At 74.0% G+C, this 57671-nt stretch carries 44 protein-coding genes and 3 pseudogenes (2 of these 47 cut by a window edge); 16 read left to right on the top strand and 31 right to left on the bottom strand.

The annotated features are described in order from the left end of the window. The 3 genes in view from IPL61_19175 to IPL61_19165 are tightly spaced (at most 20 nt apart) and all read left to right on the top strand, a layout consistent with a single transcriptional unit that may run on beyond the window. A protein-coding gene (locus IPL61_19175) for a 4Fe-4S dicluster domain-containing protein (GenBank protein ID MBK9033363.1) crosses the window boundary here: on the top strand, positions 1-918 show its final stretch. It extends 1257 nt beyond the left edge of the window; only the last 918 of its 2175 coding nucleotides appear in the window; its start codon lies off the left edge, out of view; its stop codon occupies positions 916-918. Positions 919-938: 20 nt separating this feature from the next. Then, a complete protein-coding gene (locus tag IPL61_19170) occupies positions 939-3290 on the top strand; it encodes a hypothetical protein (protein MBK9033362.1) in 2352 nt (783 codons plus the stop codon). Continuing rightward, positions 3287-4921, top strand: coding sequence for a hypothetical protein (locus tag IPL61_19165; protein ID MBK9033361.1), 1635 nt, complete (start codon positions 3287-3289; stop codon positions 4919-4921). The genes IPL61_19170 and IPL61_19165 overlap by 4 nt, the downstream gene beginning before the upstream one ends. A gap of 6 nt (positions 4922-4927) precedes the next feature. Here the strand turns inward: IPL61_19165 and IPL61_19160 are convergent, their stop codons facing one another. Next, positions 4928-5245, bottom strand: coding sequence for a hypothetical protein (locus tag IPL61_19160; protein ID MBK9033360.1), 318 nt, complete (start codon positions 5243-5245; stop codon positions 4928-4930). A 444-nt stretch (positions 5246-5689) separates the two neighbouring features. On the opposite strand from IPL61_19160, the gene IPL61_19155 reads away from it, so the two are divergent. Beyond that, positions 5690-7141, top strand: coding sequence for a wax ester/triacylglycerol synthase family O-acyltransferase (locus IPL61_19155; GenBank protein ID MBK9033359.1), 1452 nt, complete (start codon positions 5690-5692; stop codon positions 7139-7141). Positions 7142-7380: 239 nt separating this feature from the next. Here the strand turns inward: IPL61_19155 and IPL61_19150 are convergent, their stop codons facing one another. From IPL61_19150 to IPL61_19135, 4 genes are all read right to left on the bottom strand, one after another. After that, positions 7381-8580: an AAA family ATPase gene (locus IPL61_19150; protein MBK9033358.1), complete on the bottom strand. Its 1200-nt coding sequence runs from the start codon at positions 8578-8580 to the stop codon at positions 7381-7383. Then, on the bottom strand, positions 8577-9368 hold the full coding sequence (locus IPL61_19145) for an RNA ligase family protein (protein ID MBK9033357.1): 792 nt from the start codon (positions 9366-9368) through the stop codon (positions 8577-8579). Before IPL61_19145 ends, IPL61_19150 begins: the two co-directional genes overlap by 4 nt. An 85-nt stretch (positions 9369-9453) precedes the next feature. Beyond that, positions 9454-10092 (bottom strand): class I SAM-dependent methyltransferase, encoded by a 639-nt coding sequence (locus IPL61_19140; protein ID MBK9033356.1) that lies wholly within the window; start codon positions 10090-10092, stop codon positions 9454-9456. Between the two features lie 4 nt (positions 10093-10096). After that, a complete protein-coding gene (locus IPL61_19135; protein ID MBK9033355.1) occupies positions 10097-11641 on the bottom strand; it encodes a VWA domain-containing protein in 1545 nt (514 codons plus the stop codon). A 208-nt stretch (positions 11642-11849) separates the two neighbouring features. On the opposite strand from IPL61_19135, the gene IPL61_19130 reads away from it, so the two are divergent. Further along, positions 11850-12425, top strand: coding sequence for a hypothetical protein (locus IPL61_19130; GenBank protein ID MBK9033354.1), 576 nt, complete (start codon positions 11850-11852; stop codon positions 12423-12425). Here the strand turns inward: IPL61_19130 and IPL61_19125 are convergent. From IPL61_19125 to IPL61_19100, 6 genes and pseudogenes are all read right to left on the bottom strand, one after another. Continuing rightward, the gene (locus IPL61_19125; GenBank protein ID MBK9033353.1) at positions 12323-12841 is read right to left on the bottom strand and encodes a hypothetical protein; all 519 of its coding nucleotides are present in this window, start codon (positions 12839-12841) and stop codon (positions 12323-12325) included. The two genes, IPL61_19130 and IPL61_19125, sit on opposite strands and share 103 nt — an antisense overlap. 967 nt (positions 12842-13808) lie before the next feature. Next, entirely contained in the window at positions 13809-14951 is a 1143-nt protein-coding gene (locus IPL61_19120) for a VWA domain-containing protein (GenBank protein ID MBK9033352.1), read from the bottom strand. Beyond that, positions 14948-15775, bottom strand: coding sequence for a DUF58 domain-containing protein (locus IPL61_19115; GenBank protein MBK9033351.1), 828 nt, complete (start codon positions 15773-15775; stop codon positions 14948-14950). Before IPL61_19115 ends, IPL61_19120 begins: the two co-directional genes overlap by 4 nt. A 116-nt stretch (positions 15776-15891) precedes the next feature. Continuing rightward, positions 15892-16901: pseudogene (locus tag IPL61_19110) on the bottom strand (MoxR family ATPase). A gap of 194 nt (positions 16902-17095) precedes the next feature. Beyond that, entirely contained in the window at positions 17096-19408 is a 2313-nt protein-coding gene (locus tag IPL61_19105) for a hypothetical protein (GenBank protein MBK9033350.1), read from the bottom strand. Positions 19409-19695: 287 nt separating this feature from the next. After that, positions 19696-22314, bottom strand: coding sequence for a glycosyltransferase family 39 protein (locus tag IPL61_19100; protein ID MBK9033349.1), 2619 nt, complete (start codon positions 22312-22314; stop codon positions 19696-19698). Positions 22315-22386: 72 nt separating this feature from the next. Here IPL61_19100 and IPL61_19095 point away from each other — a divergent pair, with 72 nt between their 5' ends. Together IPL61_19095 and prmC are read left to right on the top strand one after the other, a co-directional pair. Beyond that, on the top strand, positions 22387-23535 hold the full coding sequence (locus IPL61_19095; GenBank protein MBK9033348.1) for a DUF4147 domain-containing protein: 1149 nt from the start codon (positions 22387-22389) through the stop codon (positions 23533-23535). Beyond that, positions 23532-24401 (top strand): peptide chain release factor N(5)-glutamine methyltransferase, encoded by an 870-nt coding sequence (gene prmC, locus IPL61_19090; GenBank protein ID MBK9033347.1) that lies wholly within the window; start codon positions 23532-23534, stop codon positions 24399-24401. The genes IPL61_19095 and prmC overlap by 4 nt, the downstream gene beginning before the upstream one ends. Here prmC and IPL61_19085 read toward each other — a convergent pair. Further along, positions 24370-27129, bottom strand: a complete 2760-nt coding sequence (locus IPL61_19085) for a sel1 repeat family protein (protein ID MBK9033346.1) — start codon at positions 27127-27129, stop codon at positions 24370-24372. The genes prmC and IPL61_19085 overlap by 32 nt on opposite strands. Beyond that, positions 27126-28979, bottom strand: coding sequence for a protein kinase (locus IPL61_19080; GenBank protein ID MBK9033345.1), 1854 nt, complete (start codon positions 28977-28979; stop codon positions 27126-27128). The genes IPL61_19085 and IPL61_19080 overlap by 4 nt, the downstream gene beginning before the upstream one ends. 117 nt (positions 28980-29096) lie before the next feature. Between IPL61_19080 and IPL61_19075 the strand changes: the two genes are divergently transcribed. After that, on the top strand, positions 29097-31148 hold the full coding sequence (locus tag IPL61_19075; GenBank protein ID MBK9033344.1) for a hypothetical protein: 2052 nt from the start codon (positions 29097-29099) through the stop codon (positions 31146-31148). 200 nt (positions 31149-31348) lie between these two features. On the opposite strand, the pseudogene IPL61_19070 reads toward IPL61_19075, so the two are convergent. From IPL61_19070 to IPL61_19030, 9 genes and pseudogenes are all read right to left on the bottom strand, one after another. Beyond that, positions 31349-31860, bottom strand: a pseudogene (locus tag IPL61_19070) (GNAT family N-acetyltransferase). Further along, the gene (locus tag IPL61_19065; protein ID MBK9033343.1) at positions 31857-33473 is read right to left on the bottom strand and encodes a Ppx/GppA family phosphatase; all 1617 of its coding nucleotides are present in this window, start codon (positions 33471-33473) and stop codon (positions 31857-31859) included. The pseudogene IPL61_19070 and the gene IPL61_19065 overlap by 4 nt, the downstream one beginning before the upstream one ends. Before the next feature lie 263 nt (positions 33474-33736). Then, positions 33737-35359: an ABC-F family ATP-binding cassette domain-containing protein gene (locus IPL61_19060; GenBank protein ID MBK9033342.1), complete on the bottom strand. Its 1623-nt coding sequence runs from the start codon at positions 35357-35359 to the stop codon at positions 33737-33739. 173 nt (positions 35360-35532) lie between these two features. Continuing rightward, the gene (locus tag IPL61_19055; protein MBK9033341.1) at positions 35533-36093 is read right to left on the bottom strand and encodes a hypothetical protein; all 561 of its coding nucleotides are present in this window, start codon (positions 36091-36093) and stop codon (positions 35533-35535) included. A gap of 136 nt (positions 36094-36229) precedes the next feature. Continuing rightward, a complete protein-coding gene (locus IPL61_19050) occupies positions 36230-37366 on the bottom strand; it encodes an efflux RND transporter periplasmic adaptor subunit (protein MBK9033340.1) in 1137 nt (378 codons plus the stop codon). Between the two features lie 15 nt (positions 37367-37381). Next, positions 37382-38638, bottom strand: coding sequence for an ABC transporter permease (locus IPL61_19045; protein MBK9033339.1), 1257 nt, complete (start codon positions 38636-38638; stop codon positions 37382-37384). Then, positions 38638-39888 (bottom strand): ABC transporter permease, encoded by a 1251-nt coding sequence (locus IPL61_19040; GenBank protein ID MBK9033338.1) that lies wholly within the window; start codon positions 39886-39888, stop codon positions 38638-38640. Before IPL61_19040 ends, IPL61_19045 begins: the two co-directional genes overlap by 1 nt. A gap of 4 nt (positions 39889-39892) precedes the next feature. Further along, positions 39893-40576 carry an ABC transporter ATP-binding protein gene (locus IPL61_19035; GenBank protein MBK9033337.1) on the bottom strand — a complete coding sequence of 228 codons (684 nt, stop codon included), beginning with the start codon at positions 40574-40576 and terminating at the stop codon, positions 39893-39895. A 65-nt stretch (positions 40577-40641) separates the two neighbouring features. Continuing rightward, on the bottom strand, positions 40642-41082 hold the full coding sequence (locus IPL61_19030) for a hypothetical protein (GenBank protein MBK9033336.1): 441 nt from the start codon (positions 41080-41082) through the stop codon (positions 40642-40644). A 79-nt stretch (positions 41083-41161) separates the two neighbouring features. Here IPL61_19030 and IPL61_19025 point away from each other — a divergent pair. From IPL61_19025 to IPL61_19015, 3 genes and pseudogenes are all read left to right on the top strand, one after another. Beyond that, positions 41162-42216 (top strand): annotated as a pseudogene (locus IPL61_19025) (NAD(P)-dependent alcohol dehydrogenase). Between the two features lie 38 nt (positions 42217-42254). Further along, the gene (locus IPL61_19020) at positions 42255-43379 is read left to right on the top strand and encodes a hypothetical protein (GenBank protein MBK9033335.1); all 1125 of its coding nucleotides are present in this window, start codon (positions 42255-42257) and stop codon (positions 43377-43379) included. Next, complete coding sequence (locus IPL61_19015) at positions 43376-44809, top strand: M48 family metallopeptidase (GenBank protein MBK9033334.1); 1434 nt, start codon at positions 43376-43378, stop codon at positions 44807-44809. The genes IPL61_19020 and IPL61_19015 overlap by 4 nt, the downstream gene beginning before the upstream one ends. A gap of 3 nt (positions 44810-44812) precedes the next feature. Here IPL61_19015 and IPL61_19010 read toward each other — a convergent pair whose 3' ends face one another. The 4 genes from IPL61_19010 to IPL61_18995 form a co-directional block, all read right to left on the bottom strand. Beyond that, positions 44813-45613, bottom strand: coding sequence for a DUF4239 domain-containing protein (locus IPL61_19010; GenBank protein ID MBK9033333.1), 801 nt, complete (start codon positions 45611-45613; stop codon positions 44813-44815). Positions 45614-45664: 51 nt separating this feature from the next. After that, positions 45665-46273: a sigma-70 family RNA polymerase sigma factor gene (locus IPL61_19005; protein ID MBK9033332.1), complete on the bottom strand. Its 609-nt coding sequence runs from the start codon at positions 46271-46273 to the stop codon at positions 45665-45667. A gap of 208 nt (positions 46274-46481) precedes the next feature. Next, positions 46482-46844, bottom strand: a complete 363-nt coding sequence (locus tag IPL61_19000) for a cupin domain-containing protein (protein MBK9033331.1) — start codon at positions 46842-46844, stop codon at positions 46482-46484. Continuing rightward, positions 46841-47572 (bottom strand): hypothetical protein, encoded by a 732-nt coding sequence (locus tag IPL61_18995; protein ID MBK9033330.1) that lies wholly within the window; start codon positions 47570-47572, stop codon positions 46841-46843. The genes IPL61_19000 and IPL61_18995 overlap by 4 nt, the downstream gene beginning before the upstream one ends. Positions 47573-47669: 97 nt before the next feature. On the opposite strand from IPL61_18995, the gene IPL61_18990 reads away from it, so the two are divergent. The 3 genes from IPL61_18990 to lepB are packed head-to-tail and all read left to right on the top strand — an operon-like array spanning position 47670 to position 50943. Beyond that, the gene (locus IPL61_18990) at positions 47670-47867 is read left to right on the top strand and encodes a transcriptional regulator (GenBank protein ID MBK9033329.1); all 198 of its coding nucleotides are present in this window, start codon (positions 47670-47672) and stop codon (positions 47865-47867) included. A 5-nt stretch (positions 47868-47872) separates the two neighbouring features. Further along, complete coding sequence (gene lepA, locus IPL61_18985) at positions 47873-49681, top strand: elongation factor 4 (GenBank protein MBK9033328.1); 1809 nt, start codon at positions 47873-47875, stop codon at positions 49679-49681. Continuing rightward, positions 49681-50943, top strand: a complete 1263-nt coding sequence (lepB, locus tag IPL61_18980) for a signal peptidase I (GenBank protein ID MBK9033327.1) — start codon at positions 49681-49683, stop codon at positions 50941-50943. The genes lepA and lepB overlap by 1 nt, the downstream gene beginning before the upstream one ends. Positions 50944-51085: 142 nt before the next feature. On the opposite strand, the gene IPL61_18975 is transcribed toward lepB, so the two are convergent. The 3 genes from IPL61_18975 to IPL61_18965 form a co-directional block, all read right to left on the bottom strand. After that, positions 51086-51334, bottom strand: coding sequence for a hypothetical protein (locus IPL61_18975; protein MBK9033326.1), 249 nt, complete (start codon positions 51332-51334; stop codon positions 51086-51088). A 213-nt stretch (positions 51335-51547) separates the two neighbouring features. After that, positions 51548-52705 carry an RtcB family protein gene (locus tag IPL61_18970; GenBank protein ID MBK9033325.1) on the bottom strand — a complete coding sequence of 386 codons (1158 nt, stop codon included), beginning with the start codon at positions 52703-52705 and terminating at the stop codon, positions 51548-51550. Beyond that, positions 52702-53064 carry a ribosome-binding factor A gene (locus IPL61_18965; protein MBK9033324.1) on the bottom strand — a complete coding sequence of 121 codons (363 nt, stop codon included), beginning with the start codon at positions 53062-53064 and terminating at the stop codon, positions 52702-52704. Before IPL61_18965 ends, IPL61_18970 begins: the two co-directional genes overlap by 4 nt. Positions 53065-53314: 250 nt before the next feature. Here IPL61_18965 and IPL61_18960 point away from each other — a divergent pair, with 250 nt between their 5' ends. Beyond that, positions 53315-53593, top strand: coding sequence for a hypothetical protein (locus IPL61_18960; GenBank protein ID MBK9033323.1), 279 nt, complete (start codon positions 53315-53317; stop codon positions 53591-53593). 360 nt (positions 53594-53953) lie between these two features. Continuing rightward, a complete protein-coding gene (locus IPL61_18955; GenBank protein ID MBK9033322.1) occupies positions 53954-54349 on the top strand; it encodes a hypothetical protein in 396 nt (131 codons plus the stop codon). A 235-nt stretch (positions 54350-54584) separates the two neighbouring features. Here IPL61_18955 and IPL61_18950 read toward each other — a convergent pair whose 3' ends face one another. Continuing rightward, entirely contained in the window at positions 54585-55316 is a 732-nt protein-coding gene (locus IPL61_18950; GenBank protein MBK9033321.1) for a transposase, read from the bottom strand. Positions 55317-55925: 609 nt separating this feature from the next. Next, positions 55926-57671 carry the 3' portion of a HEAT repeat domain-containing protein gene (locus IPL61_18945; protein MBK9033320.1) on the bottom strand. 813 nt of this gene lie beyond the right edge of the window, so the window shows 1746 of its 2559 coding nt (coding positions 814-2559); its start codon lies beyond the right edge, outside the window; the stop codon is at positions 55926-55928.

The raw sequence follows: 57671 nt of genomic DNA, 5'->3' as shown, positions 1-57671 counted from the left end.
TCGGGCGGCAGCGCCAAGGTCCGGCGCGGCCGCTGGGGGCCGCTGCTCCTGTGGGTCGTCGGGATCGTCGTGTGGCTGATCGCGCTGGCCGAGGTGCTGCTGCGCCTGTACGCGCCGACGATGTCGTACCAGTACAGCCAGCTCCGGGCGACGCCCGAGCTGGCCAACCTGCCGGCCGAGCTGATCGTGCAGAAGGTCGGGTTCCGGTCGGGCAACGAGCTGGCGATCCAGTGCGGCCTGGTCGGCACCGGCCTCATGATCATCGCCGCGATCTACCCGATGTTCCGCCGGCTGCGGGCGTTCCGGTGGCTGGCGTCGAACACGATGTGGTTCGACTTCCACATGATGGCCGGCACGGTCGGCCCGATGTTCATCGCGCTGCACTCGGCGCTCCGGCTGTCGAGCTGGGTGTCGCTGGCGTTCTGGAGCATGGTCATCGTGACCGTGTCCGGGATCATCGGGCGCTACCTCTACACCCAGGTGCCCGAGCTCTCGAGCGGGCGCGAGCTCGAGCAGCTCGATCACGCGCGGGCGTTCGCGCACCACCGCGGCAAGCACCCGGTCGCCGCCAGCGAGATCGATCGCGAGCTGTGGGAGCACGGCCAGCGCGCGGCCCGCGTCGCCGAGCGCTACGGCCTGCTGCTCAGCCTCGGCTGGCTCCTGGTCGAGGACCTGCGGCGCCCGGGCCGGTGGCTGGCGCGGCGGTCGCGGCTGGGCCGGGTCGGCGTCACCGGCAAGGCCCGGCGCGATCTGGTCCGTCGGGCCGGGCGGATGCTGCTGATCCAGCGCGGCGCGGTGATCGCGCCCAAGGCCAACCTGCTGCTCAACTCGTGGAAGAAGGTCCACGTGCCGTTCACCGTGCTGCTGACGATCTTCTCGGCGGCGCACATCTACATTTCGTGGGATCGCGCCTGGTAGTACCATCGATGCGCTCGCTCATGCCTCGCCGTCCGCCCGTCCTCGCGATCGCGCTCGTGATCGCCGGCGTCCTCGTGCTGGCGCCCCGCGGGGCCCGCGCCCAGGGCGACTTCTTCAGCTCGTCGCCAGGCGCGCTGGCCGAGAGCCACGCGTCGATCGACGGCCCCGACCACTGCAACGACTGCCACGACAACGGCCGCGAGGCGATCAACAGCAAGTGCCTGGGCTGCCACGATCACAACGATCTGCGCACCCGCATCAACGCCGGCAAGGGCTTCCACGCGTCGAGCCAGGTCAGCGGCAAGAAGTGCTCGTCGTGCCACAACGAGCACAAGGGCCGCGGCTTCGATCTGATGGGCTGGGCCGCGATCCCCGGCGGCACCAAGGGCTTCGATCACGACGTCACCGGCTGGAAGCTCGAGGGCAAGCACGCCGCGGTCGACTGCGCCGACTGCCACAAGACCCGCAACCGGCAGGGCCTGCGCACGTACCTGAACCAGGACCGGCTGTGCGGCACCTGCCACAAGAAGGATCAGCCGCACGGGTTCGAGCGGCGCGAGATGCTCGCGTGCGAGCGCTGCCACGCCCAGAGCGTCTGGAACCCGCCCAAGAGCGACCAGGACTTCGACCACGACAGCAAGGCCGACGCGTCGATGCCGCTGCTGGGCTCGCACGCCGACGTGTCGTGCGAGAAGTGCCACCCCAAGGCGCTGTTCAACCTCAAGGGCGGCAACCCCGACTTCTGCGGCAACTGCCACGACAGCCCGCACGACGGCATGCTGTTCGGCAAGCGCGAGTGCGAGTGGTGCCACTCGCCCAAGTTCGGCGCGCTCGACAAGTTCAAGTTCGATCACGACAAGAAGACGACGTTCGCGCTCGGGCGGGCCCACGCCAAGATGAAGTGCGAGGACTGCCACACCACCCGGCTGGGCGAGCGCAAGCCCGACAAGACCTGCGAGGCCGGCGGCTGCCACCAGGACGACAACAAGCACGGCGCCCGCTTCAGCGCGTTCGGCGGTGATCCCCCGGCGTGCGCGACCTGCCACCTGTCGTCGACGTCGTGGGGCGCGGGCGCCACCAACTTCAACCACGACAAGCGGACCAAGTTCAAGCTGACCGGCCGCCACGATCAGGTGTCGTGCCGGTCGTGCCACCGCGGGCGGAGCCCCGCCGACTTCGAGCAGTTCGATCCGCGCACGGTCGGCTGCCGCGGCTGCCACCAGCACAAGAACGTGCACCCGAAGGAGAAGTACACCGACTCGCAGTGCCTGGGCTGCCACCAGGGCGCCGGCAACGTCAACCTCAAGCCCGGCACCGTCGACACCTTCCACGGGCCGAAGTCGGCGTTCCCGCTGGTCAAGGGCCACAAGCCGGTCAAGTGCGTGCAGTGCCACCCCAAGGACTCGTTCAAGGACACGCCGTCCGAGTGCGGCGTGCGCTGCCACGAGGACAGCCTGCACAAGGGCTCGCTCGGCGACGAGTGCTCGCGCTGTCACCTGCCGGGCGTCTGGGACGCGGTCCGGTTCGATCACGCCGACGACACCAAGTGGCCGCTCGAGGGCCTGCACGCCAAGATCGCCGACTGCAGCGACTGCCACCCGACCCGCGCGTACACCGGCACGCCCAAGACCTGCTCGGCCGAGGGCTGCCACGCCAAGGACGACGTCCACAAGGGCCGGCTCGGCCAGGGCTGCGAGCGCTGCCACAAGGTCACCGGCGACAACGTCTTCAACCACAACTCGATGTCGAGCTTCGCGCTGACCGGCCAGCACCTGACCGTGCGCTGCTCCGAGTGCCACACGTCGCAGACGTTCAAGCCGCGCCCGCAGAACTGCTTCGGCTGTCACCCCGAGCCCGGCGTCCACAAGGGCCAGTACGGCACCGCCTGCGAGGCGTGCCACTCGACCCAGGACTGGACCGACATCAAGCCGCTCCACGACGTCGGCGGGTTCGCGCTGGTGGGCTCGCACGACAACCTCGCGTGCGCGCGCTGCCACAAGGACAGCCGGCCGATGGCCGGGACCGGCAACCTGTGCATCAACTGCCACCGCCAGGACGACATCCACCAGAACTCGCTGACGCCGCGCTGCGGCGAGTGCCACACCCAGTTCACGTTCGCGCCGGCCCGGTTCGATCACACCACCGTCGGCTGCAACCTGACCGGCCTGCACCGCACGCTCGCGTGCGCCGACTGCCACCGGGCCGGCAACTACGGCGCGCAGAGCGCCGAGTGCGTCGCCTGTCACCTCGACGACGCGGCCCGATCGCCGCACGAGCTGCGCTCGATTTGCACCGGCGGCGGCTGCCACTCGCCGACCCGCGACTGGTCCCCCACCGCGACCAACTACGGGCGGGAGTCGATCTGCCGATGAGGGCGCTGGCGCTGACCGCCGCCGTCGTGGCCGCGCTCGCGGCCACCGCCGGGCGTGCCCGGGCCCAGGCCGAGGAGGCCGATCGCTTCTACGTCGACAAGGCCGACGAGGATCGCGAGCGGACGCTGTGGCAGGGCAGCCTGACGTCGTCGTCGTTCTACTACGCCGAGGACGGCACTGACGGCTCGCCGTACGTGGCCGGGGGCGAGCCGCCGCAGAACGGCAGCCCGTTCGCGCGGATGTGGACCGAGCTGCGGGCCCAGGTCGACGGTCGGCACCTCAAGGGCGGCCGCTGGGACCTGCGGCTCGACACCCGCCTGCGGTACGTGCCCGATCCGATCAACAGCGGCCGGCCCACCAGCGATCCGACCCGGATCCAGTCGGGCCTGCTGGGTGAGCACGAGTACGAGCTGCGCGAGCTGTACCTGGTGCGGGGCGGCCGCCGCACCGATCTGTTCGTCGGGCGGCAGATCATCGCCGACCTGGGCGCGATCAAGATCGATGGCCTCCGGATCGACTACGCCAAGAACCGGCGCTGGACCTACCTCGGGTTCGCCGGCCTGTACCCGGCCCGCGGCTCGCGGTCGATCGACAGCGACTACCGGCCCGGCATCGACAAGGCCAACCAGCCGACCGGGCGGGTGCTGCCGGTCGCCGGCGGGTTCGGCGGCGCGTACCGGACCCAGAACTCCTACGGCGCGCTCGGCGCGGTGGCGATCGTGCCGACCAGCCGCGACGGCGGGCTCGGCGGCAACGGCACGTTCGAGCGGCCGCGCCTGTACCTCACCGCCAACGGCTACTGGCGGCGCTCGGCGCGGCTCGACGTCTGGCACTACGTGATCCTCGATCTCTACGGCTCGGCCGGCACCACGCCGACCAACGCGTCGGCCGGCCTGCAGTACAAGCCGTCGGCCCGGCTGCGCTTCCAGCTCTGGGCCAACCACCTCAACACCGAGGCGCTGAACGTGCAGGTGCGCGATCAGCTCGAGAACGAGGCGCTCCTCGACGGCGTCGTCGTCAACAACATCAAGGTCCAGCGCATCGGCACCACCGCGGCGCGGGCGTCGGTGTCGGCGCTCCTCGGCAAGGGCCGCCGGTTCGAGCTGACCGCGGCGCTGCAGGGTCGGCGGCGGCCCGAGGTGATCCTCGAGGCCGGCGCGGTCGATCAGGTGCTGCCGTCGGCGCGCTCGCTCGACCTGCACGTGCAGGCCGTCGACCGGCAGTTCTACGGGGGCGTGCGGCTCGAGGGCTCGTTCATCCGCACGATCGGCGTCGGCGACGCCAGCTACGCGCGCTCGACCGCGCAGATCGTCCGGCTCGGCGGCGCGCGCGAGCTCAAGGACGGCAAGGCCCAGCTGTCGGGCGACCTGTCGTGGATCACGACCGCCGACGACAACGCCACGATGGTGTGCCTGCCCACCAACCTGACGAGCTGCTACGGCGCGGCCAACACGACCGCGCTGCAGGCCAACGCGGTCGGCTACTACCGCTGGAAGACCGACTGGTTCGTGACCGGGACCCTCGGCGCTGGCACCCAGAAGATGATCGTCACGGGGATGGGCGGCGCCGGCGTCGGGCAGTCGACCACGCTGATCGGCCAGGCGTACCTGCGCGTCGGCTATCGGTTCTGATCGCGGTCAGTGCACGATCGGCCCGTCGCCGTCGCCGGGCTCGCCGTCGACGACCTCGTCGTCACAGCAGCCGTTGCGATCGCAGCCGGGCTGTGGGAACTCGCAGCAACCGGCGGGGTGGGGCTCGACGTCGTCGTGGGGCCCGCACGCGACGTGCGGGGTCGGCAGCGCGGGATCGAGCGGCTGGTAGCTGCCCGGATCGATCGTGCAGGCGAGGCCGGTGATCGCGTCGACGTGGGCGCCGGTCGACGGCGGGCCGGCGCACCCGAGGGTGGCGACGGCGATGAGCAGGCTGGAGCGCAACGCAGCGACGATGGTTCGCATGATCGATCCTTGGCGGCGGACCGACGGTGGATGAGCAACCGCGATGCCACGCCACGCGCGCGTGATCCTGGCGCGGTGCGGTCCGCGCGGTGGGGCCGAGACCGCACCACCGGGACGTGTCGGTTGCAGCGAACGATCGTGCGCGCGCGGCATGGCGCGGACGGGACCTGCCGCCCTCAAACGCAGGTCGCGCCGCCCGGGGGGGACGCCGTCGCACATCGGCGCGGCCGATCGCGTCGGCGGATCGAGCCGGCACGGCTGGCTGTCCACGACGGGGTGGGCGAGCTGGCCGAAATCGTGCATGGCCGTCATCGCGAGCTCCCTGACGAGAGGCCGACGCCAGCACGCGAGCAGTTCGTGCGCGTCGGGCGCGGGGCCGCGCATCGTCTGCGCGCGCGGCGGGAGATCCGTGCGGCCGGCGTCGGCATCGCGCATGCAACCTCGATGACCATGGGGCACTTCGAGCGGATGACCGCGGGTGACGCCACGTTCCTCGCGGTCGAGACCCCGCGCGCGCACATGCACGTCGGCGCGGTGGCGATCTTCGATGGCGCGCCGCTGACCGAGCCCGACGGCCGGCTGCAGTTCGAGCGCGTGCGCGATCACCTGCTCGGCGCGCTGGCGGCGTTCCCGCGCTACCGCCAGCGCGTGGTCGCGACGCCGCTGCTCGGCCAGCCGGTCTGGGTCGACGACGACCACTTCGACGTGGCCTACCACCTGCGCCACACCCGCCTGCCGCTGCCGGGCGACGAGCGCCAGCTCAAGCGCCTGGCCGGGCGCATCTTATCGCAGCGGCTCGATCGCGCGCACCCGCTGTGGGAGCTGTGGCTGGTCGAGGGCCTCGACGATGGCCGGATCGCGATCATCGCCAAGGTCCACCACTGCCTGCTCGACGGCGTCGCCGGGGTCAGCCTCCTGACCGCGCTCCTGCGCGGCACCCCCGACGCCACCGTGGCGCCGCCGACCGGCTGGGCGCCGCCGCGGCCCGGGCCCGCCGGTCCGGCGCTGGTGCGGGCCGAGCTGGCGCACCGGCTCGCCGCGCTCGGGCGTGGCGCGCGGGCGCTGGTCACGACCCGCGATCGCGCGACCTGGGATCGCACGCGCGCCGCGGCGCTGGGCGCCGCGGGCCTCTTGCGCCACGGCCTGGTGCCGGCGTCGCCGACGCCGTTGAACGCGCGCCACATCGGCCCGCACCGTCGGTTCGACGTCGCCACGCTCGACCTCGGCCGGATCAAGGCGGTCAAGGACGTGCTCGGCGGCACGGTCAACGACGTCGTGCTCGCGGTCGTCACCGGCGCGCTCGCCCGGACGCTGCGGCGCCACGGCGTCGCGCCGGCGGACGTCCCCGACTTCCGCGCGCTGGTGCCGGTCAACATCCGGCCCGACGACGCCCGCGGCGCGCTCGGCAACCACGTCGCGATGCTGCTGGCGTCGCTGCCGATCGACGGCGCCGACCCGGCCGCGCGCTACCAGCGGGTGCGCGAGACCACCCGGGAGCTCAAGCACCACGCGGGGCACACCGACGGCGCCGCGCTGATCACCCGCCTCGCCGACGCGACCGTCACCGGCCTGGCCGGCGCGGTGTTCAACACCGCCATCCGTCTGCGCGCCTTCAACACGGTCGTGACCAACGTGCCGGGGCCGCCGTTCCCGCTGTGGCTGCTGGGCGCGCGGATGCAGGCGATCTATCCGCTGGTGCCGCTGTTCGAGACCCAGGGCCTGGGCGTGGCGCTGCTCAGCTACGCCGGGCGGATGTTCGTCGGCCTCAACGCCGACTGGCACGGCCTCGACGACCTCCACGACCTCGCGCTCGATCTCGAGGCCGAGCTCGACCTGCTGCTCGAGCTGGCGGCGTCGCGCCGCCTGGCGCCGCCGGCCGAGGTCGCCCGGGCGTGATCTGGCGCAGCTCGGCGGTGGCCCGTGGCGTGTCGGCCGAGGTCGCCCGGGCGTGCGCCGCCTCAGCGCGGCGTCGCGACGCCTGGCGCCGCCGGCCGAGGTCGCCCGGGCGTGCGCGGCCTCAGCGCGGCGTCGCGACGCCTGGCGCCGCCGGCCGAGGTCGCCCGGGCGTGCGCCGCCTCAGCGCGGCGTCGCGACGCGTGGCGCCGCCGGCCGAGGTCGCCCGGGCGTGCGCCGGCTCAGCCCGTCGGCGGCCAGATCAAGCCAGCGGTCGCGCCGGTCGCGCCGTCGACGCGGTAGCTGACCCGGTGGGCCTCGTCGAGGGTCGGCACGGTCCAGCGCTCGACCATGCGCGCGATCGCGCGGGCCGGGACCTGGGCCGCGGCCGGGCGGGCGCGGTTGCGGCGCTGCTGCTCGGCCGGGTCGACCTCGCAGTAGACCAGGTGCGTGCGGAAGCGGTAGTCGCGGCACAGCCCCAGCAGCGCCGCCCGGAGCGTCCGCGACAGGTTGGTGGCGTTCCACGCGAACGCCCGGCCCGCGCGCAGGTGTTCGCGGGCGCGGTCCCGGGCCAGGGCGATGACCGCGCCCTGGCCGTCGGCGGGATCGACGTCGAGCTCGTCGCGCAGGTCGTCGAGCGACACCTGCGGCAGCTCGGGCCGGGTCGCCAGGTAGCTCGACTTGCCGGCCGCGGGCAGGCCGCACACGATCACCGCCTCGGCGACGGTGTCGTCGAACGCCGGCACCTCGCGGCTGCGGGTGCCCGAGGTGTCGGCCAGGTAGATCAGCCGGCTGTGGGCGTCGGCGAAGATCGCGGGCCGGGTCAGCACGCCCAGCTCATCGCACCAGGTCCGCCACAGGGCGCACTGATCGAGGATCCGGCGCTGATCGTCGGGCGCGGCGCAGCGCCGGCCGGCGGCGTCGGCGGTCGCGACCACGGTCAGCCAGTCGTGGCGCAGCGCCAGGCTCAGGCGCACCGCCAGCGCGGTGGCGTCGGCGCGGTCGACGCCGAAGAACGGCACCTGGTGCCAGCGGACCAGCGCGCACACGTGCTCGCGCCAGGTCCACGGCCAGCCGGCCCGCCACAGCGCGGCCCGCACGTCGGCCTCGCCGCGGGCGCTGTGCCCGCGCGAGCTGATGCGCCCGTCGGGCTCGTGGCGCGTGGTCGTGGCCTTGCCGACGTCATGGAACAGCACCGCCGCGTAGGTGATGGCGCGGCCCGCGGCGTCGAGCGCGGCCCAGGCCGGATCGGCGACGAGCGCGGCGACCGCCATGCGCGTGTGCAGCCAGACGTCGCCCTCGGCGTGGAAGCCGGGATCCTGCGACGTCGCGGTCAGGGCCGCGGCGTCGGCCACGACCGCCAGCGCGTCGGCGAGCGCGGCGTCGGACGGCGGTGTCCCGGGGGCCGGCGCCGCCAGCGGCACGATCCGCGGCGCGGTCACGGCGCCTCGAACAGATCGACGCCGTCGGCCAGGCCGTTGGGTACGATCGGCCGCGCCAGCCAGTGGCTGCCGGAGTCGACGACGCTGGTCAGGAAGCTGGCCCGCACCCACTTGTAGCGGGCGACGACCACGCCGTCGTCCTCGACCTTCAGGTACAGGCCCTCGGCGGCGTCGTCGGGATCGGTCTCGCGCGCGGCGGTCTCGGGCGCGACCGCGGCGGCGGCGGCGGCGGCCGCGAGCGCGTCGCGCCAGCGCGGCGACTTGTACACCGACGGCGCCACCAGCCCCGGCAGCCGGCGCGGGTCGTCGAGCCGGCCCTGCCACAGGACCGGGACGCTGCGCACGATCGCGGCGGCGCCGCACGCGGCCAGGTGCGCGGCCCGGCGCGCCGTCGACCAGAACGCGCCGGCGCGATCGCGCAGATCGAACTCGAGGAAGTAGTGGGGCAGGCGGTCGTAGAAGACCGTGTGCTTGGCGTAGAGCCACTCGCCGTAGAGCGTGGCGCCGTCGGCGCAGACCCGGGCCAGGGCGTCGGCGTGGGCCGCGGCCCAGCGCTTGAACAGATCGAAGTGACGCTCGCGCGGGCCGCCGGTCAGGACGTGGCCGCGGCTCTGCAACCGCGGGCGGCCGCGGGCATCGAGCGCGATCCCGGCGTTGGCGCCGTCGAGCTTCTCCTCGACGACGACGTAGGCGCCGCGCAGGTCCGCGAGCGGCACCTGGTCCAGATCGTGGTCGCCCGGCTGCAGGCGCGAGCCCGCGAGGTGCGGCGTGCGCGGGTACTTGTGCATGGCCGGCCGGGCAGCGTACCGCGCTTGCGCGTCGGCGACGTCGCGGTCGCGCGCCTGGCGACCTGGCGACCGGCCCGCCGGCGCTTCACCGGTGCGCGACCGCGACCAGGTGGCCGCGGACGCCGTCGACGACGACCCGGCGGGCGCCGGCGTCGGTCAGGAGCGCGGTCAGGCTGGCGCGGTCGTAGAGCCGCACGTGCTCGGGGTTGTCGTCCGGCACCGACGGCACGGTCACGACCACCGCCCGCGTCGCGACCCGCAGCGCCTCCCGCGCGGCCGCGGCCGGATCCGGCAGGTGCTCCAGCACCTCGAGCAGGGTCACGACCTCGGCGGCGCCGGTGGCCAGGCCCAGGCGCGCGACGTCGCCGCGCACCGCGCGCAGGCGCGCGACCCCGCCGCGCGCGACCGCGGCCAGGTCGGCGACCCGGTGCGGCAGCACGTCGACCGCGATCACCGTCAGCGCCGGCAGCTCGTCGAGCAGCGGCCACACGAACGCGCCGCGGCCGCTGCCGAGATCGACCAGCGCGGTCGCGCCGAGCCCGCGCAGCACGCCCAGCACCGCCCGGACCCGGGGCAGCCCGGCGGTGCGCTTGAACCGGTGCAGGCGCAGGTCGGTCCCGGCCGCGGCCGCCAGCGCGGCGGCGTCGTCGAGGTCGAGCCGGTCGAGCGCGCCGCGCGCGTAGCACGCGGCCAGCCACCGGTAGTGGGAGGCGTCGTCGACCACGCGCCTACTCGAACTTGATCGTCCGGTAGCCGAACAGCCGGACCCGGCGCGCGTACAGGTCGAGCACGATCAGCGCGATCATGCCGAGCAGCACCCACGGCCACAGATCCTCGGTGTACGCGATCGACTCGTCGCCCGGGGTCCAGGCGTCCTTGGGCGCGAGCTGATCGCTGCCGCCGGTGACGATCGCCGCCTGCTTGAGCGCGGTCGCGTCGGGCGTGGTCTTCAGGTACTCGAGCGGGTAGGGCAGCGCGACCGAGCCCAGGCTCTCGGCCACGATCTTGCCGTCGCGGGCGTGGACGGCCTTGAGCAGGAAGCTGCCGTAGCGCTCGATCGGGAAGTCGGCGACGTAGCGCCCGGCCGCGGTCTGGGCCATCGGCACGGTCTGCTTGATCGCGTTGGTGGCCGGGTCGATCACCTGCAGCACGGTGTCGAGCGCGTTGACGAACTGATCGCCCGAGTCGATCGCGTCGACGACCACCTTGGCGCGGCCGTCGTCGATCGTCGCGAACAGGTCGTAGCTGTCGTAGACCTTGCGGCGCATGGTCGTGCGCACCAGCTGGGCCCAGAACTTCGGGTAGCCGCCCCAGGCGATCCAGTCGCTGCTCCAGCGGTTCTTGACGTCGGAGGTCCACGCCACCGAGGTGCCGGCGCCGTGGCGCCAGCGGGCCAGGATCGGCTCGCCCAGGTCCGAGACCAGGATGACCTCGGCGGTGGGCTTGGGCTTGGTCGTGACGTAGCCGTGCAGCGGCGGCGCCGCCTCGATCGCCACGCCCTCGATGGCCTCGACCCGCTTGGCCACGCGCACCTTGATCGCGTCCTCGACCAGCTGCGACTTCTGGGCCTCGGTGGTCTCCTTCATGAAGATCCGCGGCAGCGCGCCGATGTCGTCGGTCATGTACAGGCGGCCGTCGCCGTTGTCGGCGATCATCGACAGGAGGTTGCGATCGGCGCCGGACACGCCGACCGCGGACACGGTGATCCGGGCCGAGCGCATGTCCTGGACCAGCTCGACGATGCCGTCGTAGGGCGCCTCGCCGTCGGACAAGAGGATGACGTGCTTGACCTTGGCGTTGACGCCCTCGAGGACCTCGAACGCCTCCTTGAGGCCGGGGTAGATGTTGGTGCCGCCGCCCGACTGCAGGCGCGAGATGTCGGCCGAGATGCGCATCTTGTTGGCGGCCCGCTGCGGCCGGACGAACAGCTGGGCCTCGCTGTCGAACGCGACGACCGCGAGGATGTCGTTGGGCGACAGCGCCTCGGCCGTGGCCCGGGCCGACTCCTTGGCCGCCTCGATCTTGGCGCCCTGCATCGACCCCGAGCGATCGAGCACGACGCACACGGCGATGTCGGGCTGCTCGCGGGTCTTCTCGGAGTCGAAGCGCACCGGCATGATCTGCTCGATCTTGGTGGCCTGGTAGCCGCCCGAGCCGAACGAGTCCTCGCCGCCGGCCATGATCAGGCCGCCGCCGAGGCTGGCCACGTACTGGTCGAGCGCCGACATCTGGCCGGCGCCGACGAAGTGGGCCGGCACGTCCGAGACCAGCACGAGGTCGTACTTCTCGAGCTCCTTGGCGGTCGCGGGCAGGCCGCGCGGGCCGCGGACCTCGACGTCGATGTTCTCGTGCTGGAGCGCGCGCTGCAGGTAGCCGGCCGCTGCCGGGCTCGCGCAGCACGCCGCCCTCGACGTAGAGCACGCTGGGCCGGCCCTTGACCGGCGCGGTCATGACCGCCTCGTTGTTGGCCTTCTCGGTGTCGTGCGCGTACTTGGTCAGGCGCAGCCGGTAGGTCGTGGCGCCGGCGCGCTTGGCCTCGCTCTTCCACGGGATCCGGTTGACGCCCTCGACCAGCTCGACCTGCTTGCTCGGCTCGAGCGCGTTGGGGAACTCGTCCTGGCGCAGGTTCATCGTCACGGTCTCGGCGTGGGTCGACCACACCTCGGCCATGATCTCGAACGGCTGCCCGACCTTGATCTCGTCGGGCAGGTGCAGGCCGACCACGCGGATCTCCTGCACCTGGTCCTCGGCGAACGTCCGCCACGACAGCCGCACGCCCATCTCCTTGGCGCGGTAGGCCTCGCTGACGACGTCGCCGCGGGTCTGGTTGCCGTCGGTGACGACGACCATGCGCGGCAGGTGGCCGGGCGGGTACAGGCCGTAGCCGAGCTGGATCGCCGCCTGGACGTCGGTGCCGGCGCCGCCCTTGGCCGGCCCGCTGCGGTGGCGGCCGATCACGACGTGGCCGCCGTCGCGCTCGCGACCATCGGCTTCTCGGCGAACGTGATCACCTTGATCCAGCCCCGGCCCTTGGCGGCCTCGAGATCGTCGACGTAGCTGCGGGCCGCGGCCAGCTGGGCGTCGGACACCGACTCCGACACGTCGACCAGGACGACCGTCGCGACCTTGGCGTCGCGGGTGACCCAGGTCGGGCGGGCCAGGGCGATCGCGGCCACGGCGATGATCGCGGTGCGCAGCGTGGCCTGGACCACCTGCTGCGTGAACGACAGGTCGGTCAGCGACCAGCGGCGCACCAGGTAGAAGAACGGCGCGATCGCCACCAGCAGCAGCCAGCGCGGATCGAGCAGCTCGACCGGCCGCGGCGTCAGGCCGGTGACCTTGAGGATCGAGCGGCCGTCGAGCCAGCGCTCGACGCCGAGGTAGATCGCGGCCGCGGCCGCCAGCGCCACGGCGATCGAGATCAGCGAGCCGCGATCGAGGCGCCGGCGCAGGCGTGACGTCAGGCCGGGCATCAGACGGTGATCCTTCGGTGGTAGGTGATCCACTCGAGGCACAGGAGCGCCACGACCAGGAGCACCAGGTACAGCCACAGGTCGCGCCGGGCGCTGACCGCGAACGTCGGCGGCGCCGCGAGGGTCCGGCCGGCCAGGGTCAGGTCCGCGGCCGGCGTGATCTGGGACTCGACGGTCGACGACAGGTTGGTCGCGACCTCGAGGCTGGCCAGCGGCGTCGGCGGCGGCGCGTCGGCCGCGGCGCCGGGCGCGCTGGGCGGGTAGGCCAGGATCTGGTGGACGCCGATGTGGTGGGCCACCAGCGTGACCGCGCCGTCGACGACCGGGGCCTGGCCGCGGCGGCCGGTCGGATCGATCACGGTGACCTCGCGCAGGCCGACCAGGCCGTCGAGCGGGATCCGCAGCCGGGTGCCGGTGGCGTAGGTCGTGACCAGGTCGGCGTCGTCGCCGGCGAACCAGTCGAGGCTGTTGACCAGGAGCAGCGGGAACGCGACCCGCAACATCAGGTCGGTGCCGGCCAGCGACCAGCCGAAGCCGATGAACTTGCGGCCGCCGTCGCGGCGGGCCACGGCCACGGCGTCGCGCACCGACGTCGCCAGCGCGACCTCGCCCTTGGCCCGATCGATCGCGAAGACGTTGGCGGCGTCGAAGTTGACGTCGGACATCGTCACCCAGCGCATGACCGGGTGGTCCTCGGCGGTCTGGGTGATGCGCGGCCGCGGCAGCACGCTGCGGATCGCGAACGGGCTCGCGGCGCCGTCGGGGTGGAACCACATGACGTTGATCGGCGCCGGCGGGATCACGGCCGGGGTGTGATCGTCGAAGACGACCACGTCGTAGGGCTTGCCGGTGCCGGCGTTGCGCACGGTCGCGGCCGGCGCGGCGTCGTACTCGGCCGGCGTGGCCTTGTAGACCTCGATGTTGTCGTAGACCAGCATCGCGCCTTCGAGGTACAGGTTGTCGTTGGTCACGAGCAGCACGTGCTGCTTCTTGCGCGCGGGCAGGAGCGCCCAGGCCTCGTCGTCGAGCGCGAACGGGTCGCTGCCGCCGGGCCCGTCGACCGGGCGCAGCGACGCGCGCAGCTGGCTCTCGCCGCCGGGCAGCTGCCGGTAGATCTCGCGCTTGCGCTCGCCCGGGGCCAGCTCGAGCGCCTTGACCTCGATCGCGGTGTCGCCGTTGTAGAGCGCGAGCTGGCGGCGGGCCGGCTCGGCGCCGAAGTTCTGGACCTCGATGAAGACCTCGTAGCTGGCCTTGTTGGCGATGTAGCGCCGCACGTTGAACGCGACGATGCCGACGTTCTCGGCCCGGGAGCCGACGCCGAGGTAGCGCACGTCGATGCCGGCGAGGTCGACCGCGGCCAGCTGGGTCTGGGCGAACGACCGGGCCCGGGCGGTGGCGGCGGGGTCGCGGTGGCGGCGGGCGCCTGGCGGCGGGCGGCGCCGGCGGGGTCGGCCTCGGCCGCGTCCCAGGTGACCTGGTCGCGCTCGAGCTCGGAGTACGCGCCGTCGGACACGATCACGATCATCGGGTTGGGGCGCCCGCGCAGGGCGTCGGCGGCGGCCGACAGCGCCCGCGGCAGATCGGCGCCGGTGTCCGACGGGCGGACCTCGTCGATGACCTTGCGCAAGAGCGGCTTGTCGCTGGCGAACCGCGACAGCGGCGTGGCCTGGGCGTCGACCCGCATGATCATGGCCTGGTCGCCGCCGCCCATCGTGTCGATCAGCGCGGCCGCCCGCTCCTGGGCCCGCTCGAACCGGGTCAGCTTGGGCCGAGCGGGATCGCCGTCGGTGGCGCGCATCGACGCCGAGGTGTCGAGCAGGATGACGACGTTGCGGGCCCGGCGATCGGTGACGCCCAGGGTCGGCGCCTGGATCGCGACGACGACGAGCCCGACGATCGCCAGCAAGAGCAGCAGCGACAGCAGCCGCCGCAGCTGTCGCCACAGCGAGTTGGCGTCGCGCTGCTCGAGCACGCGCTTCCACAGGCTCGAGAACGGCACCTCGAACCGGCGCCGACGCATCTTGAGCAGGTACGCGATCACCACCAGCGCGGCGGCGACCAGCGCGACCATCCCGACGGTGCGCGCGGCCAGCGGGGTCAGCCAGGTCACCGGAGGAAGCCTCCCGACCGGAAGATGCGCAAGACCAGCTCGTCGAACGGGATGCCGGTGTGGGTGCGGAAGAACGGCACCGCGCGCCCGGTGCAGAAGTCCTCGAGCTCCTTGCAGTACTTCTCGTGCTCGCGGGTGTAGGCCTCGAGCAGGGCCTTGGACACCGTGACCTCGCGCAGCTCGCCGGTCTCGCAGTCGACCAGCGCCAGATCGCCGTGCAGGTTGGGCGCGGCCTCGCGCTGATCGTAGACCTGCAGCACGAACGGCTCGAACTTGTTGTAGCGCAGCGTGTTGATGCCCTCCTCGAACCCGCGCGGGTCATAGAAGTCGCTGATCAACACCGCCAGGCCGCGGCGCTTGTGCTGGCTGACGAACAGCTTCATGGCCTCGGCCACGTCGGTCGTGCCGCCGATCTCGACGGTGCGCAGGAAGTCGAACACCCGGAAGATGCGGTTCTTGCCGCGCGTGGCCGGCAGCCGGCCCAGCACCTTGGACGCGAACGGCACGATCGCGACCCGGTCGAGGTTGGCCAGGCCGACGTAGCTGAGCGCGGCCCCGACCTTCATCGCGTAGTGCATCTTGGGCGGCGTGCCGATCGCCATCGAGTCCGAGCAGTCGATGAGGATGTAGATGTGGAGGTCCTCCTCCTCCTCGAACAGCCGCAAGAGCAGGCGATCGAGCCGGCCGTACAGGTTCCAGTCGATGTAGCGGAAGTCGTCGCCGCGGGCGTAGGTGCGGTGGTCGGCGAACTCGATGCCCGAGCCGACCTTGCGGGTGCGGCGCTCGGCGCGGATGTTCCCGGCGAAGACCTTGCGCGAGACCATGTGCAGGTGCTCGAGCGTGCGCAGGAACCGCTCGTCGAACAGGGCCGACCGGTCGGCGGCCCGGGCGGCGCCGGAGGTGGCCGCGACCGCCTGCTTCTTGGCCAGCAGCGCCACGGTCAGGCGGTCTCGCGGGTCGACGCCAGGATCTCGGCGATGATGGCGTCGGGCGGATGCCCTCGGCCTCGCCCTCGAAGTTGAGGATCAGGCGGTGGCGCAGCGCCGGCGCGGCGACGTGGCGGATGTCGTCGATGGCCACCGCGTAGCGGCCCTCGAGCAGCGCCCGGATCTTCGACGCCAGGATGATCGCCTGGAGCCCGCGCGGCGAGGCGCCGTAGCGCAGGTACTTCTTGCTCTGGGCCGTGGCTTCCTTGGTCTCGGGGTGCGTCGCCTGGAGCACGCGCACCGCGTAGTCCTGGATCGCGCGGGCCAGCGGCACCTTGCGGACCAGCTCGCGCAGCTCGATCACGCGGCTCTTCTCGATCACGGCCTGGGGCTCGGGCACGTGGTCGGCGGTGGTGCGATCGAGGATCGTGTGCAGCGACGCGTGGTCGGGGAAGTCGACGACCAGCTTGAAGAAGAACCGATCGAGCTGGGCCTCGGGCAGCGGGTAGGTGCCCTCCATCTCGAGCGGGTTCTGGGTGGCGAGCACGAAGAACGGCTTCTCGAGCTTGTGGGTGGTCTTGGCGACCGTCACCGAGCCCTCGCTCATCGCCTCGAGCAGCGCCGACTGGGTCTTGGGGGTGGCGCGGTTGATCTCGTCGGCCAGGACGATGTTGGCGAAGATCGGGCCGCGCTGGAACTCGAAGCGCTTGCCGCCCTGGCCGTCCTCGACGATGACGTTGGTGCCGACGATGTCGGCCGGCATCAGGTCGGGCGTGAACTGGATGCGCGAGAAGCTGGCGTGGATGGTCTCGGCCATCGTCCGGACCAGCAGGGTCTTGCCGAGGCCGGGCACGCCCTCGAGCAGCGCGTGGCCGCCGCCGAGCATGCACGTCAGGACGCCCTCGACGATCTTGTCCTGGCCGACGATCATCTTGCCGATCTCGTCGCGCACGCGCTTGAGGTCGGCCATGAAGGCGGCGACGCTGGCTTCGACGTCACGGGGGGCGGCGGCAGGCTGGGTCATCGTGGCTCTCGGTTTGGAGGGCAGGTGGGTCGGGCTCGGGGAACGAGCGACCGGACGGCGGGAGGCGGGATCGGGCGGAGCAGGTCGGAGTCGGAGTCGGGAGTGGAGCGGAGCGGGCAGTCGGAGCGGACGATCGCGGTCAGCGGGTCGGCGCCGGGGCCGGCGCCTCGGTCGCCGCATGCGGCCGCGTCGCGTCAGTTCATGCTGTGCGGCTTGATCTTCGTGAAGTACTTCTTCACGTAGTACTTGTAGCTGGCCGGGACCTTCTCGGACCGCATCACGTCCTCGACGACCTTCTTGTAGTCGGCGTAGACCTGGCGGTAGGCGGTCGAGGCGTAGCCCTTCTGCGCCGCCGAGAGGATGGTCTCGCGCCGCGACGGCCCCTTGCGGCCCTGGGCGCCGGAGACGCTCTCGTCGGTGGTGTTGCCGGACGTGCCGGTGGCGTCGCCGACCAGGTTGTCGTCGTGGCCGTCGCCATAGGTGTTGGACGGCCCATCAGGCGGTTGGTTGCCCTGGCCGCCGTTCTGGCCCTGGCCCTGGCCCTGGCCCTGGCCCTGGCCCTGGCCCTGGCCCTGGCCCTGGCCCTGGCCCTGGCCCTGGCCCGGCTTCCAGGCGCCCTTCTGGCCCTGGCCGCCGCCGGCGCGGCGCGCGAAGTCCTGGTTCTTGCCCTGGTTGTTCTTGCCGAACGGGCTGCCGCCGCCCTGCTTGCCGCGCTGCTTGGCGCGGCGCATGGCCTCGCGCAGGTCGTCCATCTGCGACGCGACCTTCTTCTGGGCCGCCTGCTTGCGCTGATCCTGATCGACCTTGCCGGTCTCGTTGGCGACGTCCTTGAGGCTGCGGGACGCCTGCTTCTGGTTGTCCTTGTTCTGCTGCTGCTGGTCCTGGTCGGGCTGCTTGGGATCGTCCTTCTTCTGGAGATCCTTGGCGGCCTTGTCCATGTCCTTGTGCAGCCGCTTGAGGGCCTCGCGCTGGGCCGACTGCTCCTGGTCGGCCTGGTCCTCCTTCTTCTGCAGCTGCTTGAGCTCGTCCTTCTTCTTCTCGAGCCGACGCTCGGCCTCGGCCTTGTCCTCGGGGGTCTTGGCCTGATCGCGCTGCTTCTCGAGCTTGCGCATCTGGTCCTCGACCTTCTTCTGCTCGGCGGCGGCCTGCTCCTGGTCCTTCTGCTGTTGCTGCGCCTGCTTCTGCTCGTACTGCTCGGCGGCCTTCTCGAGGGTCTTGGCCAGCTGCTCGGACTGCTGCTGCGACAGCTCGCCCTGGTCGAGCTTGTCGGCGAGCTTCTCGAGCTCGGCCTTGGCCTTGTCGAGCTCGCCCTTCTTGAGCGCGTCGCCCAGCTCCTTGGTGAGCTCGTTCTTGGCCAGCTCGTCGCCGGTCTCGGCCAGGTGCTTGCTGATCTGCTCGGGGTTCTTCTCGGCGTGCTGCTCGAGCTCGGCCTGGGCGTCTTGCATGGCCTGGAGCAGCTGCTCCTTGGTCAGCTCACCGCGATCGGCCTGGTCGAGCAGCTGCTCGATCTTGGCGGCGTAGTCGTCGAGCGCCTTGACGTCGTCCTTCTTGGCCGTGGCCCGCAGGTCCGCGACCAGGTCGCGCATGTAGGCCTCGTCGTCGGGATCCATCGCGACGGTGTTGTCCTTGAAGTTCCGGGGGTCGTCGTCGGCGATGACCTCGAAGTCGACCGCGCCGATCCGCTTGCCGCGGGCCCACACGACCAGCTCGGTCGGGCCGAGCTTGGCGCCGGTGGGCACGGTGATCGTGACCGCGCCGCCGGTCCAGGTGACGATCGGCGCGGCCACGGCCTCGCCGTCGTCGCCGACGTAGACCAGCGCCTGGGGCGGCGTGCAGGCGACGGCGCGATCCGCCCGGGGGCCGCACAGCCGCTCGCCCTTGATCTCGACGGTGGCGCCGCGCCGGCCGGCCTCGGGCAGGGCGACCACGACCTGCGGATCCCGGGGCGGCATCTTGACGCCGAGGCTCGCGGCGATGGCCGCGACCACGACGAACGCCGCCGCCATCGGGAGATCGTGCGGGCGTCGCATCGGCGTCGCGGCCTTGACGTTGGCGCGCGGTGCGACCGTGGCGGCGTCGCGCATGGCCGCGTGCATCAGCGCCAGGGTCTCGGCGTCCGCGTCGGCGCTGCCGGCCGGGCTGGCCAGGGTCCGCTCGAACGCGACCGCGGTCGACAGGCGATCGGCCAGGCCCGAGGCCCGATCGATCTGGCGGGCGACCTGCTCGTCGTCGAGCCGGCCCAGCGCGCCGAGCACCGCGCCGACGCCGATGACGCCCGCCGACGCCACCAGCAGGCCGATGCCCGTCGCCGGCGCGACGTGCTCGGTGCGGACCAGGAACACCGCGGTGAGCGCGCTGGCCGAGGCCAGGATCGAGCTGGTCACGGCGCCCTCGAGCGCGCCCTGGACCCGCAGCCGGGACCGGGCCGCGCTGACCAGACCTCGGACCACGCCGAGGTCGACGCGGGCGGGGGCGAGGTGCTCGGACGGGGGCATCGCGTCGGCCATGGATTACGGCTCCTGGACTGGTGGCGAGTGGCCGAGGATCGACCGTTCAGACCGCGCCGGCATTCCGCGAGACTCTGTCACCGTCAACGCGGAGCATAGCACCTTCATTTCGACGCACCGGCCGCGCCTGGGGTCTACGGGGACGGACGCCACGGAGGTAGGACACCGCGTCCGCCTCGAGGTTTCGACGCGATGCGACCTCGAGATGCCGACCTGGCCTGGACGAGACCTCGGACAGCCGAGCACCCCTGCACCTGCCTGGGCCTGGCGACCGGCCCTCTGGAATTTCAGAGCTGGAACACGGCCAGCGAGAACTTGTTGCTGGTCGTGTCGATGACCTGCACGGTGTCCCGGGCGGTCTGAGTGGGCAGCACCGACTTGAGCGCGCCGGGGCGGCCGGCCTCGGTGACGATGTAGTACGTGCGGCCCTCGGGCGCGATCGCCCGATCGTTGAGGTAGCGCAGGAACGCGACGTTGTCGGTCTCCTTGAGCGCGGTCTTCATCTCCGGGATCGGTCCCCAGATCTCGTCGCCGCTCCAGAAGTTCTCGCCGCGCCAGTAGAGCTGCCAGGCGATCAGCCGGTCGGCGTCGACCAGCCGGTACGCGCACGCGACCCGCCCTGGCCGCGGCCGCGGCGCGCACGCCACCCGCCGCTCCTTGCGGTGGCGGTTGACCGCGGCTGCGATCGGCGCGAGCTCGCCGGGGCCGAGGTCGATCTGGAACGTGTGCGGGCCGACCGCGCGGCCCACGCCCCGCAGGGTGAAGGCGGCGTCGCCGGCGCTGGCCGGCGTGGTGCCCTGGACCTCGATCTGGATCGTCATGGGCTGACCGTCGAGGAAGTTGTCGGGGATGACCGAGTCGAACCGCCAGCTGGGCCGGCCGCGATCGACCACCGGCGCCCAGTCGTCGGCGAACTGCCGCGGGTTGGCGTAGACCAGCTGCTGCCCGTAGATGTGGCGCTCGCGGTAGTAGGTCGCGACCGCGTCGCGCATGCCCCAGTGCTGGCCGGCGATCGGCATGTAGACGTGCATGCCCCACAGCGCGGTGCCGAGCGCGGTCGCGCCGATCGCGGCGACCGCGGTCCGGCGCAGGCCCGTGCCGAGCAGCAGCACCGACGCCGCGCCGGCCAGGCCGATCACCAGGAACGCGTCCGAGGTGTCGATGCCGTACGGCGGGTTGCTCGGCCACGGGCGGTCGTAGCGGTAGATGAACATCTCGATCCACTGCTTCTCCTCGTGCATCATGTCGCGCGCGAGCAGCAGCACCACCGCGGCGCCGAACGCGCCGATCACCCAGCTCGGCCGGATCCGCCTGGCGAGCACGTCGTCGAGCCACAGCGCCACCAGGATCGCCATCGCCGGGACCGCGGGGAAGATGTAGTGGTGGAACTTGGTCTGCGACAGCGAGAACAGCGCGGTCGCGGTGATCGCCCAGGTGGCGATCATGAAGCGCACGCGGCCGGCCCGCTGGGTGATCGCCGGCACGAACGCGGCGCCGGCCAGCGCCATCGGCACCAGCGCCGCCCAGACCATCATGCCGTAGCCGACCTGGCCGATGCAGTAGTCGAAGGTGCCGCGCTCGCCGTGGACGCCCGCGGCGGCCCGGTTGAGGTTGTGGGTGAAGATCCACTCGCTGATGAACTGCGGTCCGTCGCGGAACCACATCGCGACGTGCCACGGCAGCACGATGATCAGCAGCAGCGCGACGCCGCGCTTGATCTCGAACCGGCCGTCGAACAACCGGGCCCACCGGTTCTGGAAGATCACGAACGTCGCGCAGCACACCCCGGCGATGCCGAGCCCGGGGATGCCCTTGCCCAGCACGCTGATGGCGATGAACGCCCAGAAGAAGATGAGGTAGATCTGGCCGTCGCGGCGCAGCGGCTCGACGTCGGCGAACCGCCGGGCCCGCTGGAGCGCGAGCGGCCAGCCGCCGGGCTCGCCGGCGATGCCCTGGACCGCGAGGATCAGGCCGCCGAGCGGGTAGGCCAGGAACCCGGGCTCGCCGAGGCGCTTGGCCTCGGCCCACGCGCCGCGCCGCCCCCTGATCAACAGCACCAGCCAGATGCCGAACGCGCGCAGGTAGGCGTAGGCCCGCGGCGCGAACACGTAGATCGCGCCGAGCACCATCGGCACCGCCAGCACGAACCCGGGCTGGCGCAGCGGCGGCGCGCGGAAGCCGTTCGAGGTGAAGCGCGCGATCTGGAAGTACCAGAAGTAGTAGGCGGCCTGGATCAGGATGAAGCCGCCGATCAGGACGAACGCGACCCAGCGCGCGTCCCAGGTGAGCGCGCGGGTCGGGCCCAGCCGGAACAGCTTGCCGAACGGCCGCAGCGGCGCGTCGCCGTCCTCGCTCGCCAAGAGGAACATCGACAGCGCGCCGAGCAAGAGCCCGACCAGGGTCATGTCGGTGATGCCCTGCCGCGCGATCAGGAAGAAGAACGGACACGTCCCGATCGTCAGCAGCGCCAGCCACGCGGCGCGGCGGTTGACCAGGCGCGCCAGCATGAACCATGTGAGCGTCAGGCCCATGACGGCCAGCAAGACGAACGGCAGGCGGATCGCCAGCAGGATCATCGGCGACTCGGTCATCTCGCCCGAGTAGCCGCCGTGCGCGGTGTGGCCGAGCGCGCGCATCGACGTGGCCATCAGCCAGAACGTCAGCACCGGCTTGGAGCGGAAGCCCTCGTTCTGCCAGTCGGTGTGGACCCAGTCGTGGTCGGCGAGCATCCGCCGGGAGACCTCGCCGTAGTGGGTCTCCCACGGATCGACCAGGCTGTAGCGCCACACGCCGGGCAAGAGCAGCGCGGTGGCGACCAGCACCACCAGCGCCAGCTCGAGGCCCATCGGCAGGCGGCGAGCGCGCACCGGGGGCAGGGTCTCGGGCGAGGCGAGGGTCGCGTCCATGCGGGCCGGACCTTATCATCGGTCGCGGCCGCGGTCGGCGCGCGCGGGAGTGATCGACGCTACGATCCGGCGATGGCGCTGTCCGCGGAGCTGGCCCGGGTGTTCGCGACCGCGGTGCGCGCGTGCGATCCCGCGGCCGCGGTCGCGGCGGCGCTGGCGGGGCGCGTGTTGCCCGGGCCGGTGACGGTCGTGGCGATCGGCAAGGCGGCGGTGCCGATGGCGCGCGGCGCGGTCGCGGCCCTGGGCCCGGTCGTCGTCGGTGGGCTGGTGGTGCACCCCGACGGCGTCGACGGTGACGCGGGGCTCGCGGGGCTCGACGTGCGCGCGGCGGCGCACCCGGTGCCCGACGCCCGCAGCGAGGCCGCGGGCCGGGCGGCGCTGGCGCAGGCCGCCGCGGTGCCGCGCGACGGCACGCTGCTGGCGCTGATCTCGGGTGGGGCCTCGGCGCTCGCGGCGGTCCCGGCCGATGGGCTCACCCTGGCGGCCAAGGCGGCGGCGATCACCGCGCTGGCCCGGACCGGGGCGCCGATCGCCGCGCTCAACGCCGCCCGGTCGGCGCGATCGGCGATCAAGGGCGGGCGGCTGGCGGCGGCGTGCCCGGGCCGGGTGCTGACGCTGGTGGCCAGCGACGTGCCCGGCGACGACGTCGCGATCGTCGGCTCGGGTCCGACGGTGCCGCCCCGGCTGGGCGACGAGGTGGTGGTGGTGGCCGGCCTGGGCGCGCTGCGGGCGGCGGCGGCGGGCGCGGCGGCCGCCGCCGGGGCGACGGTGGTCCTCGCGCCCGACGATCTGATCGGCGACGTCGGCGCGCTCGACGCGCGCCTCGCGGCGATCGCCGCCGGGCTGGCGCCCGGGACCTGGTGGATCGGCGGCGGCGAGTGGACCGTGACGCTCGGGCCGGCGCCGGGGCAGGGCGGCCGGGCCAGCGCGCTGGCGCTGGCGTGCGCGCGCTGGCTGGCCGGGACCGATCGGGTGGTGCTGGTGGGCGCGTCCGACGGCGTCGACGGCACCGGCCCGGCGGCGGGCGCGATCGTCGACGGCGCGACCGCGGCGCGGCTGCGCGCGCACGGCGTCGACCCGGCGCAGGCGCTGGCGTCCGCGGACAGCGGCCGGGCGCTGGCGGCGATCGGCGCCGGGCTGGTGACCGGCCCGACCGGCGTCAATCACGCCGACCTGGTGATGATCGCGCGCCCGGCGGCTGTGGTACCAGGAGGGGCTTGACGACCTGGACCACCGCCGCCGTCCTCGACTGGACGACGAAGCGCTTCACCGACGCGCACATCGTCGGCGCGCGCCTGGAGGCCCAGGTGCTGCTGGCGCACGCGCTCAAGTGCACGCGCATGCAGCTGTACACCGGCTTCGATCGGCCGCTGGCCGAGGACGAGCTGGCGGCGGCGCGGGCGCTGATCAAGCGGCGCCTGGCCGGGGTGCCGCTGGCGTACCTCGTCGGCGAGCAGGAGTTCTGGTCGCTGACCTTCGCGGTGTCGGCCGACGTGCTGATCCCGCGGGCCGACACCGAGACGGTGGTGCAGCTGGTGCTCGACAAGGTCGGCGCCGATCGCGCGCGCCCGCGCCGCGGCCTCGACCTGTGCACCGGCTCCGGCGTGCTGGCCATCACCCTGGCGCGCGAGCTGCCCGGGCTGACGATCGTGGCGACCGACGTGTCCGCGGCGGCGCTGGCGATCGCCGGGGCCAACGCCGCGCGCAACAGCGTCGCCGAGCGCGTCGACGCGCGGGCGGGCGATCTGTGGGCGCCCGTGGCCGGCGAGGTGTTCGATCTGATCGTCTCGAACCCGCCGTACATCCGCACCGGCGAGCTGGCCGGGCTCGATCGCGAGGTCCAGCAGGAGCCGCGGCTGGCCCTCGACGGCGGCGCCGACGGGCTGGCGTTCTACCGGCGGCTCGCGGCCGGGCTGGCGGCGCACCTGGCGCCGGGCGGGCTGATCGCGGTCGAGCACGGCCACGACCAGGGGCCCGACGTCGCGGCGCTGCTCGACGCCAGCGGCGTCACGGGGCCGGCGACCACCGTGCTCGATCTGGCGAAGCAGCCGCGGGTCACCTGGGCCGAGCGCGCCGCCGGCGCATGAGCGCCAGCGCGACCAGGGCCAGCGTGGCCGCGCCGCGCGGATCGCCGCCGGTGGCGCACGCGCAGCCGCGGCCGCTGAGCGGCAGCCGCCGGCGGACCGTCGCGGCCAGCCCGCACGCGCGCTCGACCCCGGCCGCGCACGCGCGATCGTAGGCGGCGACGGCCTGATCGCCGCGGCCGTGGCCGACGTGGGCGTCGCCGGCGGCGAGGCAGCCGTCGGGATCACGGCCATCGCACGCGCGCTCGTACCAGCGCTCGGCCTCGACGCGATCGCGGGCGGTGCCGACGCCCTGGGCGTGGAAGCGGCCGAGCAGCAGCGCGGCGTAGGGGTTGTCGTCGGCCTGGGCCAGCGCGAGATCGTAGGCGCGCTGGGCCAGGCGCGCGCGCGTGGGCGCGTCGCCGTCGCTGGTGCGCGCGGCGCCGGCGCACGCGGCGGGATCGCCGTCGTCGCAGCCGCGCAGGTACAGCGCCCGGGCCGCGGCCACGTCGTGATCGTCGCGCTCGATCGCCGCGGCGAGGCGCCCGCAGCCAGGGCTGACGTCGTCGCCGCAGCTGGCCTGGTAGCGCGCGCGCGCCGCCGCCGGATCGGGCGGCGAGCCCACGCCCAGCTCGATCAGCTCGCCGAGGTTGGCGCAGCCCCAGGGATCGCCGAGGTCGCAGCCGCGCTGGTACAGCGCGCGGGCCCGGCCCGGATCCCACGGGGCGCCGCGGGCGGCGTAGTGCGCGAACGCGAGGCTGGTGCACGCCGCGGCCAGGCCGTCGGTGCATGCGCGCTCGAACAGCCGCGCCGCGTCCGCCGGATGGTCGTCGTCGACGAGGAGGCCGCCCAGCCGGAAGCAGGCGGTCGGGACGTCGGCGTCGCACAGCTCGGCGTAGAGCGCGCGGGCGGCGCGCTCGTCGGCGACGACGCCGAGGCCCGAGGCGAGATCGTCGGCCGCGAACAGGCACGCGCTGCGGGCGCCGCGTCGGCACGCGTCCATCGCGCGCGCGTGGGCGCGGCTCGGCTGCGCGGTGACCAGGAACCCGCCGAAGCCGTACAGGGTCGCGAGCGTCGTGCACGCCGCGTCGACCGGCGGGTCCGCGGTGCAGCCGGCGTCGACGTCGTCCATCGCGGCCCGGCGCAGGGCCGGGTCGGCGTCGGCCGCGCGCGCGCGCGCGTCGAGGCCGTCGCAGCTGGGGACGTCGCCGAGGCGACAGGCCCGGGCCGCGGCGCGGACGCCGACGGCGTGATCGTCGGACAGCTCGGCCCAGGCCGCGCACGCCGCGCCGTCGGGCGTGGTCGCGCCGCACCCGTGCTGGTAGGCGGCGAGGGCGCCGGCCGGATCGGCCGGGAGGTCGTCGCCATCGCGGAGCGCGTCGCCCCAGACCGTGCAGGTCTCGCCGCGGCCGAGCGCGCAGCCGGCCTCGAGCAGCGCCGCGGCCCGGGGCCGATCGGCGGCGCCGCCGACGCCATCGAGGCGGGCCTCGGCCGCGTCCTCGCACGCGGCCGCGCTGCGCCGCACGCAGCCGACCTCGAGCAGCGCCAGCGCCCGGGCCGCATCGGCCGGCACCAGCTCGCCGTCGCGCAGCGCCACCGCCGCCTGGAAGCAGTCGTGGCCCGAGCCGGTCTCGCACGCGCGCACCCAGATCCGCACCGCCAGCGCCCCGTCGGCGGCGGTGCCGGTGCCGTGGGCGATCCGGGCCGCCGCGGCCGAGCACGCGGTGGCGTTGCCGGCCTGGCACGCGGTGACGTAGGCGGCGGTCGCGCGCGCCTCGTCGCGCACGCCGCCCTTGCCGGTGGCGTACAGGAACGCCGACAGATCGCAGGCCGACGTGGCCAGCTCGCACGCGCGGTCGGCGAGGCCGGCCAGGCGCGTGGGCTCGGCGTCGGGCTGCTCGGCGAGGATCTCGCCGGCGGCGTGGCAGCCGTCGGCGTTGTCGTAGCGCTGGCAGCTGCGATCGAAGTAGTCGAGGGCGCGCCCCCGGGCGCCGGCGCCGAGCGCGCCGTCGCGGTAGAGCCGCCCGAGCGCGTAGCACGACGCGCCGCTGCCGCCCTCGCAGCCGCCGGCGAACCAGCGCGCCGCCGCGGTCAGGTCGCTGCTGACGCCGTTGCCGTCGCGGTAGGCCGCGCCCAGGTAGTAGCACGACGGTCCGGAACCCGGACACTCGCGCCCGAGGCGCTCGAGCGCGCGCGCGTACAGGGCCGCGGCCCGGGCGTCGTCCTGCGGCACGCCGAGGGCGGCGCCGTACTTGTCCGCCAGCACGTAGCAGCCCTTGCCGCTGCCCAGGTCGCACGCGCGGGTCAGCGGCGCGATCGCCTTGGCCGGCTCGGGCTCGCCGAGCAGGCCCGCCGCCCACACGCTGGCCGAGGCCAGGCAGCCGTCGGCGTCGCCGAGCTCGCACGCCCGGGCGTAGCGCTCGACCGCGGCCGCGGGATCGCGGCGGCCGGCGCGGCCGTGCTCGAGCACGAACCCGAGCAGCGTGCACGACGGCGCGTGGCGCGCGCCGCAGGTGGCGGTCAGCGTGGTCACGGCGCGGGCGGCCTCGACGGTCGAGCCCCGATCGAGCTGGGCGCTGGCCTCGTAGTAGCGGGCCGACGCGCTCGCCCGCGGCGTCGCCTGGCGCGCGACGCACGCGCCCAGGTTCGGGCTCCAGGCCTGGCCGGCCGGGCAGTCGCGCTCGATCGCGCCGGCGGCGCCGGGCCAGGCCAGCGCGACCGCGAGGATCGCCCAGGTCAGCGCGCGGATCACCGCGGGCTCCGCGGGGTGTCGGCGGCGCAGCGCAGGCCGACCTCGGGGTCGACCCGGGCCGGCGGGACCGCGGCGCGCGCCGCGATGGTCGCGTACCAGGGGTCGCGGGTCGACACGCCGAACGACGCGCCGCGGGCGATCCGCGCCGCCGGCGTGCCGTCGCTGGTCCACTCCATCACGTTGCCGAGCAGATCGCACACGCCGTCGGTGGTGCAGTCGCCGGGGTGGCTGCCCACCGCGGCCGGGCCGTCGACGCCGGGGCGGCGCAGCACCGCGTCGTCGGCGGTGAGCGGGCTGCGGCGGGCGGCGAACTCCCACTCGGCCTCGGTCGGGAGCCGCTTGCCCAGGGCCGCGCACGCGCGGCTCGCGTCGGCCCAGGTCACCGCGCGCGCGGGGTAGTCGGGCACGTCGCGCTCGCTGGGCGCGCGCCCGAGCGCGCTGGCCAGCTCGATCGCGGTCATCTCGTGGCGATCGATCAGGAACCCGGCGACCTCCGTGGTCTGGGCCGCCAGCGCCGACGGGTACAGCTTCACCAGGTCGGGCGGCGACCCCATCGTGAAGCTGCCGCCGGGCAACGCGACCATGCCCAGGGGCGGGCCGGCGTCGACCACCGGCGCCGGGGCCGCGTCGATCGCCACGGCGGCGTCGATCACCGGCGGCGGCGTCGGGTGGCCGCCGCCGCGGCGGGCCAGGACCACGACCGACACCAGCGCGGCGGCGATGCCGCCCGCGGCCAGGAGCAGGCCGCGCCGGGGCGGCGTGCGCGTCGACGGCTGCTCGACCGCGCCGCGATCCTGCGACGGCGCGGCCGCGCGCTCGCGCCCGCGCTCGGGCCCGGGCGTCCCGGCGGCGGTGGCCGCGGCGGTCGGCGCCGACGCTAGATCGTCGCCGCCGCGATCGCCGGCGAACCGCGGCACCGGGCCGGACCGGACCTCGCTCGGGAAGGTCGCGAACGCGGCGGCCCAGGCCTCGCGCATGGCGTCGGCGTCGGCGAAGCGGTCGGCGGCGGCGTCGGCCAGGGCCCGATCGCTGAGCTGGTAGACCGCCTCGGGCAGCCCGGCGCGGACGCTGCGCAGCGGCGCCAGATCGCGCGACAGCACCTTCGACAGGAGCTCGGTCATCGAGTCGGCGGCGAACGGCGCCACCCCGGCGAGCATCTCGTAGAGGATCACGCCGACGGCGTAGATGTCGGTCCACGGCCCGATCTCGCCGCGGTTGCCGGCGATCTGCTCGGGCGCCATGTACGCCGGCGTGCCCATCAGCGCGCCCGACTGGGTCAGCGCGGTCGCGGCGGTGGTGCGGGCGACGCCGAAGTCGAGCAGCTTCGCGACCTCGCCGTCGTCGGTGCGGGCCAGGAACACGTTCTCGGGCTTGAGGTCGCGGTGGACGATGCCGGCCCGGTGGGCGGCGCCGAGGCCGCGCAGCACGCCGTCGAGCGCCAGGTCGACCCGGGGCAGCGGCATCGCGTCGGGCGGGCGCGCGATCTCCTTGCGCAGCGTGTGGCCCTCGAGCAGCTCCATCACCAGGTAGAGCGTGCCGTCGACGTCGTTGCCGAAATCGTAGATCGACACGACGTGGCGCGTGCGCAGCGCCGCGACCGCCGCGGCCTCGCGCTGGAACCGCGCGCGCGCGTGCTCGAGGTCGGCGCTGCCGCCGTGCAGGAGCTTGACCGCGACCGTCGACCGCGTGTCGGGGTTCTCGGCCCGGTAGACCGCGCCCATCCCGCCCTGGCCGATCACGCGATCGATCTTGTACTTGCCGATCGTCGACCCGCGCAGCAGCTGGGCCTCGTCGGTCGGGCACCGCTTCCACCCCTCGGGGTACTCGGATCGACAGGCCGGGCAGTACACGTGGCACGAGTGTACTTCTCCTGTCGCGCGCGCGGGGCGCCGGCCCGGCCGAACCGACGACAGGACCCGTGCCGCGACGGTTCTCATCGCGATCGCGGGCAGGTACCATCGGCGCAGGTGAAGTCGCTCGGCGCCGCGCGCTGGTTCTCGTGGATCGCGGCGCTGGCGCTGGCGACCAGCCCGGCGTCCGCCGATGAGCCGCCCGCGCCCGGGCCCGGGCCCGCGCCCGCGCCGGTGGTCGCGCCCGCGCCCGTGATCGCGCCCGTGGTCGTGCCCGCGCCCGTGGTCGTGCCCGCGCCGGTGGTCGCGCCCGCGCCGGTGGTCGCGCCCGCGCCCGTGGTCGTGCCCGCGCCGGTCGTCGGTCCGCCGGTGGTCGTGGCCGCGCCGGTCGCCTCGCCGCCGCCCGCGCTCGACGACGATCCGCTCGCGGGCCACCCGCCGGTCACCGGCGCCGCCCGGGTCGCGATGCGCGCGGCGTGCGCCGAGCGGGCCCCGACCTGCGATCCGGTGGCGCTGCTCGGCGCCCTCGAGCGCGGGGCGCTGCGGCGGGCGCTGCGCGAGCGCGGCCTCGTCCTCGACCCGGCGCCCGACGGCAAGCGCATCGCCCGCATCGTGGTCGTGACCCAGCCGGTGTTCGGCGACGAGGTCCGCTTCCTGCGCTGGGCCAACGCCCTGCACATCCGGTCCCGGCCCGACGTCATCACCCGCGAGCTGGTGGTGGGGCCCGGTGACCGCTGGAACGCCGATGACATCGACGAGTCGATCCGGCACCTGCGCGATCCGCTCAACACCTCGATCGCGGTGATCGCGCCGGTGCGGCCGGCCAGCGGCGCCGCCGACGAGGTCGAGCTCCTGGTCGTGACCCGGGACGTCTGGAGCCTGCGCACCAACTACAACGGCGAGCTCCAGGACGGCACGTTCACGTTCCTCACGATCTCGCTGTCGGAGAACAACTTCCTGGGGCGCCACAAGCTGGCGGCGCTGGCGTTCCGCATGGACCAGGCGACGTTCTCGCTGGGGCCGCTGTTCGTCGACAAGAACGCGTTCGGGCGTCACCTCGACGTGCGCTTCGCCGGCGGCCCGCTGTGGAACCGCGCGTCGCGCACGATCGAGGGCAGCGAGAGCACGCTGTCGGTGAGCCGGCCGCTGTGGTCGCTCGCGACCCGGTGGGGCGTCTACGGCGAGTGGAGCCACCGCAACGCGATCGAGCGACGCTTCCTGGGCACGGCGCTGCGCACCTACGACGCGCCATCGACGCCGGGGGTCGAGGCGCTGCCGTGGGCGTACCGCAACCGCCAGTGGTCGGTCGGCGCGTCGGCGATCCGGTCGCACGGGACCCGGATCAAGCACCGGTGGAAGCTCGGCTACGAGCTGGCGAGCCAGCGCCCGACGGTGCTGCCCGACTTCGCCGGCGACGCCGCCGCCCAGGCCGACTTCGAGGCCGACGTGCTGCCGCGATCCGAGCGCTCGGGCCGGCTCTACGCCGGCTACGAGCTGTTCACGCCGACCTACCGCGACTACCGCGACGTCGACTCGTTCGACCTGGCCGAGAGCGTGCGCCTGGGCCCGCGCGCCCAGCTGATCCTCGGGGTCGCGACGCCGTGGCTGGGCTCGGATCGCACGTTCGGCACGCTCGCGTTCGAGGAGAGCATGACCGTGGCGCTCGGCGACGACGGCCTGGTCACGACCGCCGGCGGCGTCGGGGTCCGCCTCGAGGACGGCCGCGTGATCGATCGCAGCTTCGTGCAGTCGCTGCGCCTGGTGACGCCCAAGGTCGGCGTCGTCCGGCTGGTGTCCGAGGCCAAGGCCACGGGGTTCTTCCGCGAGGAGGCCAACCGGCGGGTGTTCATCGGCGGCGACACCGGCCTGCGCGGCTTCCCGGTCGGCGCGTTCGCCGGCCAGCGCGCGCTCCTGTGGCAGAGCGAGCTGCGCACCACCTCGCAGCGGATCGCGTTCGGCATGCAGTGGGGCCTCGTCGGCTTCTACGAGCTGGCCGGCGCCGGCCCGACCGTCGCCGCGGTCGATCTGCACCACGACGTCGGCCTCGGCCTGCGCAGCCTGACCCCGCAGCTCTCGGCCGAGGTGTTCCGGATCGACGTGGCGATGCCGCTCGACGGGCCCACCCGCAACCGCCCCCGGCTGATCCTCGGCTACCGCCAGGCCTACTGAGGTTCAGCGCGACTGTCGCCAGGCCCTCCCAGGCAGGTGCGGGGGGGCTCGAGGCTCCGACGTCACGCCCGGACCGCGTCGGTGGCTCGGGGGCAAGCCCCGACAGCGCCCCCGCCCAAGACCACCCAAGACCACCCACGGCGCGAGCCGCCCGGCGCGCGGACCGGTGCTCGACCGAAGAACGCGACCAGCGCTGCGGGTCAGTCGCCGAGCGGGTGCGGCCAGCGCGCGGCCAGCGCGGCGAGCGGCGCGTCGACCAGGCGCTGGACGGTCCAGCCGTCCTGCGGCCGCGCGCCGAGCGCGCGGTAGAACTCGAGCGCCGGCTGGTTCCAGTCGAGCACCGACCACTCGAAGCGCCCGTAGCCGCGCGCGACCGCAGAGCCGCGCCAGCGTCGCCATCAGCGCCAGGCCCAGGCCGCGGCCGCGGGCGTCGGGCTCGACGAACAGATCCTCGAGGTACAGGCCGGGGCGGGCGAGGAACGTCGAGTAGCTGGGAAAGAACAGCGCGAACCCGCGGGCGCGCTCGTCGTCCGAGGCCAGCAGCACCTCGGCCGCCGGCCGCGGGCCGAACAGGGTCGCCGCCAGCGCTGGCCTCGTCGGCGACCACCGCGTCGGCGAGCCGCTCGTAGTCGGCCAGGGCCCGGATGAAGCCGAGGATCGCCGGCACGTCGGCGACGGTCGCGAACCGGATCGTCGGGGCGGGCGCGGTCACGGGTGTCGGCGCCCCAGCGAGCGCGCGGTCGAGCCGCCGTCGCCGCGCGGGACCTCGGGCAGCTCCGGCAGGACCGGGCGGCCGATCGTGAGCTGGACCGTGCAGCCGAACTCCTCCTCGAACAGGTCGCGCTTGCGGAGCAGCTCGGACGTGTCGATCGCGTGGCCGGCGTCGGCGGTGGTCACCAGATCGAGGACGACCGCGCCCCCGGCCCGCGACGCGACCAGGCCCTCGAACCGCTGGCGGTGGCCGCTGTCGATGCCGTCGGCCAGGCGCAGCAGCGCCAGCAGCCGCCGGGCCGGGCCGCGCTGATCCTTGGGCAGCGTCGACTCGGCGATCACCCGGCGGGCCTCGCTCGCGGACTTGCGGTGGCCGCGGGCCAAGGTCGCGACCAGCTCGCGGTCGGGGTCGGCCAGCCCGGGGATGCGCCCCCAGCGGATCATGTACTCGCTGTGCTTGTGGTGGCCGCGGGTGTGGACCACCTCGCCGACGTCGTGCAGCAGCGCCGCGACCTCGAGCACCACGCCGAGGCGCTCGGGCAGCTGGTGCAGATCGCGCAGCTGCGTGAACAGCGCCCGGGCCAGCCGCCGGACCTGCTCGCCGTGGCTGGTGTCGTGATCGACCCGGCTCGCGAACATGCGGGCCGCGGTCACGACCGCCTTGTCCTTCTCGTCGCCGTGGCCGGGGGCGTCGTCGACCGCCTCGGCCAGCTCGAGCAGCACCGCCTCGCGGATGCCGACGCCGGGCGCGATGAAGCGCGCGATCCCGAGCTGGCGTCCGACCGTGGCCAGGACCAGCGCGGCCACGCCCAGCACCTCGGCCCGATCGCGCCGGACGCCGTAGCGCTCCATGCGGCCGTCGACCGACAGCGGCAGCAGCTCGGGCAGGATCTGCTCGAGCGCGGCCAGCTCGAACCCGGGCATCGCGGTCGTGTCGGGCGCGCTCGGCGCCAGGAGCCGCGCCAGCGCCTCGGCGTTGCCGCCGCACGCCGCGGCCACGGTCAGGTCGCGGATCGCCGGCACCACGGTCTGGAGCACGGTCGCGACGTAGCGCCGGACCATGCCGGCGTCGCTGTCGGCGATGGCGCCGTCGAGGCCCATCGTCTCGAGCAGGCGGACCGTGCCGATCGGCGCCGAGTAGCCGCGCCACCGGGTCCGGGCCGGGTCGTAGAGGTTGACCTCGAGGCTGCCGCCGCCGAGATCGAGCACGCCGCGGGGCAGGGGCCGGGTGCCGAAGGCGTGGGTGACCGCCTTGCGGATCAGCCGCGCCTCCTCGTCGCCGTCGATGATGTCGAGCTCGATGCTGGCCTCGTGGGCCAGGCGGTGCAGCAACACGTCGCGGTTCTCGGCGGTGCGGACCGCGGAGGTCGCGACCGCGCGGTAGCGCACGACGCCGTGGCGATCGAACGCCGCGCGGAAGTGCTTGAAGGCCGCGACCGCCGCGTCGATCGTGCCGGTGTCGAGCACGCCGCGCGTGAACGCGCCGTGGCCGAGGCGCACCGGCACCCGCTCGGCCTCGATCCGGTTGAGGCCGGTCGCCGTCAGCTCGGCGACGACCACGCGGATCGCGTTGGAGCCGGCGTCGATCGCGGCGAGCGTGGTGCGGACGGTCACGAAACCCTCGTGCCATAGGTATCACGGGGTCGCGGTCGGGGATCGGCCGATCCCCCCTCGGGGCCGACGCAGATCGCCCGCGGTGCGCGGCGCAGCGCTCGCGTGCGCCCGATCGCGCACCGCATTTTTTTCGCTGGGCGTTGTGCGGCGCGGCTGGTCGCGGGTGCGGGACTCGTCGGGCGCGCGGCGCTCGCGCGACCGACCTGGCCGGGGAGCGACCTCGGGATCGCCCTCCACCATCGCCCGGACGGACCGGCCGGCGCTCAGGCCAGCGCGCGCATGCCCGGCGCCTCGCGCCCCGTCGACGCGACGTACTCGTCGTAGCAGCCGCCGTAGACGTGGGGGCCGGCGCTGGTCAGCTCGAGCACGTGGGTCGCCAGCGCCCGCAGGAACTGGCGGTCGTGGGACACGAACACCAGCGTGCCCTCGTACGCGGCCAGCGCGTTGATCAGCGCGCGCTTGGTGACGATGTCGAGGTGGTTGGTCGGCTCGTCGAGGATCATCAGGTTGGGCGCGTCGTACAGGAGCTTGGCCAGCGCGACCCGGGCCTTCTCGCCGCCCGACAGCACCCGGATCGGCTTCTGCACGTCGTCGTCGTGGAACCCGAACGCGCCGGCCAGGTTGCGCAGCGTGCCCTGGTTGGCGGCCGGGGCGTGGGCCATCAGCTCGTCGAGGATCGAGTGGCTGGCCACCAGCCCGTCCATCGTGTGCTGGGCGTAGTAGCCGAGCCCGACCGCGGCGCCGATCGTCACCGCGCCGTCGTCGGGCGCCAGCGCGCCCGCCATCATCTTGAGCAGCGTCGACTTGCCGGCGCCGTTCTCGCCCATGACCGCCCAGCGCTCCTTGCGCCGCACCGTCAGCGACAGCCCGGCGTGGACCGTGCGCTCACCGTAGGCCTTGACCAGGCCCTCGCACCGGACGACGTCGTCGCCCGAGCGGGTCGGCGCCCGGAACCCGAACTTCTTCTCGATGATCCGCCGCGGCGGCGCCAGCTTCTCGATCTTGTCGAGCTTCTTGACCCGCGACGCGACCTGCGCGGCCTTGGCGGCGTGGGCGGCGAACCGCTCGATGAACCGGCTCTCCTTGGCCAGCATCGCCTGCTGGCGGGCGTACTCGGCCTCGTACCGGGCGGAGGCCTCGAGCCGGGACCGCTCGTAGAAGCCGTAGTTGCCGGTGTAGGTCCGGACGCTGCCGCCGTCGATCTCGACGATCTTGCTGACGATCCGATCGAGGATCTCGCGGTCGTGACAGGTCATCACGACCGCGCCCTGGTAGGCCTTGAGGAACGCCTCGAGCCAGAGGATCGACTCGATGTCGAGGTAGTTGGTGGGCTCGTCGAGCAGGAGCACGTCGGGCTGGGCCAGGAGGATCTGGGCCAGGGCCACGCGCATCTTCCAGCCGCCCGAGAGCGTGCCGACGTCGTCGCCGACGCGCTCGGGCGCGAAGCCCAGGCCGGCCAGGATCGCGTGGGCCCGACCCTCGAGCAGGTAGCCGCCCAGCTCGCTGTAGCGGGCCTCGACGTCGGCGTAGCGCTCGACGGTGGCGTCGAGGTCGTCGCCGCCGGCCTCGAGCCGCGCGGTCAGCTCGGCCAGCTCGTCGGCGAGGCGCGCGACCTCGCCGGCCCCGGCGCAGGTCTCGGCCAGGATCGACCGGCCGCGCAGCTCGCCGACGTCCTGCCGGAAGTAGCCGAGCGTGAGCTTCTTGGGCCGCTCGACCTGGCCGTCGTCGGGCTGCTCGTCGCCGACGATCATGCGGAACACCGTGCTCTTGCCGGCGCCGTTGGCCCCGACCAGGCCGATCTTCTCGCCCGGGTTGACCTGGAACGAGGCCTCGACGAACAGGACCTGGCCGCCGTACTGCTTGCTGACGTTGGCGAACGCGATCATCGCGGGCGCGTCCTACCACATCAGGCGGCGCGCGGCCGCGACCTCCGCGCCGGTCCGCGCCCGCGGCCGCCGGGGCGGCGCGGGTCGGCGCCCCGGGGCCGCCCGGGCCGTGTCATCGACGTCGGCCCGGCGTCGTCCTCGGCACGGGCTTGGGTCGCGAGGACCTCGGCGCGCTACGGTGCCCCGAGCGCGCCCTCGACGTAGAAGGCCGCGGCCATGACCCGCGCCGTGTGGCGGACGCTCGACGTCACGACGCCGTCGAGCTGGCTGCTGTCCTCGGGGCTGAACCAGGGGAGGGCGCCCTCGACGCGCACGTCCCAGGGCCGATCTGAACCGGCGAACGTGAAGCGATCGTCCGCGACGCGACCGAACCGCGCCTCGCGCGGCCGCGCGCCGGTGGTGTCGGTCACGTAGAGGTCACCCGTGGCGTCGAGCCGCGCCGTGACCCCAGGCCTGGTCAGGACGATCGTGCCGTCGGCGTGGAGGGTCGGCCCCGGGACCAGGGCGGTGCCAGGCGCGTTCGGTCCCGCGGACTCCGTGCGACCGTCCGCGAACAGCCGCGCGATGACCTGTCCCCGAAACGAGATCGTGAGCGGGCGCACGTCGATGAGCGCGGCGGGCGAGGGGCTCGCCGCCGCCGTCGCGAGGTCCTTCGCCGGTGACGGCGGGGGCGTCGAACACGCCACCGCGAGGGTCATCACGACGACACCGAGCGACCGCAGGACCGAGCTCATCGGCCGCTCGTATCATGAGAACGAAAGGCGGCGCAGCCGCCGACGAGGCGATCGCGGCCGGCGGCGCATCTTGCCTGCCGTGCGGGCGTCCTTGCGTGGGCGGCGCGCAGGCGGCGCGCGGCCGCGCCGGCGCCGGTCAGCGGCCGCGGCCGCCGGGCCGGCCGCCGGGGCCCTTCATCGACGCGGGCCCGGCGTTGTCGGGCTGCTTGATCTTGTCGGCGGCGGTCACGCCCTCGAGGACCTCGGCCCAGATGCCGTCGGACAGCCCGAGCTTGACGTCCTTGCGGGCGAACTGCTTGGGCGTGGTCTCGACCTCGACGAACCGCTGGCCGTCCTTGAACTGCACCAGGGCCTCGCGCACCGCCAGCACCTGCTCGCGCTTGTCGAGGACGACGTCGGCGTTGGCGCTGTAGCCGGCGCGGATGAAGACGCCCGCCTTGGGCGTGATCGAGGCCTTGATCTCGAACTGGATCGCGCCGTCGATGGCGTTGCCCTTGGGCGCGATGTACTCGAGCCTGCCGGCGAAGGTCTCCTTCTCGAGCGCGCCGATCTTGATCGACAGCTCCATGCCCTCCTTGATCTTGCCGACCTCGCTCTCGTCGACCTGGCCCTGGAAGATCATGTCGCCCATGTTGGCGACCACGGCGATCGTGGTGCCGGGGTTGAAGTTGTTCGACTCGATGACGCTCTCGCCCTTCTTGACCGGCACGTCGATGACCATGCCGTCGACGGTGGCGGTGACCTCGACGTTCGACGCGCCGCCGCCGGACCGGGCGGCGCCGTCCTTGACGATCGTCAGGCTCGAGCCGGCCGAGCCCAGCTCCTGCTGCCGCAGGGCCAGGTCGGTCTTGAAGCGGGCCAGCTCGGCCTCGGCGATCACGCCCTGGCTGTAGAGCGCCTTGGCGCGGTCGAGCTCGCGGCGGGCGTTGTCGAAGGCGATCTTGGCGGCCTGGACCCCGGACTGGGCCCGCTGCAGCGCGGCGGCGTCGGGCACGATCCGGATCTTGGCGATCTTGTCGCCGGCCTTGACGACGGTGCCGGGCTCGAGGAACAGCTCCTCGATCACGCCCGAGACCCGCGGCTTGAGCTCGACCTCCTCGCGCGGCACGATCGCGCCGGTCGCGACGGTCTTCTTGATGATGTCCTTGATCTCGGCCGACTCGGTCTTGGCGACCACGGGCGGCTTCTGCGACTTCTTCCACAGCCACCACATGGTGGCGGCGCCGGCGCCGACGATGATCAGGACGATGAGGGCGGGGAGGATGCGTTTCATGGGCGGCTCACGAGGTCATTCGTCACGGAGGGCCTCGACCGGCGAGATCGCGGCGGCGCGGGCGGCGGGGATGAGGCCGGCGAGGCCGCCGATGACGATCAGCGCGCCGGTGGCGACGACGGCGAAGCCGAACGACACCTGGGGTGGGGCCAGCGGGAAGTCGGGGCCGAGCTTGGCGACGGCGCCGGCGCCCCAGCTGATCGCGAGCGTGCCCGCGATCAACCCGAGGAAGCCGGCCAGCGTGGTGAGCATGATCGACTCCATGACGACCATCCCCACGACCGAGGCCGGGCGCGCGCCGAGGGCCTTGCGCACGCCGATCTCCTTGGTGCGCTCGCGGACGCTGATCAGCATGATGTTCGAGACGCCGATCGCGCCGGCCAGCAGCGACAGGAACCCGGCCGCGCCCAGCACGAAGTTGATCGCGGCGAACATCTTCTCGGTCTTGGCGAACTGGGCGCCGACGTTCCAGCCGCGGATCGCGGCGGTGTCGGTCGGCGCGATCTTGTGGCGCTCGCGCAGGAGCGCGTAGACCCGCTGCTCGAGGTCCTTGGCGTCGACGCCGCGCTTGCCGGTGACCGCGAACCACGACACCCGGTTGCCGGTGTGGAACGCCTGCTGGAAGGTCGTGAACGGGATGTAGATCGAGCGGACCTGCTGGTCGCCCTGCTGGCCGCTGGCGGCGGTGCCGAACACGCCGATCACGATGAAGTGGATGCCGTTGATCTCGATCGCGTCGCCGATCGGGTCGGCGCCGCGCTCGAACAGCTCCTCGGCGACGGCCTCGCCGATCACCGCGACCTTGCGGCGGCACTCGATGTCGCCCATGTTGACGAACCGCCCGGCCCGGATGATCGGCAGGACGATGTACTGGAAGTCGGGGTAGTCGCCGGACACCTGGAAGCTGCCGACCTTGGCGGCCCGGCGGACGACGTTGCCGGCCCGGAACCCGCCGAGCTGGTTGCGCGGCGCGACGTACTCGATACCGTCGAGCTTGCGCAGCGGCTCGATGTCGTCGTTGTCGAACACGACCGGGCGGTTGGCGGGCAGGCCGGCGTAGGGCTCGCTGGTGCGCTGGCCCCACAGGAACACCGCGTTCGCGGCGAACCGGTTGAGCTTCTTGCCGACGCCGCCGTGCAGCGACGTGCCGAACGCGACCATGAACATGAAGATGACGATGCCGAAGAACACGCCGACCGCGGTCAGCGCGGTCCGCAGCTTGTGCCGGGCCAGGCTGGTCGCGATCTCGTGGAAGCTGTCGAGGTCGAGCATCAGCGGTCTCGCATCGCCTCGATCGGGCTGACCCGGGCCGCGGCGTAGGCCGGGAAGAAGCCGGCGACCGCGCCGGCCACGACCAGCACGACGTTGGCGTAGATGGCGACCTTGAGATCGATCTGCGGCTGGCCGAAGAACTCGTTCTGGGGCACCAGCTTGGCGATGCCGGTGATCGCGCCGACGCCGAGGATCAGGCCGATGTAGCCGGCGGCGGCGGTCAGGAAGATCGACTCCTGCAGGATCGTCGAGACGATCGAGATCGGCGGCGCGCCCAGGGCCTTGCGGATGCCGATCTCGCGGGTCCGCTCCTTGACCGTGATCAGCATGATGTTCGCGACGCCGATGATGCCGGCGATGATCGTCGCGGCGCCCATCGCGGTGACGAACAGCTCGATCAGCCAGAAGATCTGCTGGAAGCTCTCGTACTGCTCGAGCATGTTGCGGACCCGGATGGCCTGCGGGTCGTCGGGGTTGAAGCGCTGGCGCTCCGCCAGCTTGGCCCGGACGACGTCGAGCAGCTCCTGGGTCTCGGCCACGCTCTTGCCGCCGACGGTGAACATCAGCGCGTTGAGGCGATCGGCGCCGTTCCACGCCAGCTGCGCGGTCGTCACCGGCACGTAGATCATCTGCAGCTCGCCGTCGTCGCCGCCCGCGTCGTCGAACACGCCGACCACGTCGAACGACACGCCGCCGATCTCGAGCGAGCGGCCGATCACGTCGGTGGTGCCCCAGAAGAACTGGGCCACCGGGATGCCGACGACCGCGGCCTTGCGCTTCTCGAGCAGGTCGTCCTCGTTGATGTACCGGCCGGCCTTGACCAGGGTCTTCTCGAGGTAGAGGTGATCGGGGTGGACCGCGCGGACGTCGAAGTCCTGGGTCTTGGCGCCGACCCGGACCGTGCGCGAGCCGCCGAACGGCCGCCCCGAGCCGGGGAAGAACCGGCCGGTCAGGTGCTCGATGCCGTCGAGGCCCCGGAGGTTGGCGTAGTCGTCGTTGGTGAACGTCAGCCGGCGGCCGACCGGCATGCCCTGGTACGGCTGCGAGGTCGTGCCGCCGAAGATCCAGACGCTGTTGGCGGCGTCGTCAGCGAACTGGCTCTCGGCGCCCTGGTGCAGGCCGCGGCCCATGCCGAGCAGGAACACCAGCATGAAGATGCCCCAGGCGACCGCGAACGCCGTCAGGATGCTGCGCAGCGGCGCCCGCGCCAGCGTCGACAGCACCTCCTGCCAGCGATCGAGCGAGAACATCGGCCTAGCTCGCCTGGGCCAGCAGGTCGGGCTCGACCTTGCCGTCGCGCAGGCGGATGGTCCGCTGGGCCCGCGCGGCGACGTCGGCCTCGTGGGTCACCAGGATCACCGTCATCCCCGAGCGGTTGATCTCGGCGAACAGCTCCATGACCTCCTCGGAGGTCTTCGAGTCGAGCGCGCCGGTCGGCTCGTCGGCCAGGACGATGCGCGGCTTGGTGATCAGCGAGCGGGCGATGGCCACGCGCTGCTTCTGGCCGCCCGACATCTCGGCTGGCCGGTGATCGGCCCAGTCGGCCAGGCCGACCTTGTCGAGGTACTGCAGCGCGGTGCGGTTGCGCTGCCGGCGCGGCACGCCCTGGTAGTACAGCGGCAGCGCCACGTTCTCGACCGCGGTCTTGAACGGCAGCAGGTTGAACGACTGGAAGACGAACCCGATCAGCCGGTTGCGGTAGCGCGCGCCCTGGGTCTCGCTGAGCCCGCGGATCAGCGTGTCGCCGAGGTGGTACTCGCCGCTGTCGTAGCTGTCGAGGATGCCCAGGATGTTGAGCAGGGTCGACTTGCCCGAGCCCGACGCGCCCATGATCGCGACCATCTCGCCGTCCTCGACCTCGAGGTCGACGTCGCGCAGCACGTGGAGGCGGTGGGCGCCGACCGCGTAGTACTTGTTGATCTTGGACAGCCGGAGCATCGGGGCGACGCGAGACCGTAGCGCCGGCCGGCCGCGTACGCCAGCCAACGGCGGTCGACGCCTGGTTATTCCGTCGCGGTGGCCAGGGCGGCGGTGACGTCGGCGGCCTTGGCCCGGAGCAGCACCGCGGTGCCGTCGGGCGTGCGCAGCTCGACCACCGGGGCCTCGGCGCACTTGTCGAGGCAGCTGCGGACCGCGATCGCGAAGCCCGGGCGCTGCTCCCAGGCGGTGACGGCGGCGTCGAGGCACTCGAGCGCGCCCCAGCTCTGGCACTTGCCCGCGCACACCACGGCGGTCACCGGCGCCGTCGGCAGCTCGAGCTCGGTGGCCAGCGCCACGGCCGCGTAGTAGTGGCTGGGCGGCTTGCCCTGCTCCTCGGCCAGGGCGATCACCCGGTCGGGGGTGATCGGGCCGCCCTCGGCCAGCTCCTCGAGCTCGAGGCCGAGCCCGGCGAGGCGGGTCATGTCGATCTCGCGGTGGGTGGTCGAGCGGTTGGGCGTGGTCATGGGCGGGTCTTTACCGCGAAGCGCGCGGGCGCGGAAGCGGCGACCCTGTCCGTCGCGCGGTCGCGCGCTATACCGGCGCATGTCCACCGCCCGTGCCTACGCCGTCGCCTCGGCCACCGCGCCGTTCGCGCCGATCTCGATCACCCGCCGCGAGCCCGGCCCCACCGACGTGGCCTTCGACATCGCGTTCTGCGGCGTCTGCCACTCGGACCTCCACACCGCCCGGGGCGAGTGGCCCGGGACGGTCTACCCGTGCGTGCCCGGCCACGAGCTGGTCGGCACGGTCACCGCCGTCGGCGGCGCCGTCACCAAGGTCGCCGTCGGCGATCGGGTCGGCGTCGGCTGCATGGTCGACGCGTGCCGCACGTGCCCGAGCTGCCTCGCCGGCGACGAGCAGTTCTGCGAGCAGCGCGCGACGTTCACGTACAACAGCCCGGACAAGCACCTGCCGGGCCAGCCCACCTACGGCGGCTACGCCACCCACGTCGTCGTCGACGAGGCCTTCGTCCTGCGGATCCCGGCCAACCTCGACCTGGCCGCCGCCGCGCCGCTCCTGTGCGCCGGCATCACGACCTACTCGCCGCTGCGCACTGGGGCGTGGGCGCGGGCAGCCGGGTCGGCGTGGTCGGCCTCGGCGGCCTCGGCCACATGGCGCTCAAGCTGGCCCACGCGTTCGGCGCCCACACGACGCTGTTCACGTCGTCGCCGGGCAAGGTCGACGACGGCACGCGGCTCGGCGCCGACGCCGTGGTCGTGTCGAGGGACGCCGCGGCGATGAAGGCGTGCGCGCCCGACCTCGACGTGATCATCGACACCGTGGCCGTGGCCCACGACCTCGACGCGTACCTGCGGCTGCTGGCCCGCAACGGCACGCTGGTCGTGGTCGGCGCGCCGCCGACGCCGCACCCGGCGCCGTCGACCGGCCTGCTGATCGGCCGGCGCCGGGCCCTGGCCGGCTCGTTGATCGGCGGCATCGCCGAGACCCAGGAGATGCTCGACTTCTGCGGCGCCCACGGCATCGTCTCGGACATCGAGCGGATCGGCGTGGCCGACCTCGACCGCGCCTACGACCGCATGGTCGCCAGCGACGTGAAGTACCGGTTCGTGATCGATCTCGCGACGATGCCGGCATAGGGCGGCGCCGGCGCCGCCGGCGCGCTACGCTCGCCGCCGTGCGCGTGGCCCTGGTGATCGCGGCGGTGCTCGCCGGGTGCGGTGGCGTCGGGGGGCCGCCGCTGGTCGATCCGATCCAGCGGGGCGTGGCCGCGCCGGCGGCGTGCGGCGTGGCCCCGGCCGCGCCGGCGTCGGGGCCGCGCGTGCGGGCGCCGACCGAGCTCGACGCGGTCGTCGGCCAGCGGGTCGCGGCGGTGGAGATCGACGGGGCCGACGCGACCCGGGCCCAGGCGGCCGCGATCGTGCGGACCACGGTCGGCGCCGCGCTCGACCCGGCGGCGGTCGCGCTCGATCTCGCGCGGCTGGCCCGCCTGGGCGTCTACACCGAGCTGGCGGCGCGCTGGGAGCCGCGCGGCGCCGACGCCGGCGCGCTCCACCTGATCGTCGTCGAGGCGCCCCGCGTCGTCGAGGTGGCCGTCGACGCGCCCGGGGTGTCACCGCGGACGCTGCGCCTGCTGCGCGGCCTGCGCGGCACGATCGCCGACCCGGCCCGCGCCGACCGCGCCCTGGCGATGACCCGCGGCGTGCTCGCGGTCGACGGGTTCGTCGACGCGACCGGCGCGATCTGGAGCGAGCCGCTCGCCGCGGGCGTGCGGGTGTGCGCGCGGCTCGAGCCGGGGCCGCGGGCGCTGATCGCCGCGGTGCGGTTCGCGGGCGTGGCGGCGTTCCCCGAGGCCGAGCTGCGCGCGGCGGTCGGGACGCCCGGCGGTCCCAACGGCGTCGGCGGGCCCTACCACCGCGGCCGGCTGGTCGCTGACCTGACGCCGGTCTGGCAGCGCTACCGCGACGCCGGCTACCTCGACGTCGTGTTCGACGAGCCGATCGTGACGGCGAGGCCGGCCGGCCTGACCGTCGAGCTGCCGGTGCGCGAGGGCGCGCGGCGCGTGGTCGGCGCGATCGAGGTCGGGCAGGTGCCCGACGACGTCGACCGCGGCGCGCTGGTCGAGGTGGTCGAGCGTGAGCTCGCGGTGGGGCGGCCCCTGGGCGGGCGCGGGTACGACCGCGCGGTCGCGCGGCTGAGCGCCCACGCCGCCGCGCTCGACCCGCCGGCGCGCGCGCGCCTCGAGCTGGCCACGGCCACCGCGACCGGCGTCACCGCGCTGACGATCGAGGTGTGGCGATGACCGCGCCGCGCGGCGGCCGGGCCGCGCTGGCGCCGGTCGCGATCGCGGCCGCGGTGGCGGTCGCGGGCTGCGGCCGGCCGGGGCCGTCGGCGCGCGCGGCCACGCTGCCGGCGCCGTGCCGGACCGCGCGCACGCCCGCGGAGCTCGACGGGTGCGCGTCCTGGCGCGATCGCTGGCGCGAGATCGTCGAGCCCGGGTTCGTGCTGGCGGCGCCGCGGCTGCAGGCCTACGTCGAGGGCGTGCTCGCGCGGGTCGCGCGGGCCGGGCGGATCGCGCCGGTGCCGGCGCTCGACCTGATCGACCGCAGCGACGGCGCCGGCGCGGCGTTCCTGGGGCACATCAGCCTCACCCGCGGGCTCCTGGTCGCGCTCGACTCCGAGGCCGAGCTGGCGGCGGTGCTCGCCCACGAGCTCGCGCACCTGATCGGCGGGCACACGTTCCGGTCGTGGTCGACCGGCGACGGCGTCCGTCAGCCGGATCCGTTCGGCGACCTGATCCCGGTGTGGCGGCTCGACATGGAGGCCGCCGCCGATGAGCTCGCGATCGATCTGCTCGTCGCCGCGGGCTACGAGCCGACCGCGATGTTCGGCGCCCTGCGCTGGGCCGCGACCACGCCGATCGATCGGCGGCGCGGCGAGGTCGACGACGCCGACGCGCCCGACGCGCTCGCCGACCTGCGGCCGTGGCTCGACGACGACCACCACCCGGCGCCGGCGGTGCGCGCGGCCCGGATCGCGCGGGTGCTGGCGGGCCGGCACGGCGGCGAGGTCGGGCGGGCGCGCTTCCAGGCGGCGATCGCCGGCACGGCGGTCGGGGTCGATCCCCGCCGCGGTCGCTGGCTCGATGGCGAGCGCGGGTGGCGCTCGGTCGCGGCCGGGATCGAGGTGTCGCTGCCACCGAGCATGAACCACGGCGGCGAGTTCGATGGCGTGTGGCTCTGGACCCTCGACCGGCGTCGCCTGGCGGTCGAGGTGACCTCGCCGCGGGGCGGCGCCGAGGTGGCCGCGGCCCTGCTCGACCGCACGCCGCAGCGGGTCGCCGGGCGCCCAGCCTGGGCCGGGATCGCCGGGCCCGCGCCGCCGGTCGGCGCGCACCCCAGCCTCGGGTTCGAGCTGGCGACGCCGGTCGAGCGCCCGACCCTGGGCGAGCGGGTGGTCGTCGTCGATCTGGGCGCGCGGGCGCTGGTGGTGTCGGGGGCGCCGGCCACGGTCACCGCCGCGATCGCGGGCGTGCGCGCGCTCGGGCCGGGGGCCGGCGCGCCCGAGGACGTCCCGCTCCGGCTGGTGCTGGTGCCCGCGCCCGCGGCCGGCACGATCGCCGAGCTGACCGCGCGCGCTTGCGCCGACCCCGAGGCCAGCGCGGTCCTCGGCGACCGCGGGCGGCGGGTGCGGGTCGGCGAGCTGATCGCGTGCGCCGCCCGCGGGCGCTGACCGTCACCCGGCCGCGCGCGCGGCGTCGGCGTCGCGCAGGCACCGGCGGACCCGCGCGAACGGCGCGGTCGAGACCTGCCACAGGCCCGAGAACGCGTCGTCGAGATCTTCGACCAGGTACAGCACGTGCGAGATCGCGCCGGCCAGCGCGCCGGTGATCACCGCGTGGATCGCGAAGCTGTCGACCGCGAGCAGGAACATCGACGCGGTCATCATCAGCGCGCCGACGTAGAGCAGGAGCCGCAGGCCCAGCGGCATGCGCGTGCGCGCGGCGGTCAGGCGGCTGGTCCGGGCGTCGGACAGATCGTTGAAGCGGCTCAGCGCCTCGGCGTGCAGCGAGCGCGCGCAGTCGTCGCACGGCTGGAAGCCGTGCAGCCCGGCCCAGACCGCGTCGAGCTCGCGGCCGACGGCCTCGGTGGTGGCCTCGTCGCCGCGCGCCATCGCCCGCCACTCCTCGGCGATGACCCGATCGACGTAGCGGATCAGCGCCGCGGTCAGCGGCGTGCGCGCGCCGGCGCCGAGCGCGTCGACGATCCGGAACAGATCGACGATCTCGTTGGCCTCGCGCTCGACCACCGAGCGGGCGTCGTTGAACTGGGCCCACACCGACGACGCCACGAACGCCAGCAGGACCGCGTAGATCGTGCCGATCGCCTGCAGGTAGTTGCCGACCTCGGCGGTCGACGCGCGCAGCTGGTCGGCCGGCAGCCAATGGCGCACCAGCCACAGCGCCGCCACCGCGGCGGCGCTGGCGCCGACGACGACCGGCAGGAGCCCGGCCAGGGCCAGGAGGACACGGCGCACGGCCGACGATACCGCGGATCGAGGCGCGCCCGCTCCGGCGCGAGCCGGCGGCTACGCGCGGCCGGGCGCCATCACGGGCAGGCCCAGCTCGTCGAGCAGGCCCGCGAGCTCGGTCGACAGGCCCCGCCGCCGCGGCACCTTCGTGGTCGCCAGGGCCTCGCGCAGCCGGGTGCGGGCCTCGTGCATGCGCCAGGCGATCGTGCCCTCGCTGCACTTCTGGACGATCGCGGCCTCGCCGTGGGCCATGCCCTGCAGCGACACCAGCACGACGGTGGTCCGCATCTCCGGCGGCAGGCCGTCGAGCGCGCCCAGCAGGCGGCCGTAGGTCTCGCGCAGCTCGGCGGCCTTGCGCGGGTCGCCATCGGCGTCGATCGCGATCGCGAGCTCGACGCGGGGGTCGTCGAAGGGATCCTCGGGCCGGCGGCCGCGATCGCGCCGGACGTTCAGCGCGCGGTTCACCGCCATCCGGTAGACCCAGGTGAAGAACTCGCTCTTGCCCTCGAACCCGGGCAGGGCCCGGTACGCGGCCATGAACACGTCCTGGGCGATGTCGTCGGCGTCGGACTGGGTCCCGGTCAGGTGCAGGGCCAGCGCGAAGATGCGGCGGCGGTACCGGCGCACCAGCTCCTCGAACGCGCGCAGGTCACCGGCCTTGGCCAAGCTCACGAGCCTGGCCGCGGTCTGGCCTTCACGTTCCGCGGGAGTCATCGTCACGGGGTTAGACGCCCCAGCATCGCGCTAGCTTTGCACAATCTGCGGCCGGCCTGGCGATCATCGCAACCGTTCGAGATCATACGATCAACGGGCCGAGCAGCGCGGCCGCGATGGCACGATCGCGAGCGGCCACAGCCGCCGATGGGCCACGACGCTAGCGCTGGTCCTCGCGCCCGTAGCGATCCGACAGGCGGACGACGTCGTCGAGCTCCGGGGTCGACACCTCGACCACGTCGGTGTCCTCGACGGCGGTCATGCGATGGCGCCGGCCGGGCTGGATCCGGAACGGCACGCGCGGGCCGAGCTCGATCACGGTCGGCTCGTCGCCGTCGAGGTAGTGCTCGAACCGCAGCTTGCCGGACAGGACCATGATGGTCTCGTCCTTGACCCGGTGGTACTGCAGCGACAGCGACTCGCCGGCCTTCACGTGCAGGATCTTGCCGACGTAGCGGTCGGTCTGGGCCCAGATCAGCTCGTGGCCCCAGGGCTTGGGGACCACGGTGGTCGGCGCGGTCACTTGGGCTTGGCGCTGCCAGAGCCAGCGGCGCTGCCGCTGCCCGCGGCCGGCGCGGTCGGCGCGGTCGCGTCGCGGACTTCCTCGGGCGCGACGAACTTGGGCCGGCTGCCGGGCACCTCGTCGCGGCGATCGACCTTGTTGTCGTAGTCGTCGTCGTACAGGATCGCCACGAGCGAGCCGTCCTTGTACTGCTCCCAGTAGTCGGGGTTGCCGTCGCCGTTGCGGTCGCGGCGGATCGCGGTCAGCGCCTCGAAGCGATCGTAGATCTCCTTGATGTCGTACTTGCCGTCGAAGTCGCTGTCGCGCTCGACCTCGATCCGCTTGCCGGTCTTGGGATCGTAGATCGCCGACATGTCGAACTTGCCGTCGTAGTCGAAGTCGGCCTTCTCGAACGCCGGCGTGCCCTTGGGCGTGTAGCCGACCACCCAGTCCTTGCGGCCGTCGTGATCGAAGTCGACCTGCTTGCAGGTCAGGAGCTCGATCGACGTGCCGCCCTGATCCTCGACCTTGTACATCTTCCAGACGTCGGGCCGGCCGTCGCGGTTGAGGTCGTACGACAGGACGTTCTTGCCCGACGTCTCGCACAGGGTCGGGTCGACCTTGGCGACGTCGGACGAGGCATCGCCGCCGGTGTTGGCGATGGTCTTGTCTTTCTTGTTCTTGTTGCAGGCGGCCGCAGGTGCGACCAGCACCGCGGCCGCGAGGGCCAGGCGCAGGCTCGGGGACATTTGATGGCAAGCGTAGACCCCCGCCGGCACCGGCGCAAGCCGGCGGGCCGGGGCGGCCGTTGACCCGTGACGGAGCGCAACGTATGGTGCGCCGCCCGTGGCGCGCCGCACCATCTCGACTACCCTGTCCGCCGACGAGGACGACCGCTTGCGCCTGCTGGCGGAGCGGACCGGCCGGCCGGTCGACGAGTGCCTGCACGAGGCCGTGACGCTCCTCCTCGAGCGCTACCGCGAACGCCTGCCCGAACAGCTGGTCTGGTCGGTCGCTGACACCGTCTCCACCCCCGACCGGTAGCCTCGATGTCCACGCCGCCCGAACGCATCCGCAACTTCTCGATCATCGCCCACATCGACCACGGCAAGACCACGCTGGCCGATCGCATCCTCGAGCATTGCGGCGCGCTGACCCAGCGCGAGAGCAAGGCCCAGTACCTCGACTCGATGGACCTCGAGAAGGAGCGCGGCATCACGATCAAGGCCCAGTCGGTGCGGCTCAAGTACGTCGCCGCCGACGGGCTCGAGTACCAGCTCAACCTGATCGACACCCCGGGCCACGTCGACTTCCACTACGAGGTGTCGCGCAGCCTGGCCGCGTGCGAGGGCGCGCTCCTGGTGGTCGACGCCGCCCAGGGCGTCGAGGCCCAGACCCTGGCCAACGTCTACGTCGCCCTCGACAACAACCTCGAGATCGTCCCGGTCCTCAACAAGATCGACCTGCCGGTGGCGCGGCCCGACGAGATCAAGCAGCAGATCGAGGACACGATCGGCCTGCCCGCTCACGACGCCTGCCTGGTCAGCGCCAAGACCGGCGTCGGGATCCCCGAGATGGTCGAGGCCCTGGTCCAGCGCATCCCGCCGCCCACGGGCGACAAGGCCGCGCCGCTCGAGGCCCTGATCTTCGACAGCTGGTACGACGCGTTCCGGGGCGTGGTCGTGCTGGTGCGGGTGTTCAAGGGCACGATCAAGCGCGGCCAGAAGCTGCGGTTCTGGGCCACCAACAAGGTCTACGACTGCGGGATGATCGCCGTCCGGACCCCGCACCTGCTCGAGGTCGACGAGCTGTGCGCCGGTGAGGTCGGCATCGTCGCCGCGTCGATCAAGGACATCGCGCACGCCCGGGTCGGCGACACCATGACCGACGACGACCGCCCGTGCCCGGCCCAGCTGCCCGGGTTCAAGGCGGTCAAGCCGATGGTCTTCGCCGGCATGTTCCCGGTCGACGCCGCCGACTACCAGGACCTGCGCGACGCCCTCGGCAAGCTGGTGCTCAACGACGCCGCGGTGACCTACGAGCCGGAGTCGTCGTCGGCGCTCGGCTTCGGGTTCCGGTGCGGGTTCCTGGGCCTCTTGCACATGGAGATCATCCAGGAGCGGCTCGAGCGCGAGTTCGACCTCAACCTGATCACCACGGCGCCGAGCGTCCAGTACCGGATCTTCTACCCGGGCGCGACCGAGGCGGTCATCGTCGACAACCCGGCCAAGGTCCCCGACGCCGGCAAGTTCGATCGCATCGAGGAGCCGATCATCCTCGCGACGGTGCACCTGCCGCAGGAGTACGTCGGCCCGATCATGCAGCTGTGCGAGGAGCGGCGCGGCACGCAGCAGGGCCTGCACTACGATCCCAGCGGCCGGGTCCGCGTGGTCTACGAGATCCCGCTGGCCGAGGTGGTGTTCGGGTTCTACGATCGCCTGAAGACCATGAGCCGGGGCTACGCGTCGCTCGACTACGAACCAGCCGGGCACCGCGACGCCGATCTGGTCCGCCTCGACGTGCTGATCAACGGCGAGCGCGTCGACGCGCTGTCGATCATCTCGCACAAGGACAACGCCTACCACCGCGGCGTCGAGCTGTGCACCAAGATGAAGGACGTCGTGCCGCGGCAGATGTTCGACGTCGCGATCCAGGCGGCGATCGGCAGCAAGATCATCTCGCGCACGACCGTCAAGGCCATGCGCAAGGACGTCACCGCCAAGTGCTACGGCGGCGACATCTCGCGCAAGAAGAAGCTCCTGGAGAAGCAGAAGGAAGGCAAGAAGCGGATGAAGTCGGTCGGGTCGGTCGAGCTGCCGCAGGAGGCCTTCCTCACCGTGCTGAAGGTCGACTCCTGATGTCGACCGAGGTGGTCGCCGCGCCAGCGCGCGCGGTCAAGCTCGACCGGCGGGTGCGCAAGGAGGCGCGCGGGCTGGCGCGCGAGGCCGGCAAGGCCCTGCGCGCCCAGCTCAAGATCGGCGCGGCCGAGCGGACCGCGCTCACCCGCGACCTGGCCGACCTGCGCGCGGCGATCACGTCCGACGACGCCGCGGCGATGCGGCGGCTGCTGCCCCCGATCGACGCCGCGCTCGACAAGATCGCGGCGACCGCCAAGAAGTCGCCGATCCGCGAGTACGCCGAGTCGATCGGCGTGGCCCTGGCGATCGCGCTGCTGCTGCGCGCGTTCGTGGTCGAGGCGTTCAAGATCCCGTCGGCGTCGATGATCCCGACCATGCAGATCGGCGACTTCATCTTCGTCAACAAGCTCATGTACGGGGTCCGGATCCCCTACACCGACGTCAAGCTGTTCACGCTGCGGTCGCCCCACCGCGGCGAGGTGATCGTGTTCAAGCAGCCGTGCCGCGGCGACGACTTCATCAAGCGCGTCGTCGCGGTCGCCGGCGACACCGTCGAGGTCCGCTGCAACCTGCTCTACGTCAACGGCCAGGTCGTGCCCGAGACCCTGGCCGGCGCGGCGGTCCAGTACTGGGATCGCGACTCGCCCGACTCGCCGAGCCTGCGGCGCGGCTCGAGCGACAGCCCGTGGCACCTCGAGGACATGAGCCACTTCCGCACGTCGATGGGCGGCTACCGGTTCTCGATCTACCACCGCGCCGACCGCCCGGACGCGGCCGCGGCGGTGGCGATGGGCTGGCCCGCCTACTGGGACACCTACCAGGCCCAGCGGCTCGCCGCCGGGGTCCCGGCCGACCAGCTCGAGTTCGAGCGCGCGACCGCGCTCGGGCGCTTCCACGGCCGCGACGCCGACACCTCCGAGTTCCCGCGGTCCGAGCTCGACGAGCGCAGCGCCATGCCGCGCTGCCCCGACCGGCCGCAGCCGCGCTCGTTCGGGACGATCGTCCGGACCGCGCCCGAGCCCGATCCGAACAACCCGACCTGCACGCCGCGCTACCACTACGTCGTGCCCAAGGACCACGTCTTCGTCATGGGCGACAACCGCGACAACTCGAACGACTCGCGGGTGTGGGGGCCGGTGCCGCTCGATCACGTCAAGGGCAAGGCCATGTTCATCTGGCTGTCGATGGGCCCGCCGGTGCTCAAGGGGATGACCAACCCGTTCGCCCTGCGCTGGGAGCGCATCGGCAACTTCGTGCACTGATCGTCGGTCGCCCACACGGCGCGCCCGGGCGACATCAGGTCGAGCTCACGACTCCGTCGAGGTGGACGGGGCGGTGTCCACCCTCGGCGCGCCCGCGGGGCGAACCGGAGGCCGCGCCTCGGCTCGAATCCATGCCGCGACCTCACCGGGGGTGATGGTCCTCGGGGGGATCGAGCTGGCGACCTTGCGGGCCGCCGCAGTGCGACGGCCCGGCGATCGTGGTCGCCATCGCGCCCAGGTACGCGCGACGCCGGACGACGTCGTCGACCACCTCGGCCCGGTGCACGTGCACCGTGAGCGGTCGAGCGCACTCGAGCTCCTGCACGCGCACCGTCCAGAGGTACGGCTGCTCGTCGACGACGATGAGGCGCCAGCGCTTCGGGGGCTTCATGACTCCCTGCGATCCGCGGGCGCGTCCAGCCCGGGGCCACGCAGGGTAGCGGCTGCGCAGGGCAACGGCGAGGCTCCAGATCCCGCAGGAGCCTCGGCGATGAGGTGGGCTCCGGCGGGCCCTCGGGACGCGGGGCCCGACGACCGTGGTCGAGACCCCGGCGGGCGTCGGCATCGCCGGCGTCGGGGTCGGGCTCGGCTGCCGCGCGACCGGTCACCCGCCCTTGTAGGACAGGAGCGGGCGCAGCCGCCGGACGATCCGGGTGAGGTCGCGCTGGGCCCGCATCACGGCGGTGATGTCCTTGTAGGCGGACGGCGCCTCGTCGCGGAGGCGCTCGGCCAGGCGGACGTCGAACCAGGTGCCGCGCAGCTCGGCCTCGAGGCCCCGGGCCGAGACCCGGCGGCGCGCCTCGGTGCGGCTCATCGTGCGCCCGGCGCCGTGGGAGCTCGAGCACAGCGCGTCGGGGTGGCCGCGCCCGACGACGTGGAAGCTGGCCGAGCCCATCGAGCCCGGGATGAGGCCCGCGGTGCCGGCGTGCGCGGCGATGGCGCCCTTGCGATGGACCCAGCACGCGTGGCCGTGGTGGTGCTCGCGCGCGATGTCGTTGTGGTGACACGCGACGTAGCTGGCGGCGTCGGGCTCGCACCCGAGCGCCGCGGCCACCACGTCGCTGGCCCGCGCGATCATCGCCGCGCGGTTGCCCTCGGCGTAGGTCAGCGCCCACGCCAGGTCGGCGAGGTACGCGCGGCCGGCGTCGCTGTCGGCGTCGACCGCCGCCAGCCCGGGGCCGGCGCCGGCGTCGAGGACCGCCAGGTGGTGGCGCAGGATCGCCTGGCCCATCCCGCGGGATCCGCTGTGCAGCATCAGCCACAGGTCGCCGGCCAGGTCGAGCTGGAGCTCGATGAAGTGGTTGCCGGCGCCCAGCGTGCCGAACTGCACGACGCCGTCGCGCCGCCGCGCGGTCTCGAGGGCGCGGGCGCTCAGCGGCGGATCCCGCAGGCCGGCGGGCAGGCGATCGATCGCCGCCGGCCCGGCGTGCTTGGTGGCCGGCACCTCGCGGTACAGGCCGCGCAGGATCGCGCCGGCGGCGCGCTGGTCGAGCGCGCCCGACGGCAGCGCCGGCTCGCCGTCGGCCCGGCGGAACCGCAGCGCCGCCATGCCGCAGCCGAGATCGCCGCCGACCGCGCCCGGGTAGATCATCCGCCAGGTCGCGACCACGGTGCCGACGCACACGCCCGTGCCGAGGTGGACGTCCGGCATCACCGCGACGTGGCGCACGTCGTCGGCGCGCCGCAGCCGCGCCAGGCTGACCTCGACCTCGGCCGGCAGCGGCGTCGCCAGCCAGCGGTGCTCGGTGGCCACGGCGGTCATGGCCCGTCCTCCTCGGCGGGGACCACCACGAACGCCAGCTCCGGCGCGCGCTTGCGGGTGATGCCGGCGGCGACCTCGGCGCGGAGGTGGCCCTTGACGCGGCCCAGGCGCGCCAGCACGTCGTCGATCGTCGGCGCGGTCGCGGCGCCGGCGCGCGCGCGCGCCGAGCGTGGCAGGCACACGGTCACCGCGAGCCGGCCGGCGTCGGGCGCCGGGGTGGCGTCGACGACGAGCAGCTGGCCGAGCACCGGATCGTCGAGCTCGGCCAGCGCCGCGCCGACGATCGTGGCGACCTGGGCCGCGAGCTGAAGATCCTTGTGGGACGTCGAGCGCCGCACCTCCTGGCGGCGGAAGAACACGCTGTCGTCGAGCTCGAGCTCGGGCTCGAGCTCGGGCTCGACCGACGACGCGGGTGGATCGGGGAGGGCGTGGCGCGCGCGGCCACGCCCCGGCTTGCGGTTGACTGCGGACGCGGACGCGGACTCGGACTCGGACTCGGACTCGGATTCGGATTCGGATTCGGACTCGGACTCGGACGCGGGAGAGAAACGGCGCGCATCAGTCGATGCGGACCGGGCGCGCGAGCTTGAGGTCTCGCGGCGCCGCTGCTTGGATGAGGTCATCGTCACTCCGCGGGCGCACGCATGGCGTGGCACCCGCATCACGTGGTGCATGAGAAGAAACGACGCCCGCCGCGCGATCACCCGCGCCGACCGTCGCCGCGACGACGCGCGCGCCTCGGCGATCGCCGCGCGGGCCGTGGCGGTGCCACGGATGCCGCGCGCAGCGATCGACGCCACGCCGATCGGCGCGGGTCAGGCAGCGTGCGTCGGGCGGCCGACGAGCGTCAGCGCGGGGCGCGGACGGAAGTCAGGCTCGACGACGTGACGATGAGCTGAAGATCTTGCACGGTGAGCCTCCTTCCTGCGCGACACCCGTCGCGTGATGAACGCAAACTAGAGAACGCCGCGCCGATCGTCAAGCGAGAACGTCGCGCGCGCCACGTCCGAGGTCGGCGACGGTCGCGAGCGCGCGCGGGAGGACGTACGCTCCCGGCGATGCGTAGACCACTCGCGCGCACCGATCGGGGGCTGCTGGTCGCGCCGCTGCCGCTCGCCCCGGCCAGGCGGCGGCGTACCGCGCGGTGCGCGAGGTCGTGGCCGCGGCCTACGGCGCACGCGCCCAGCCGGCCGCGGGCGCGCGCACCACGTACCAGGGCATCGGACCCGGGGGCGTGACCCGCGCGCGATGGCCACCGTCACGTCGACCTCCGGCGGCTTCTCGGTCGACCTCAGCCCGGCGGCGATCGCCAAGCGGGTCGAGCTGACCGGGCGCGACGGCGCGCCCAGCGTCCAGCACTGGATCGAGTGGCAGGACGGCGACGTCGAGTTCAAGGCGGCGTGCTTCGATCGTGAACGGGAGGCCGACCTGATCGCCGCGTTCCAGCGCAGCGTCGGCGTCGACGTGCAGGCCTCGCCGGTCCCCGGCACCTGGCTGACGCTGCGCGGCGACGGTCGCGAAGGTCGGCTGCGCATCCTGGCGATCGGCGTCCGCGCGTACGTCGCCTCGGTCGAGGGCCCCGACGGCACCGTCCCGGCGCAACGGGCGCACGCGTTCTTGCTGTCACTGCGGGCCGCGGACTGACGGTCGGTCCGGCAGCTGGGTCGGTCCGGCAGCTGGGTCGGTCCGGCAGCTGGGTCGGTCCGGCAGCTGCGTCGGCGCGGCGGCTGGGTCGCGGCGGCGGCTGCGTCGGTGCGAGCTGGGTCGGCCAGCAGCTGGGGGCGGCCGGCGGCTGCGTCGGCCGGCCGACGAGCGTCAGCATAGGGCGGACGACCGCCACCGCTCGTCTTCGAATCCCCGACACCGCCGCGGGCCCAGCTCACGGGGCCGGCCCGGGCACATCGTCGACGTCGAGGAGACCGCCGCCGCGGCGCCAGCCGACCGCGAGCAGCCAGGTGCGCGGGGTGGCGGTCGGGCATCCGCCGCGGGCCAGCGCGCGCAGCCACGGGGCGTCGGTCCGGATCGCGGTCTTCCAGCCGTCGAACCACAGCGCGCTGGAGTACGGATCGATCCAGCCGGCGGCGAGCACCTGGCCGCGCGCGGTGGCGTGATGCCGGGCGTTGAGCAGGACGTAGCGCAGGGCGTTGCGCACCTCGCGCGGCGTGCGCAGCGGGCGGGCGTGGTAGCGCTGGGCGAACAGCCGGCCGCGGCGGCCGAGCAGCGCGTTCAGGCGCCGGGCCAGGCGGATGGTCAGGCCCTGCATGCCGCGCGCGAGCGCGGTGGCGCCCGCGGCCTCGACGACGAGGTGGAGGTGATCGCCCAGGACGTTGTAGTGCACGACGCGGAAGTCGCCGCGGTGACCGCCGGCGGTGATCGCCGCGCGCACGACCCGCATGACCGCGGCCCGCCGGAACGACGGCAGGCCGCCGACGACCTTGAGCGTGACGTGCACCGGCACCGACGCCGGGAACCGCACGCGCGGCAGGTGCGCGCAGCTGCCCTTGCGCTTCTTGCGGCCGGCGCCCGGACGCCAGCCGCCGTGCCCGGTGGGGCGACGCGCCTGATCCAGCGTGAGCTGGATCGGCGTTCGTGGGCTTCGCTTGGCGCTCATATTGATTATGGCATATATATCAACGGGCCCGGAATAGGTCAAGCCCGCGGGGCCCCCCCCCCCCCCCCCCCCCCCCCCCCCCCCCCCCCCCCCCCCCCCCCCCCCCCCCCCCCCCCCCCCCCCCCCCCCCCCCCCCCCCCCCCCCCCCCCCCCCCCCCCCCCCCCCCCCCCCCCCCCCCCCCCCCCCCCCCCCCCCCCCCCCCCCCCCCCCCCCCCCCACGCCCCCCCGCCCGCCACCCTGGGTCACCGCCGCGACCGCCGCGGGCGACCCCGCCGCGACCGCCACCGCCGCGACCGACCCCGCCGCGACCGACCCCGCCGCGGACAGCCCCCCGCGCCCTCATCTCGTGCGCGGTCGCCAGCGCCACGCGGTCCGCCCCGATGTCGTCATCGGTCTCGCGAGCGCTCCGCGGGCGTCGCGCCGAGCACGCCCAGCTCGCCCGCGTCGCGGCGTCGCGGCGTCGCGGCTGGTCGAACTCGGTGCCGTCACTGCGGGCTGTGCGGTCACCCGCTCGGCTGGCCGCGACGCGGTGCGTGCGTCCGCGTGCGGCGCCGATCGCTGCGCCTCACGGGGCACAGCTTCGGCGACGGTCGCGAGCGGGTGCCGCGTCAGAGGTCAGCGACGGTGGCGAGCGCGTGCGGCTCGCTGACGTCGGCGGGCACGTGCTCGGCGTCGATGACGCCGCGGCGATCGGTGTACGTGGCCCAGGCCGGGCCGGCGACGCCGACCAGCAGGAAGTACGGCTCCGCGCGCACCGGACGATCGTCGTCGGGCTCGACCACGTCGAAGATGCGCCACTCGTCGCTGGCGGGCGCGGCGGCGGGCGCGGCGGCGGCGGCCGCGCGCACCGCCGGATCGCGATCGGCGCGGGCGGCGTCGGCGAGGGCGGCGGCGATCTCGCCGACGGGCGCGCGGCGCCACAGCGCGCGGGCGGCGTGGCCGCGTACCCAGGGGCTGACGTCGTCGGCGAGCGCGTGCGCGAGGGCCGCGGTCGCGGTGGCGGGCAGGGCGGCGTCGGTCGCGCGCGCGCCGAGGGCCCAGGCGGCGTTGCCGCGCACCAGCGGGGACGCGTGGGCCAGGAGCGTGACCAGATCGCCGACGGCGTCGGCGCCGCCGTGCCGGGCGAGGGCCGCGGTGGCGTTGACCCGCGCGGCCCAGCCGCCGTGGCGGGCCAGCCGTCGCAGCGACGCGGCGGCGCTCTCGGTCGGCTGCGCCAGCAGCGCCCAGGCCGCGGCCGCGGCGATGCGATCGTCCTTGGCCTCGAGCGCCCCGACCAGGGCCTTGGCGATCGGCGCGGGCGGTGGGCCGTCCGCCAGCTCACCGAGCGCCCAGGCCGCGGCGCGCTGGCGCTCGGGCGCGCCGCGCTCGACCAGCTCGGCCAGCGCCGGCCGCGCGGCGCGATCGCCGCTCGAGGCCAGGCCCGCGATCGCGGCCAGCGCCGGCAGCGTCGGCGCGGTCTGGGCCAGCTCGATCAGGATGGCGCGCGCGCGGGGATCGGGCCGATCGCGCAGGGCCGCGCCCCAGGCGCGCAGCACCGCGGTCTGGCTCGGGCCCGGGTGACGGGCGATGGCCTCGAGCTGGCGCGCGGTGCCGGGATCGGCGAGGTAGGCCAGGGCATCGGCGGCGGCGCGCGCCAGGATCGGGTCGGGATCGGCCAGCGCCGCCAGCAGCACCGGGGCGCTGGGCGTGTGCCCGACCGCGCCGAGCGCGTCGATCGCCGCCCGGCGCAGGCGCGGTGAGCGCGGCGCCGCGGCGAGCGCGGCCAGGGCCGGGCCGGCGGCGGTGGCGTGCAGGCGCGCCAGGTATCCGCACGCGAGCACCTGCACGTCCTCCTGATCGTCGCCGAGCCGCTCGATCAGCGCGTCGATCGCGCGCCGATCGTTGCCGATCAGCGCGCCGAGGGCGCCCATCGCGACCGTGCGCACGGTCGGGTCGGGGTCGGCGATCAGCCCGAGCACCGGCACCAGCGCGCGCCGGTCGCCGGTCTTCGCGAGCGCCGCGGTGATGCGCGCGACGCTCAGGCGCTTGCGATCGAGCTCGGCGATCAACGCCTCGGTGGCGCGGGCGTCGCCGACCTCCGCGAGCAGATCGACCGCGGCGCCGGGGTCGCCGGCGAGGCGCCCGTCGAGGTGCGCCACCAGCGCTGGCACCGCGACGGCGCCCGCGCGGCGCAGCGCCTCCTGCACCACCGGCCGCGCCGACGGATCCACCAGGCTCGCGACCAGCGCGCGCACCGCGCGGTCGGCGGCGTCGCGATCGCCGCCAGCGGCGATCTGGCCGAGCGCGTAGCCGGCGGGGGCCGAGGCGTCGCCGCCGGCGCGCAACAGCCGGATCAGATCGTCGGTGGCGTCGGC

It is taken from the genome of Myxococcales bacterium (genome assembly GCA_016717005.1).
Lineage (GTDB): Bacteria > Myxococcota_A > Polyangia > Haliangiales > Haliangiaceae > UBA2376.
The sequence above is the reverse complement of the archived record's forward strand: the minus strand, read 5'-3'. Positions and strand labels throughout refer to the sequence as shown.

Excerpts from the sequence above, each read along its gene's own strand:
- IPL61_19105 (MBK9033350.1), bottom strand. The coding sequence starts at position 19,408 with ATGGCCGACGCGATGCCCCCGTCCGAGCACCTCGCCCCCGCCCGCGTC.
- IPL61_19160 (MBK9033360.1), bottom strand. The coding sequence starts at position 5,245 with ATGCGAACCATCGTCGCTGCGTTGCGCTCCAGCCTGCTCATCGCCGTC.
- IPL61_19045 (MBK9033339.1), bottom strand. The coding sequence starts at position 38,638 with ATGCTCGACCTCGACAGCTTCCACGAGATCGCGACCAGCCTGGCCCGG.
- IPL61_18950 (MBK9033321.1), bottom strand. The coding sequence starts at position 55,316 with ATGAGCGCCAAGCGAAGCCCACGAACGCCGATCCAGCTCACGCTGGAT.
- IPL61_19100 (MBK9033349.1), bottom strand. The coding sequence starts at position 22,314 with ATGGACGCGACCCTCGCCTCGCCCGAGACCCTGCCCCCGGTGCGCGCT.
- IPL61_19095 (MBK9033348.1), top strand. The coding sequence starts at position 22,387 with ATGGCGCTGTCCGCGGAGCTGGCCCGGGTGTTCGCGACCGCGGTGCGC.
- IPL61_19165 (MBK9033361.1), top strand. The coding sequence starts at position 3,287 with ATGAGGGCGCTGGCGCTGACCGCCGCCGTCGTGGCCGCGCTCGCGGCC.
- IPL61_19035 (MBK9033337.1), bottom strand. The coding sequence starts at position 40,576 with ATGCTCCGGCTGTCCAAGATCAACAAGTACTACGCGGTCGGCGCCCAC.
- IPL61_19115 (MBK9033351.1), bottom strand. The coding sequence starts at position 15,775 with ATGGTCTCGCGCAAGGTCTTCGCCGGGAACATCCGCGCCGAGCGCCGC.
- IPL61_18970 (MBK9033325.1), bottom strand. The coding sequence starts at position 52,705 with ATGACCGCCGTGGCCACCGAGCACCGCTGGCTGGCGACGCCGCTGCCG.
- IPL61_18995 (MBK9033330.1), bottom strand. The coding sequence starts at position 47,572 with ATGTCCCCGAGCCTGCGCCTGGCCCTCGCGGCCGCGGTGCTGGTCGCA.
- IPL61_19145 (MBK9033357.1), bottom strand. The coding sequence starts at position 9,368 with ATGCACAAGTACCCGCGCACGCCGCACCTCGCGGGCTCGCGCCTGCAG.
- IPL61_19060 (MBK9033342.1), bottom strand. The coding sequence starts at position 35,359 with ATGATCGCGTTCGCCAACGTCAGCAAGCAGTACGGCGGCCAGGTCCTG.
- IPL61_19170 (MBK9033362.1), top strand. The coding sequence starts at position 939 with ATGCCTCGCCGTCCGCCCGTCCTCGCGATCGCGCTCGTGATCGCCGGC.
- IPL61_19055 (MBK9033341.1), bottom strand. The coding sequence starts at position 36,093 with ATGAGCTCGGTCCTGCGGTCGCTCGGTGTCGTCGTGATGACCCTCGCG.
- lepB (MBK9033327.1), top strand. The coding sequence starts at position 49,681 with ATGTCGACCGAGGTGGTCGCCGCGCCAGCGCGCGCGGTCAAGCTCGAC.
- IPL61_18975 (MBK9033326.1), bottom strand. The coding sequence starts at position 51,334 with ATGAAGCCCCCGAAGCGCTGGCGCCTCATCGTCGTCGACGAGCAGCCG.
- IPL61_19015 (MBK9033334.1), top strand. The coding sequence starts at position 43,376 with ATGACCGCGCCGCGCGGCGGCCGGGCCGCGCTGGCGCCGGTCGCGATC.
- lepA (MBK9033328.1), top strand. The coding sequence starts at position 47,873 with ATGTCCACGCCGCCCGAACGCATCCGCAACTTCTCGATCATCGCCCAC.
- IPL61_18955 (MBK9033322.1), top strand. The coding sequence starts at position 53,954 with ATGGCCACCGTCACGTCGACCTCCGGCGGCTTCTCGGTCGACCTCAGC.
- IPL61_19030 (MBK9033336.1), bottom strand. The coding sequence starts at position 41,082 with ATGACCACGCCCAACCGCTCGACCACCCACCGCGAGATCGACATGACC.
- IPL61_19125 (MBK9033353.1), bottom strand. The coding sequence starts at position 12,841 with ATGCCCGGCCTGACGTCACGCCTGCGCCGGCGCCTCGATCGCGGCTCG.
- IPL61_19050 (MBK9033340.1), bottom strand. The coding sequence starts at position 37,366 with ATGAAACGCATCCTCCCCGCCCTCATCGTCCTGATCATCGTCGGCGCC.
- IPL61_19040 (MBK9033338.1), bottom strand. The coding sequence starts at position 39,888 with ATGTTCTCGCTCGATCGCTGGCAGGAGGTGCTGTCGACGCTGGCGCGG.
- IPL61_19155 (MBK9033359.1), top strand. The coding sequence starts at position 5,690 with ATGACCATGGGGCACTTCGAGCGGATGACCGCGGGTGACGCCACGTTC.